We start from the raw sequence: 53,333 nt of genomic DNA on the forward strand, positions 1-53,333 counted from the left end.
GACGAGGATCGCGATCGGCCCCAGATCCCAGGGCCGCACCCCCGCCTCGATCCACGCGTCCGCCTTTCCCTGGAGGAGCATCGCCGCACCGGCGAGGTCGCCGTAGCAGCGGGACGACGCGGCGGTCGCGACGAGCGCGCGCACGCCGTCGCCGAACGGGGGCGCGAGCAGCCAGCGCAACTCTCCGAGGCTGAGCGTGGCCTGCTCCCAGCCGGCCACCGACGAAACGCGAAGGCGCTCCCCGTCGCGCCACGCGCCGAGCCCGCGGCCGGCCCAGTAGAGCTCGCCGAGCGCCGGAAGGGCCATCGCCCCCGCCAGCACGACCCCGTCCCGCTCGTAGGCGACGAGGGGGCCCCAGAAGCTCCCGCCGCGGGCGAACCCCTTCGTTCCGTCCAACGGATCGACGATCCAGCGGTCGCGCCCCGCCCCGGCGGAGCCGCTCTCCTCGGCGAGGGTCGCGTGCTCGGGGAACACGCGACGGATCACGTCGAGGATCGCCGCCTCGGCGTCGCGGTCCGCCTGGGTCACCGGCGAGCGGTCGTCCTTGAGATCGACCGCGAGGTCCGTACGGAATCGACGGAGGGCCGCGGAGGCGCCGGCCTCGACGGCGAGGCGGGCGGTGTCGCAAGCCAGGGCGACGTCGGGGTCGGCTCGCATCGGAACCCCTCGGCTTGGCGTCCCCAACGGGATTCGAACCCGTGTCGCCACCTTGAAAGGGTGGTGTCCTAGGCCAGGCTAGACGATGGGGACGCGATCCAGAATCGTCGCGAACCGCCGGATCTTAGCGGAGCAGGGGGGACCGCATCAAGGCGGGACGGCGGCGGATCGGTGAGCCGTGCAGGAATCGAACCTGCGACCCTCAGGTTAAAAGCCTGGTGCTCTACCAACTGAGCTAACGGCCCACGACGCCCGAGAGGATAGCAAACGACTCCGACTACAATCCCTCGCACGGAGGTCCCCATGCGCCCCCTGTCCCCGACGCTCGTGATGCTCCTCCCCCTCGCCGCGCTCGCCGCCGAGCCGGACGCCGAGGCCTGCAAAGCCTCGCTTCAGCCGTGGATCGGGAGGAGCGCCGACGCGCTCACGAAAGAGTGGGGCGAGCCGGCCGGGTCGACCGGATGGCGCGGCGGCGGGAAAAGACTGGTCTTCGACTTCGCGAAGCGCGAGGCGGTGGAGGTTCCGGCGACCGCTCCCCTCCCCCCGGGGCCGGATCGCGAGAGGCAGGACAAGTCCACCGAAGGGGTGGGCACCGGGACGACCTACTCGAGGACGTATTCGAAGTCGAAGGGGAAACCGGCCGAATGGAAGGACTCGACGAAGCCCGAGGCGTGGCTCCCGTCGGCCTACGTCTTTCACGTGAACAAGGACGGCGTGATCAAGAAGGTCGACTGCGAGTACGGGCCGCCCGAGTGAAGCCTCAACCGGTCCACGACCTCAGGGCGCCCACCGCCCACGCGTAGAGCGGGATGCCGATGCCGATGTTGAACGGGAAGGTCAGGGCCAGGACCATCGGCAGGTAGAGGCTCGGGTTCGCCTCGGGGAGCACCAGGCGCGCCGCGGCGGGCACCGCGATGTACGACGCCGACGCCGCGAGGGTCACCAGCAGGATCGCGTTTCCCTCCTCGAGGCCCAGGACCCGCGAAAGGACGAGCGCGACCGCGGCGTTCAGCAGGGGGACGGCGACCGCGAACGACACGAGAAAGGCGCCGCGCTCCCGGAGGTCCTTGAGGCGCTCCGCCGCCAGGATCCCCAGGTCGAGCAGGAAAAAGACCAGCACCCCGCTGAACAGGTCGGTGCACAGCGGCTTGAACGCGGCGTACCCGCGCTCGCCGGTGAGCAGGCCCACGGCCAGGCTTCCGAGCAGGAGCAGCACCGGTCCGTTGAGGAACGCCTCGTGCAGGAGCGTGCTCCAGCCCGACGCCCCTCCCCCGCCCGAGCGGCGCATGAGGATCACCGCGACGACGATCGCGGGGGACTCCATGAGGACCATCGCCGCCACCATGTGCCCGCCGTAGGCGACCCCCGCGGTGTCGAGCCATTGCGTCGCGGCCATGAACGTGACCGCGCTGATCGAGCCGTAGGCCGCCGCGAGGGCGGCGGCGTCGGCGAGGGCGAGTCGCCGGCGGAGCAGGTAGAAGGTGTAGACCGGGACCGCGCTCGCGAGCGCCAGCGCGGCGCCGAGGCCGCGCAGCGCTTCGGGGGTCAACCCGCTCGCGCGGAGCTCGACGCCCCCCTTGAACCCGATCGCCCAGAGCAGGTAGAGCGAGAGGACCTTGGTCACCGCCTCGGGAACGCGGAGGTTCGAGCGGACGAGAGCCGCGAACATCCCGAGGAAGAAGAAGAGGACCGGGGGGCTCAGGTGGCTCATGCGCCGACGCCGAGTCCGCGCAACACCCTCTCGAGCGCCATCCCCCGCGATCCCTTCACGAGGACGACCGCCGGCGGAAGGCGGAGCGCCTCCGCCTCGCGGGCGGCGGCGGCGCTGTCGGGAAAGACCCGCAACTCCCCCGCCGCCCCGGCCAGGCGGTCGGCGAGCTTCGACCACTCGGGGCCGACGAGCCAGAGGCTCGCCGCGGCCGCGGAGCGCAGCGCCTCGATCATCCCTTCGTGCGCCCGCGCGGTCTCGGACCCCAGGTCGAGCATGTCCCCCAGGACCAGGCGCAGCGGCAGGGACGCCGACGCCGCGCGCAGTCGCGCCGCCTCGAGGCCGGCGCGCAGCGACGACGGGTTGGCGTTGTAGTGGTCGAGCAGGACCACCGTCCCCTCGGCAAGGATGCGCTCCTGCCCGCGGCCCTCGGGAGGATCGAGCGTGGCGAGCACGGGCGCGATCGCCCGCGCCGGCATTCCCAGGTGCAAGGCCACCGCGCACGCCAGCGCGGCATTGCGCCGGGCGTAGGGGTGGGTCAGCGGGCAGGCGAGCGCGGGGTCCAGTCGCTCCGGATCGGAGGGCACGAGGGTCACCCCCGGGCGGCCCTCGAGCCGCGACAGCCACGGATCGTCCTCCGGGGCGAAGGCGACCCCCCCGCGCGCGAGCGTGGCGTCGAACAGGATCGTCTCCTCGCGGAAGACGTTCTCGACCGAGCCGAGGAGGTTGAGGTGCTCCTCCCCGATCGACGTGAGCACGGCGATGTCCGGAGCGACGATCTCCACGTGGCGCGCCATGTCCCCCGGCGCGTCGATCCCGATCTCGACCACCGCCACCTCCACCCCCGTCCGGAGGCGCTCGAGCGTCCGGGGAACGCCGAGCTCGCCGTTCTGCGACCGCTCGGTTTTCGCCACGCGAAACGCGGCGGCGAGGATCGACGCGGTGAACTCCTTGGCGGTCGTCTTCCCCGAGCTGCCGCCGATGCCGACGACGCGACCGCGGAAGCGGCGACGGAACAGGGCGGCGAGGACGCGATGCGCCGCGTGGGTGTCCTCCACCTCCACGAACGGAGCCGCCCCCGAGGCGGGGGCGCGGCCCCGCTCGACGACGCAGGCGACCCCGCGCGCGAGCAGCTCGGGGACGAAGTCGTGGCCGTCGCGCGCCCCCCCCTTCAGGGCGACGAAGACGTCGTGCGGCGTCGCGATGCGCGAATCGGACGTGTACCCGGATCGGCCGGAGGCCAGACGTTCGAGTAGGGGCTCGATCATTCTCGGTCACGATATCAGGTGCGTCGGCAGCCGTGGGTTATGATGCGCGGCCCCGCGGGGGAATCTCGATGCAGCGCACCCTTCCGGAACCGTCGTGGTGGGCGAGGCGCGCGCGCGACCTGCGGGCCGGATCGCATTACCTGCCCCGACAGGTCCTCCGCCGCGGGCTCGTCCTGCTGCGCCGCAGGATCACCGGCGCCGCGCCCTCGGGGCTGAGACGGCGCCTCGCCGCGCTGCGGGCCGCTCCCCCGCCCTGCCGGTCCATCGCGCCGAACGACGGGCTGCGGGCGTTCCTCCTCGACCCGGGCGTGAACCCGCCGGAGCGGGCGGAGTCGCTGCTCTCCGGTCGATTCGAGTTCGTCGGCCTCACGCGGGAGTTCGGCGCCCCGCCGCGCTGGAACGACCGGAGCGGCGCGCCGTCGCACCTCTGGCGCATGAACCTGCACTACCACCGCTTCCTCGTGGACGCCGCGGCGGAGTCCGCGCGACGCCCGGAGAGAGCGCACGTCCTGCTCGGCCGGGCTGCGGACTGGCTCGACGATTGGACCGGGGCCTGCCTTCCCGGGGACCCGGCCGGCTGGTCCGACGCGTGGAACAGCTACGCCGCTTCCACGCGCCTGCTGCACGCGTGGTGCGCCCGGCGGTTGCTCGAAGGCGTCGCCGGCGCCGCCGCCGAAGCACTGCGCCGTCGCCTCGACGGACTCGGAGCGTCGAGCGCCTCGTTCGTCGAGGCCTGGCTCGAGCGGGACCTCGGCGGGAATCACCTCCTCCGAAACGCATTCGCGCTGTTGGCGGCGGGCCGATGGTTCACCGGGCCGCTCGCGTCACGATGGGAACGCGTGGGGCGACGCGTGGTGGAGGAGGAGCTCGCGCGCCAGCTGCTGCCCGACGGGTGCCACGACGAGCGAAGCCCGATGTACCACGCGCTCCAGTTGGAGGACCTCCTCCTCGCCGCGCTGGCGTCGGGACCGGTCCCCGGCGACGAGCCCCTGCGGGAGCAAGCCTCGAAGCTCCTCGCCGCCTTCGGCGCGATGCTCCACGCCGACGGGGAGATCGCGCTGCTCAACGACAGTGCCTTCGGGATCGCCGCGCCGGCGCGAGCGCTGCGATCGCTTGCGGAGGACGCGGGGATCGCGCCCGCAACGCTTCCCTCCGGGGAGCTGCCTTTCGCGGGGTATTACCGCTTCGCAGGGGAAGGCAGCGTCCTGCTCTTCGACGCCGGCTCGCTCGGCCCGGACCACCTTCCGGCCCACGCGCATTGCGACGCCCTTTCGTTCGATTGGAGCGTGGCCGGTCGGCGTGTCGTGACCGACACCGGGGTGGACCGCTACGAGGCGGGCCCGGAACGGGACTTCCAGCGGGGCGTGGCGGCGCACGCCACCCTGCAGGCGGCCGAGCGGGATCAGGGGGAGCCGTTCGGCGGGTTCCGCATGGGACGCCGTCCCCGGGTGACCGGGCGACGGACCGGGCCGGACGTCGTCGAGGGCCAACACGACGGATTCGGCAGGCACGGAATCCACGCGCGCCGCGTGACCGTCGGGCCGGAATCGATCCGCTGGACCGACCGCCTGGTGGGTCCTTCGGACTGTCCCGTCACCGTGCGCGTCGGGTTCACTCCCGACGCATCCGTCTCCCTCGAGCGGGCCGGCGCCGTCGTCGCGTTCGAGGGAGGGGTGGTCCTCCGGATGTCCCTGCCCGACGACGGCGCGGCCGCGGTTGAATCGGGAATCCAGTGCGAGCGCTTCGGATCGGCCGTGTCCCGCCCGGTCCTCGCGTGGCGCGGCGTGGGCGGACGCGGACGCCACCACGCGTTCGAGCTCGCGCGGGTTCGCTGACCCCGGGCGCGCCGGGAGCCGTTACAACGCGATCTTCGTGTTGGGAGGCGGGGGCCCGTCGACCCGCTTCGTGCGGCGCCGGCCGAGCCGCGGCTTCTCCTCCCCCTCGGAGCGGTAGTGGTATCCGGAGTAGTAGTAGTCCCCGTAGAACGAACGCTCGAGGTCCACGGAATTGAGGACGGCGCCCATGACCTCCACCGGGATGTCCCGCAGCCGGTTCAGGCTGCGCCGGATCAGGTCTCGATCGTTCTGGTTGTGCTTGATCACGATCGCGACCATGTCCGCGATCGACGCGAGGACCACGCTGTCGGCGAGCGTCGAGACCGGCGGGCTGTCGATCAGGACCCAGTCGAAGTCGCGCTTCAGCGCGCTCATCAGCTCGCGGAACCTCACCGAACCGACGAGGTCCGGAGGATTGGGCGGGATCGGGCCGCAGGTCAGGACGCGCAGCGAGTCCAGCCCGGTGCTCTGCAGGTACGGGGCGTAGTCTCCGTCCTTGCCGTCCAGGAGGTAGTTCGTGAGCCCGGGCTCCCGGGGAATCCCCATGTGCTGGTGCTGCGTGGGACGCCGGAGGTCGCAGTCGACCACCACCACCCGGTCTCCGGAGGCGGCGAACGCGCGCGCCATGGCGGCGACGGTGCTCGACTTCCCTTCCTGCGGGCCGGCGCTGGTGAGCAGCAACAGCCGCTTCTCCCGGTTCTTGCTCGAGAACAGGATGCTCGTGCGAAGGCTCTGGAACGCCTCGCGGACGGCGACCGCGTCCTTGTCGCGGTACTTGGGGATGATCCCGAGCACGCCGAGGCCGAAGTACTGCTCGATGTCGTCCGGGGTGCGCACCGTGTTGTCGAGGTAGTCGAGGAACAAGACCACGGCGACGCCGAGGAGCAGACCGATCAGACCGCCGATGCCCAGCGACAGCAGCTTCCTGGGGCGGACCGGATACCGGGGCGCGGTGGCACGGTCGAGGATGGAGACGTTGTTGTTCATCGCGATCAGCTGCGATCCGACGCTCAGGCGGTTCAGCGTCTCCGCGACGACGTCGTAGACCTTGCGTTGGGTCGCGGCATCCGCCTTCTGGAGCTCGTACGTGGAGCTGGCCTGCTTCACCTCGTACGCCTGCTCTTCGGTACGTTTGATCTGGCTGAGCAGATACTGTTCGTTCCGCTGCGCCAGGCCGTGACGCGTCCGCAGCTTCTCGACGATCGCGTCGACCCGGGCGTCGATACGCTGCCGGATCCGCTCGATCTCCCCCAGCTTTCCGAGATACTCGGGATGCCCGGGCTTCTTCTCGGCCTCGAGGCGCCGGAGCTCCCGCTCCGCGGCCTGCCGCTGGCCGGCCAGGTCCTGCACGATCGCGTCCTGGCTGACGCTGGGAAGGGCGAGGACGTCCCCTCCCTCCCGTTTCGCGCGTTCGTAGTTGTCGATCTCCGCCTGGATCCCGGCCAGCTCGATCCGCAGCTTCGCGAGGCTGTCGTTGTAGGTCGCGAGGCTTTGCCGTAGGACGTCCTGCTGGTTCTCCGGCACGAAGAGCTCGGCCTCGGCCGCCGTGCGCATGCGATCGACGTCGGACGCGCCGAGCTTGGCACGGAAGCGATCCATGCCCTTCTGCACCTCGTCCATGATCGCGGTGAAGCTCGCCGTCGCCTGATCGACGTTCCGTTGAACGTAGACGTCGGCGAGGGTGTTCACCCACTCGCGAGCCTCGGCCGGATCCGTGCCGGACATCCGCAGGGTGACGAGCCGGGTATTCACCTTGGGCCGCACCTCGAGCCTCGCACCGAAGGCGCCCACCGGATCCGGGGCGTTCTTGAACAGCGGATGGGACTCGAGCTTGAGACGATGGAACGTCTGCGCGGCGACGTCGCGGCTCTTGAGGACCTCGAGCTGGGTGTTGAAGTACTTCTCCTCGGCGAGCCAGCCGCCGCCCTCCGCGCCCACCCACTGCTCCTGCCCGGGGAGGATCCGCCGCGCCTCGGGCTTGATCTCGAGGACCGTCGAGGCCTCGAAGATCGGTGTCGTGAAGGAGACGCGAAGGAAGGTGAGCCCCACGACCGCGACGAAGATGACGAGCGCGGTGTAGCGTCCCTGCCAGATGACCTTCCAATAGTCCCGAAGGTGCGCGTCGCGCGTTCCGCCGAGAGTGTTCCTGTTCGCCTGCATCGTGCCCCGTACCTACCTTTCGACCGCCGTCCGGACCGTCCCCAATATACGACCGTCCCCGATCACAGGAATCGGCGCTTCACGATCACGATGTCGTCGGCCTGCAGCTGCGGATCGGCCGTTTCGCGATCCTCCACCTTGTTGAGGTTCACGAGGACCTCGTCGGCCTCCGCCCCCGTTCCCGCCTTGCGGAGGATCCGGACTTCCTTCTTATTCGCCCACTCGGTCAGTCCTTCCGCCATGGCGATCGCCTGGAGCAGGGTCATCCCCGGAGTGAGCAGGATGCGGTTCGGCCGCCGGACCTCGCCGTACACGGAGACGTAGCGCGGCTCCTGGACCGTGAGGACATCGCCGTCCTTCGGGGTAACGGTGTCCAGCCCGGCGGGGTCCAGGATCGAAGTCTCCCCGGAGGAGCGGCGCAGCTCCACCGTCATCCCCTGGGCCAGCGCCACACCCGCCTCGGAAAGGACGCCGCGAAGGGTGGTCCCCGGCCGGACGGCGACGCGGCTCGAGCGCGGAACCGCGCCGGTCACGTAAACGAATTGACTCTGGTAGATCTTGACGCTCGCCGACACCTGAGGGTCCACGAGGTAATCCTCGGCGAGGATCCGGGCCAGCGCCTCCGAGAACGCGGCCTCGCTCATGCCCGCGGCGCGAACCGGTCCCACGAGCGGCATGGCGACCGTCCCCTCCGGGGTCACGGGAAACTCGCCGGACAGGTCGGCGTTCTTGTAGACGGTCACGGAGAGGACGTCGCCGACGCCGATGGTGTAGGCGGCGGAGCCCGCCGCGACGGGAGGGGGAACGGCGACCTCGAACGCGACCTCCGACGCACCGACCCGGAATCCGCTCAGCGTCATTCCGCCGCGCTCGACGCGCAACCGCGTCCGGGCCCCGTCCTTCTCGACGCGGACCCCCTCGGGAAGCGGAGGGGCGACCTCGACTCCGGTGAACGACAGCTCCAGCCCCCAGGCCTTCAGCGCGGCGTCGACGTGCGGCGCGGCGCCCTGGAAGCGCACGACGAGCGTTTCGCTCCTCCCGTTCGGTGACGATTCCCATCGGACGGTCGCGCCGGGGGCTTCGTCCGCCGCGACGGCGGCGGCGCCGACGGCGACGGCGATCCAAACGAGGGTGGCGGCGATCGTGACGCGGCACAACATGCTCAGCAAGCGGTCCTCCAAACTAGCCCCCGATCCGGATCGCCGTGCCGATCCGATCGTCGTCGAAGTCGAGCGCGGGGTCGGAGGAGGATCGCGAGGAGCGCCGCGCGTAGATCCTCCACTCGAGCCGCTCCTTCATGCGGAGTCTCCCCCACACTTCGGTTTCCAGCAGCCGGTCCTTACGTTCCGGCTGGAGCTCGGGGTATCGATTGCCATAGTAGGCCAGGGTAACGCCCCCGCCCAGCCGCCGGACGGAAGCGGTCGTCGCCTCCAGGAGGACCTGGTCGCTGACGTAGTAGTCGCCGACTCCCCCGAGGAGCGGGTAGGGCTCGCGCACGAGGCTCGCGGAGAAGGCGGGGCCGCCGGCCAGCTCGCGGCGCCAGCGTCCCTCGAGGGAAATCCCCTGGTATCGGGAGGACGTCGCGCCCTCGAACTTGAAGTCGGCCCAACCGCCGCGAAAGCTCCATTCCGAGGCCGGTCCGATCCTCCCCCTGCCGCCGACTCGCGCGGTCAGGCCGTTGACCTCCCTGAACTCGGTCCCCGAGTCCGTGGGACGCTCGAGCTCGGAGCGGGATCCTTGGGCCTCCCACGAGATCCAGGTGCGCGGCGAGCGTCGCAGGTCTCCCGAGACGGCGACCTCGTTCCCGGCGACGTCGTACAGGCCGGAAATGCGTTCCCCCACGGTCCGATTCGCGACGTGCTGGTAGCGGAGGAAAAACGACCGGTCGTCCCGCTCGTGCCCCAGGCCCAGCCGGGCGACGTTCCGGTGGAATCGCTCGCCTTTGAAGGTGACGTCGCCGCCGGGGTCGAACTCCCTCGTATCGAGCACGCCGCGCTGGAGGTCGTCGGCGACCTCGACGATCGCGCCGCTTCCGAAGACGAGCCTCGCGTCGACGCGGGCGTAGTGGGACCAGGAGGCCTCGACGTCTTCGATCCCGTAGTCCCGGTACGAGGCGACGTAGCCGATCCTCACCCGGCTGTTGGAGACCGGCAGCTCCGCGAAGAACCCGGGAGCACCCGTCCAGACGGTCGCCGCCTGCGGCGGCGTCGCGTCCGCGGCGGTCGTCTGGAAGACGTTCGAGCGCCGCTCGACCCCTGCGTCCAGAAGCGGCCAGAGCTTCACGCTTCCCAGCAGGAGGGCCGTCCGGTCCGGCGGAGGATCCTCCGCGAGCTGACCGTAAGCCCTCGGGACGAGCGCCGACGTCATCACGAGCACCAGGAGGCGCAGGACACGGGCGCGAGCCGACAATCGATCCCCCGCGATACGGTTCAAGGGTAGTTCACCGAGACAAGGGCACCGAGGATCAGGCACCCTCCGATGGACCGGCGGACGGTTCCCCCTTGGCGAGCGACGGCGCGAGCTTGATCGCCGCGATGCCGGCGACGGAGGCCGCCAGCACCAGCGCCGCAAGCGGCAGGTTCGCATCGCCCACCGAGAGGTACCCGGCGAGCGCGAAGGTCGCCGCGATCAGGTACAGCGACAACACGGCCCGGCGCGGGGACAAGCCCAAGTCGATCAGATTGTGATGCAGGTGCTCGCGGTCGGCGTGTGCGATGCGCCGGAGGAGCGACAGCGGGGTCGCCCGTCCGCCCCGTACGGCGCGCCGGAGCACGGTCGTCCCCAGATCCGCCAGCGGAAGCCCGAGGACCATCAGCGGGAGAAGCAGCGTGACGGCGGTCGCCTCCTTGATCGAGCCGCGGATCGACAGGATCGCGAGGAGGAATCCGAGGAACTGGCTTCCGCCGTCCCCCATGAAGATCTTCGCCGGATTGAAGTTGTACCGGAGGAAGGCCACGAGCGCGCCGGTCAGGGCCGCGGCGCAAACGACGACGCCGAAGTGGTTGAGTCGCAGGGCGACCGAGGCCATCGTCAGCGTCACGATCAGCGAGAACCCTCCTGCGAGCCCATCCAGGCCATCCAGCAGGTTCAAGGCGTTCGTGACGACGAGGATCCACGCCAGGGTGATGGCCGGGCTCCAGGGCCCCAGATCCAACGTGCTCCCGAACGGGATCGCCAGCGTCTCCACGCGGACGCCGAACCCCACCGCCACGAGCGCGGCGCCGATCTGGCAGAGCAGCTTCGTCCGCGGAGAGAGCTGGAACAGATCGTCGAGCAGTCCGGTCAGGAAGATCAGGGAAGCCCCGAAACCGGCTCCGACCCACGGAAAGGGCGAGGTCGGCTCCCCGAGACTCTGCGCGCGCCCCGTGAACAGAAGCGCCGCCCCGACCCCGCCGACGAACCCCAGGAAGATGCCGATGCCGCCCAATCGGGGAATCTCCCCGACGTGGATACGCCGCCCGCCCGGTGCGTCGACGGCGCCGACGTGGCGGGCGAACCGGATGACGGCAGGGAGGATCCCCGCGGCGACGACCAGCGCCACGATAAAACTCATCACATAGGCGGAAAAAGCCACCCGTCCTCCCGAAGCGAGGCCAAGATATACGGCGACCCGCCGGGTTCGTCGGCAGGATTCTCGCCGTGCGGGGCTCGCGGGCCGCCGGGGGCGGCTTTCGTCTCACTTTCCGGCGCCGTCGGAGACGCGCACGCGGACGATCCGTGGGCGGGATTGGACGGCGATCGTATATTCCGGGTCCCGCGTCCGCGGGACTCGATGATGAAACGAACAACGCTGGGGATCATCCTGGGTGCGACGCTCGCATGCGCGGCGGCGTACGGCCTCGAACTGGCGTTCGAATGGACCTGGACTCAGGTCCTGCTCGTCGTGATCCTGGAAGTGATCCTCCTTGCGGCGGCGGTGCTCGCCCGGCCCGAGCGGGACCTGCCGCTGCTGTGCGATCCGATCGTGCTGTTCGTGGCCTTCCAGGTGCAGTTCTTCGTCGTCGGACCGCTGGCCCTCCCCTACACCACCTTCTACGCGACCGTCCCGATGTCTCCCGAGCGCATCGCGGGAACCGTGGGTTGGTTCGTCGCGCTCATGGCGATGTTCTGGCTGGGCTACCAGGCCCCGGTGGCCTCCGTCCTCGCGGGCGTGCTCCCGGACTTCGCGGGAACGCGTCGACGGGTCTCGGGACGGCTCGTCGAGTCCGTGCTGCTGATCGGAATGCTGGGCGGGTGCGTCGGGTTCATCTACTACCAGGGCGGACTCGGGGACATGGTGAACCGCGGCTACGGCCAAGGCAAAGCCGGAGCGATGTTCACGGCGGTCTTCCTCCTGCTCGTCCTCGCCACCGTGCTGATGGCCTGGCGCGTGTTCAGCGCCCCCACGGCGCGCCGGCGCGACTGGATCCTGCTGGGAGCGGTCATCCTCTTCGAAGTCGGCTACTGGGGCATCCTGCTCGGACAGCGGAAGTGGCTCTTCTATCTCTTCTTCGGTTTGAGCGCGATCTTCCTCCTCCGGCGCGGAACGCGGGCGATCCCCCGCTGGCTGCTCCCCCTCGTCCTCGTGCTGCTCGTGATCTACCTCTCGGTTTGGGGAAGCGTTCGCGGACGTCCGCTGGCGGCGCTCGTCTCCGAGAACGCCGACCCCCGATACGCACAGATCGAGTCGCTGCATTCGGGCTACATCGAGGGTGTGGCGGGTCCTTTCGGCGGCGCGTGCCTGGTCTTCGAGGTCTTCCCCGAGGTCGAACCCTACCGTTACGGGCAGACGTTGCTCGTGGCTTTGCTCAGCCCGATCCCCCGAGCCATCTGGCCCGACAAGCCGGTCGGGCTGGGCAAGGAGCTCACCCGCTACATGGGCGGTTATTACGGCATCTTCTACGACCCGACGGCGGGTCTGAGCATCACCCCGACCCTGGTCGGCGACTTCCACGCCAATCTGGGGTCGATCGGCGTCCTGCTCGGCGGGCTTGCGCTCGGGTTGTCGTGCCGGACCGTCGCGGCGTACGCCGTCCGGAACATGCGTGACGGCCTGCAGCTCACACCGGCTCGCGCGCTGATTCCGGCGATCTTCCTCGCCGGGATGGTCGAGGTTCGCGCGGACCTGACGATGATGGTGCTCTTCTACATGTACACGCTGCTGCCGCTGATCGTCCTGCTCATGTTCTGTTCGTTCGAGTACGGGGAGACGGCGGCGCCGGCACCCGGTTCGATCGCTCAGGGGACGTCGGCGGCCGGTGGGTCGCGGAACACCCCGGCGCGGATCAGTCCCTCCGCGGCGAGCGTGCCGTAGATCACGCATCCCTCGCGGTTCGGGTGGGAGTCCACCGGAGAATTGACGTAGGCCCGGGGGTCTTCCCCCTTCCACCGCGCGTCCCGCCAGGGATCGATCGGCAGGACGGGAAACCCCTCGCGGCTTCCGACGGCCGCGACCATCGCCATCGCCTCCCGCTGCCGGTCGTCGTAGGTGAAGACGACGAACGGGATCCCCGCTTGGCGGCATTTCGCGTGCAGCGCGGTCAACGAGCGATCGATCGCCTGCCATCGCGGATGGTCCGACCTGTATTCGGTCGCCATGGAGGTCCCGGGATCGGCCTGCGATGGACGCAGCCGGCGCCCCAGCACGTACAGAAGCGCAACGGCGTAGCTCCGCTGCGCGAGGTTCGTCACCCGGGAGGCGCGTTTCTCGAAAACCCACATCCGCGGGTAGATGTCGTTCAGCGCGAAGAACAACGCGACCGCACGCGGACGCAGCGGCGCGACGACCGTCTCGAACTGCGCGAGCTCCTGCTCCGTGTTGTACGACGGGACGCCGAAATTCAGCGTGCGCACGTGGACGCCCGGGGGAGCGACGGCGGCGAGCGCGCGCTCCATCTGCGCGGGGACGCTCTCCTCGTACGGGACGCCGATTCCGAACGGGAAGGAATCCCCGAGTATCGCGACCCGGAACTCGCCGTCGGCCGGGTCGCGCGCAAGTTCGCGATCGCGCATCCCGAGGGCGTTGATCTCGACGGGCGCGCCGAAGAAACGTCCGCGCAGTCCCGGACGATTCCGGTACCCCATCGGCTCGTCCCGGATCAGCGTGTCCATGTAGCGCGCGGTCTCCGCGTAATAGGAGATCCCCGCGGGATCCGTGAGCCTCGCGACGATCTCGAGCAAGGCCAGGACGCTCAGGGCGATCGCCACGGCCGTGCGAGCCGCCCGAAGCAGGCGGCCCACGAGCCCGTCGGGGCGCGCGCGAGCCGGCCGGTCGCTCAACGGTCCCCGGCCGAGTCGGGCTTGCGCACGACGACCGGCGCCGAGCGATGGAACACCGCCTTCAGCGCGCCCGACGGGTTCTGGACCGTCCAACCGCGAGACTGGAAGTACAGCGCCGTCTCGTGGGGGTCGAGCTGGGCGGTCGCGTCGCTGTCGGAATCCCAGAACACCTCGAAGTTCGCCTCCAGAGGCCGGTAACGGTACGCGGTCGGTCGGGAGCTGAGGTGCCAGACGGCGCGGCGCGCGAGCCGCCGGGGGATCGCGAAGCCCCCACGCCACGCCAGCGAGTCCCGAATCGGGATCAGGGCCTTCAGGCAGCGTTGGCGGAGGTCGAGGTCCCGCCACGGTCGGACATGGAGTCCTTCGGCGGCCCAGGGCCGGCAATTCCAGGCCGGCGCGAGGTACGCGACGCCACCGGGGCGAAGGACCCGCGCGATCTCGGCGATCGCCAGATCGGGCCGGGGGACGTGCTCGAGGACCGCCACCGTGAACAACGCGTCGAGCGACCCGGAGCGAAGGGGCAGGTGCTGCATGTCCGCCGCGAACGCCGGTCGCCGCAGTCGGCGCACCAGCGCCTCGACCGAGAGGTCCACGCCGACGTAGGCCGGATGGACGTCCTGGAGCGCCCCCAGTCCGGTGCCCAGCTCCAGGACGAGCCCGTCCGGCGGGACGGTTCGCAGCAGCTCGCGAAGCGGAGCGAGATGTTCGTCCTGCTCCTCGCGGCCGTACGACTGCTCGGCGTAGACGCGTTCGTAGAACTCCCGTGCCTCGAGGTCGAGCTTCGCGGCGACCGATCCCTCCGCGTCGGGGCGCAGGTCCGGAACCCCCGAGAGAATCGGAAAGCGGCGCCCGCATCGCGCGCACTCGAGGTGGGCCCCTCGCTCGCACAACGCGCCCGCCTCGTCCGCGGCCCCGTCGCACGCGGGGCAGCAGAGTCGGTCGAGGACCCGCCGGAGCCCTTCGCGCAGCCCTTCCGCGATCACGGGGAGTCGCTCCCCAGGGCCTCCGCCCATGCCTCGAAGTCCTTCCGCTCGGGATGGTTCCGCGCCCAGGACTGCGCCAGGTTGACCGCGGTGCGGCGCTTGCCGGTGCGTTCGTAGAAATCCAGCAGCGCCCGGGCCATCGTCGGGTCGTCGCCGGGGTCGACGAACCCGTCGCGAAGCAGTCGCTCCGCGATCACGAGTTCTCCGGCCTGCTCGCACGCCGATGCCGCGACGACCCGCAACGCGTCGTCGCCTTCGAGGGAGCGGGACGCGGTCCGGAGGGCGACGCACGCGTCCGTCGCCCGACCGGAGCGCTGGAGGACGAGGCCTCGCTGGCGCAGATCCCCGGGCGTCTCGTGCCCGGTTGCAACGACGCCGTCCCACGCCGCAAGCGCGCCCGCGAGGTCCCCCATCGCCTCGGCCGTCTCGGCGCGGCCGCGCAAGGCGTGGTACCGCTCGTGGGTCGTCGCTGCGGCGCGCTCCGCCGCCTCCATGTCCTGACGGGCCTCTGCGAGCCGGCCGTGCGCCAACGCGAAGCGGCCGACCTCGAGGTGGAGTCGGCTGAGATCGAACCGCGGCGCGCGCGTCAGGCCCTCGCGCAGCCCGAGGAGGACCTCGTCGACCAGGGAGTCCGGCAATCGCCGGGACCCGCGCCCCCACTCGTGCAGCGACGGTGCGGGCATGCGTCGCGCCGAGGCTCGGTACGTCTCGCGCGCCCGCTCGGACTGGCCGGCCGATTCGTAGACCTTCGCGAGGACGTCGAGCTCGAGGAACCCGGACGGTTTCCGCTCGACCGCGATCATCGCCGCCCCCAGCGCCGCCGCGCGCCACGGATCCAACTCGCCGCGAGCGCGTCGTTCGAGCGCGTCCAGGTCGACCCCGCGGTCCGCGTCGATCTCACCCGCGCGAAACAGCGCGACGTCGGCCAGGCCGCTCCACGACCACGACTCGCACGGCAGGCGGAGGACCGCTCCGGCGTACGCGCTCCACATGCGATCGAGCAGCCTCGCTTCGTCGTCGGCCGTCCATCCTCCCGGCGGAGGGTTCACGCGCACCGCGCCCGCGGCGTCCCCGATCCACGTCCACACGAGAGGGTCCGACGGGTCCAGGTCCAGCGCACGCTCGAACCGCTCGAGGGCGATTCGGTACCGGCGCTCGTCGTAGGCCCGCGCCGCCGCGCGGAACTCCGCGTCGTACATCGTGACGCGCCACGCACGCACGCCGAGGAGCGCGAGGATCAGCAGGCAGGCGGCGCGAAACACCCGGAGCACCGGGTCACCGCCCCAGCGCGGCAGCGAGGATCCCCACGACGCGCGCCGCCGCCCTTCCGTCCCACAGCTCCGGTACGCGCGCTCCGGCTTCCATCGCCAGCGCGTCGCCGATCGCCCGCCGCACCGAATCCGCGGTCACGCCTCCCAGTCGGTTGGTGCCCTCCTCGATCGTGACGGGTCGCTCGGTGTTGGCGCGCAGCGTCACGCACGGCACCCCGAGGACCGTCGTCTCCTCCTGGATCCCCCCGGAGTCCGTGAGCACGAGCCTGGCCGCGGAGGTGAGCCCGAGGAACTCCAGGTAGCCCAGCGGCTCGAGCACGCGCACGCCCGACCCGAGCTCGATGCCGGCGCGCGCGAGAGTCGCCGCCGTCCGCGGGTGCACGGGGAAGAGCACGGGAATCGACCGCCCGAGCTCGACGATCGGAGCGAGCAGCGGCCGCAGCACCTCGGGGTCGTCGACGTTGGCGGGGCGATGCAGCGTCAGGACCGCATAACCTCCCGGCTCCACGCCGTGCGCGCGGTGGGCCTCGAGAGCGGCCGCGCGCGCGCGGAAGCGGAGCAGCGTGTCGATCATGACGTTCCCCACGAACGACACGTCGGCGGGATCGACCCCTTCCCGCGCGAGGTTGGCGAGCCCGCTCCGCTCGCTCACGAACAGCCATCGCGAGATCTGATCGGTCAGGACGCGATTGATCTCCTCGGGCATGGACCGGTCGAAGCTCCGGAGGCCCGCCTCGACGTGCGCGACCGGGATCCCCAGCTTCACCGCGACCAGCGCCGCCGCCAGCGTGGAGTTCACGTCCCCCACGACGAGCAGCGCGGCGGGGCGGCGCTCGACCAGGACCGGCTCGAGACGCAGCATGACTTCCGCGGTCTGTCGCGCGTGACTTCCCGAGCCCACTCCCAGGCGCAGGGTCGGCTCGGGAATGCCGAGCTCCTCGAAGAACAGCGCCGACATCTTCCGGTCGTAGTGCTGCTCCGTATGCACGATCGTCGCTTGCAGGCGCCCGTCCTCGCGAAGCGCGGCGGCGATCGGCGCGATCTTCATGAAGTTGGGGCGTGCCCCCGCGATCAGGACGATCTCGCGGCTCAAGACGCCGGCTCCTCGATGGGATCCGCCACGTCTTCGGCCGCGGCGACGAGCGCTCCTCCGAGGACCGCGTACAGCGTCGCCACCGCGGGGATCTGCAGATTGAAGTCCAGCAGCGAATGCACGAGCATCGCCAGGATCGCGGCGGCGAGCGCCACGGTCGTCCAGGAGGGCGGCCCGCCGCGGTGCCGCAGTGCGGGTCGGAGCACCCGCCAGACCACGGCGACGATCCAGACCCCCAGCAGGACCGCCCCGGCGATCCCGGTTTCGGCGAGCAGTTGCAGGTAGTCGTTGTGGGCCTGATCGGTGCTCAGCCACTCGCCTTCCCGATCGTAGGCGGCATAGGCGAGTCGGAACGTCCCGAGGCCGCTGCCGACGGCGGGGTAGTCCACCCAGATTCTCCACGTGCGTCCCCAGATGTCGGAACGCATCGACAGCGACGGGTCCCTCGCGCCTTCGGCGAAGAAGGCGGTCTGAAGGCTGCGGTCCTCACGGCCGAGCCAGCTCGCCAGGCCCACGCCCAGTCCGGCCAGCACCACGAGGACGGCGAGCGCCGGGAGCCAGGCGCGCATCCGACGCGCCGGCACGAGAACGACCGCTCCGACGCCCAGGGCGATGAGCCCGCCGCGGGAGTGCGAGAGCAGCATGCCGCACGTGCCGAGGACGGCAACGCCGCCGAGCAGCAGGAGCCTCGGCAGGGCCCAGGTGCGATCCAGGAGCGCCGCTCGCACCCCGGTCGCCGTGAGATGGCGCGAGGCGCCGCCGAGGATCGCCAGCCCGAGGCCGAGCGTGACCAGAAGGCCCATCTCCACCCATCCGGCGAAATGGTTCGGATTGACGAACGGGCCCATCGGCGTCGCCCAGGGAGGCGACTCGCGACCCCAAAGGAACTGGCCGCCGAACCCGACACGCTGAAGGACGGCGATCGCGCCGAGCAGCCCGGTCCAGCCGGCGATGCCCCAGAGCAGGTGGTAGCGCCGCAGGCGGTCGGCGGCGAGCCGGCGCGCGGCCAGGAACACGAAGATCGGGGCGAGCCACGCCAACGCCGCGGCACGCGAGGCCACGGGATGGATGGAGAGGCTCGAGCGCGCGGACCACGAGCCCCGATCCTCGGGAGCCGTGGGAAGGGTCGCGCCGGCGGGGAGCGTGGCGCCGGCGTTCCGGGCGCGCTCGACGAGCAGGCGCGGGAGACCCGCACCTCCTTCGGGCGGGACGAGACCGGTCTGGAGGGCCGACGTCTTCGGAGCGAGCATCGCCACGACGGGCCGGGGAGCGGGCATCGATTGGACGAGCCCCAGGAGCGCGATCCCGAGCGCGGGACCGGCGATCGCGCCGGCCGCGCCGGAGAACAGTCCCCGTGGACCCCCTCGCCAGCAGACGGCGACCAGCGTCGCGACCGAACCCGTCAGGAGCCACGCAGACGCCCAGCGCTCCACGGACGCGAACGCGAGCAGCGAGGCTCCTACGAGCGTCACCAGGGCGAACAGCGGGAGGTCCCACCGGGGGACATCGAAGCCGCCGGGCGCGGCGTGTCCTCCGGGGTCGGTTTCGGCGGTCATGGGCGGTCGAGGATAGCAGCATTCCCGCGCATCGGGGACCGCCGCGCGCGCCGCGCGACGTCCCCTTGCGCCGCCACGACCCGTCGATCAGAACCCGAAACGGCCGGCGAGCGACGAACCGGGCCGGATGATGCTCTGCGCCCGGTCCGGACCGACGCTCACCACCGAAACCTCGGCCCCGATGAGCGCGGAGAGTCGATCGAGGTAGGCGCGCGCCTGCGGCGGGAGCTCCTCCCAGGTGCGGGCCGAGGTCGTGTCGGTGTTCCATCCTGGAAGCGTCTCGAAGACCGGCTCGATCCGCTTCGCATCCGAGACGACCGGAGGCATCGAGCGGATCGCAGCGCCGTCGAGGCGGTACCCGACGCACACGCGGATCTCGTCCAGGGAGTCGAGGACGTCGAGCAGCATGATGCACGCTCCGTCGAACCGGTTGATCCGGTTCGCGTACGCCGCCGCGACGCCGTCGAACCACCCGCACCGGCGCGGGCGCCCGGTGGTGGTCCCGTACTCCCGGCCGCGCCGGCGGATCGTCTCACCGAGCCCTTCCGGACCGTCGAGCAACTCGGTGGGCATCGGCCCCGACCCGACGCGCGTCGCGTACGCCTTGAAGACGCCGATGACGTGATCGACGCGGCGCGGGGAGACGCCGAGGCCGCCGCACAGGCCTCCCGCCACGGTCGTCGACGACGTGACGAAAGGATAGGAGCCGTGGTCGAGGTCGAGGAGCGTCCCCTGGGCTCCCTCGAAGAGGATCGATCGACCTTCGTCCATCCAGTCGTTCAGGAGGAGCGCGGTGTCCGCGACCCAGCGCTCGATGCGCCGGTACTGCGCGTGGGCCTGAGCGGCGATCGCCCCGGGATCGCCGGGGTCCTCGCCCGCCTCGCGCAGGCGGGAGCCCACCGGCCCGTCCACCATCTTCTGGATCCGCTCGCGCAGCGCCGTCGCGTCCGCGAGGTCGGCGACGCGGATCCCGCTGCGCGCGGCCTTCGCCTCGTAGGTCGGCCCGATGCCGCGCTGCGTGGTCCCGATGCGTCCCGACTCCCCGGCGACCTGCTCGTTGAGGGCGTCGAGGCGCGAGAGCAGCGGCACGATGACGTGGGCCCGCTCGCTGATGAAGAAGCGGCCGTCGAGCGAGATCCCCGCGGCGACGAGCGAATCGATCTCCACGAGCATCTTCGTGAGATCGAGTACCGTGCCGTTGCCGATCACGATGCGCACGTTGTCGCGGAAGACTCCGGACGGCACGTGGTGGAGCGCGTGCCGCTTGCCGGCGATCGTCACCGTGTGACCGGCGTTGGGCCCCCCCTGGTAGCGAGCGACGACGTCGAATCGTTCGCTCAGCAGATCGACGATCTTCCCCTTCCCTTCGTCGCCCCACTGGGCTCCGACCACGGCGCAGTTCGGCACGGCGGATCCTCGGATGGTGTCAGGCGGGATTCGGCGCGGAGAGGAGCGCCTGCACCCGGAATGCGAGAGACTCCCGGATCTGCTGCTTGTCGAGGAAACCCTGGGCCCCGAGCTGGTGCAGGAATCCGAGGATCTCGTCCTTGTAGACGCTGCTCATGGCGAGCACGAGGGTGTCCTTCACGCGCTCGTCCTGCCGGATCTCGCGGAGCACGTCGAAGCCGGTCATCCGCGGCATCAGCAGATCGAGGACGACGAGGTCGGGGTGCTCCTCGCGCACGAGCCGCAGCGTCTCGAGTCCGTCGGCGGCGGTGAGGACGTGCAGGCCGGCCTCGGCGAGGATCTCCTCGCAGGTCCTCAGGATCGCGTCGGAGTCGTCGGCGACGAGGACGGTCTTGCGGCGCTCGATCGTCCGCCACGACCCCGACGACGACGACGACTGCACCTCGTCGAGCCCTAGGTCGATCCGGACGATCGTCTGGCAGCCGGGGCAGAGGTACTTGACCACGCGCTCGCCCGCCGGATAGTCCGTCATCCGGAACTCCGTCCTGCATTGCGGGCAACGGACGAGCATGAGGGATCCCGGCGCCGCGAGAGCGCAAAAAGACGGCGCAATATAGCACGTGCTAGCATCGCGGCCGCATGGTCCGACGGCCCCCGAAACGCCAGTCCCGCCTCTCCGGAGCGCCGCTTCTCGACGGTCGCGCCCTCACCTTGGAAGGCGTGGAAGCCATCGCCCGCGGCGCCCGGCCGACGCTCTCCGCGGCGGCGGCGCGACGGGTGGCCGCCTCGCGTCGGGCCGTGGAGAAGGCGACCCGGGGCGGGGCGCGGGTCTACGGCGTCAACACCGGCTTCGGCCATCTCGCGCAGGTCGCGATCCCCGACGACCGCCTCGCCGAGCTGCAGTTGAATCTCCTCCGCTCGCACGCGGCGGGGGTGGGGGATCCGCTGCCGGTCCCGGTCGTTCGCGCGATCCTCGCCCTGCGCGCCAACTGTCTCGCGCGAGGGCACTCCGGGATCCGGCTCGAGACCCTCGAGACGCTGGTGGAGATGCTCGCTCGCGGCGTCGTCCCGTTCGTCCCCGAGCGGGGCTCGGTGGGGGCCTCGGGGGACCTGGCTCCCCTCGCCCACGTCGCGCTGACCCTCGTCGGCGAAGGCGAGGCGTTCTACCGGGGAAGGCGCATGTCCTCCGCGGAGGCGATGCGCCGCGCGCGGATCCGCCCGGCGACGCTCGTGGCGAAGGAAGGTCTCGCGCTGATCAACGGCACCCAGGTGATGACCGCGATCGGCGTGCTCGCCCTCCTGCGCGCCGAACGGCTCGCCGCGATCGCCGACGTCGCGGGCGCGATGACCCTCGAGGCCCTCAAGGGATCCCACCGGGCGTTCGACGCGCGGCTGCACGACGCGCGGCCCCACCCCGGCCAGCGGCGCTCCGCGTCGAACCTGCGCCGCCTGCTCGAGGGGAGCGCGATCGAGCGTTCGCACGCCGACTGCGGCAAGGTCCAGGACGCCTATTCGCTGCGCTGCATGCCCCAGGTGCACGGGGCGGTCCGGGACGCCTTGACGCACGTGCGCGGCGTCCTCGCCGTCGAGATCAACGCATCGACGGACAACCCGATGGTCTTCGCGGAGGACGGCGATCTCGTTTCCGGGGGGAACTTCCACGGGCAGCCGGTGGCTCTCGCCCTCGACCACCTCGCCGTCGCGTCGTGTTCGCTCGCGACGATCGCGGAGCGGAGGATCGAGCGCCTGCTCAATCCCGACCTGTCCGACCTCCCGGCGTTCCTCGCCCACGAGCCAGGCCTGCACTCGGGATTCATGATGGCCCACGTCACCGCCGCCGCCCTGGTCTCCGAGAACAAGATCCTCGCCCACCCGGCGACCGTCGACACGATCCCCACCTCCGCCGCCAAGGAGGACCACGTGTCGATGGGGGTGACCGCGGCCTGGAAGGCCGCGCGCATCGTGGACAATGTCGAGGCGGTGCTCGCGATCGAGCTGCTCGCCGCCGCGCAGGGGCTCGACTTCCTGCGCCCCCTGCGTCCCGGGCCGGCCGTGGCCGCCGCGCATCGCGCCGTCCGTCGGGTGGTGCCCCATCTCGACGGCGACCGGGTCCTTGCCGTGGACATCGCGCGGATGCGGGAGGCGATCGCGGACGGCCGCATCCTGCGCGCGGTGGAGGGGGTGGTGGACGGCAAGGGGCTCGAACCCTCGACCTCGGCGTTGCGAACGCCGCGCTCTCCCAGCTGAGCTAGCCGCCCGTTTTCCTGCCCAATCGAACGCTGGTGGGGCGTGCAGGATTTGAACCTGCGACTTCCACCGTGTGAAGATGGCACTCTACCGCTGAGTTAACGCCCCGGTTGCCTGTACCGGCGGATCCGCCGTGCGGAACCGCCGCCGAAGCGGCGCGCTTTATAGCACACCGCCCGCTCCCCTTCTATATTCCGTCCGGCTCCCGGAGGTGGTGCGGTGCTTTCTCCCGATGCGTCGAGCGGCAACGTGCTGCTCCTCACCGACTCCCCCGAGCGCGGGGAACGGCTCGGTCGCTGGATCGCCACCACCGGCGAGAGGCCCGTCGTTCTCTCGGGGGCCGAGAAGTTCCTTATGGAAACCGGCGACGACGAGTCGATCGACCTCCTCGTCACCGACCTCGACACCGACGATCCGGCGGCGCGCGGACTGATGGACCGCCTCGCCACGGGCGAACTGTTCCGGGACGTCCCGCAACTGCACGTCTTCCGGGACCTCGCGTTCCGCGACCACTTCCTCGCCGGACACCCTTCCCAGGCGGCCCTCGCCATGGCGGCCCCTGCCGAGGCGGAGGGGTTCCAGGCCCGGGTCCGCCTGGCGAGCGAGATCGGACGGCTCCGCCGGGAGCTCGCGCGCGGCTCGATCCGGGACCCGATGACCGGCCTGTTCAACCGCCGCTACCTGATGCTGCGACTGGAGGAGGAGTTCTCCCGCGCGCGACGGCATCGCACACCCCTCTCCCTGCTCCTCCTCGACATCGACCACCTCAAGAAGATCAACGACGCGTTCGGGCTCGTCGCCGGCGACACCGTGATCCGCAAGGTGGCGCAGACGATCCGCGCGCAGGTGCGGCGTGAGGACCTGCTCGGCCGCACGGGGGAGGAGTCGTTCGGCATCCTCCTGGCCAACAACCGCTATCGCGGCGCGGCGATCCTCGCGAACAAGATCCGGAGCGAGGTGGAGGAGTTGCTGCTCCAGTTCCGCGGCGAGAGCTTCCACGTCCGGATCTCCGCCGGCGTATCGGCCTTTCCGGACAACCCCTCGATTCGGGGGGCGGACGACCTCGTCCGAACGACGGAGGACGCCCTCGCCGCCGCGAAGTCCCGCGGAGGCAACCGCGTGGCGGTCGACGAGGGGATCCTGCGGCGCGACCGTCGCGTCGTGCTCGTCGCGGATCCGGACCCCACGCTGCTCGACCTCGCGGAAGACCTTCTCGGCCTCGACGACCTGCTGGTCGCCCGGGCCGAGAACGCCGCCGCCGCGTTGGCCGCCGTCGCCGTCCGCCCCCCCGACCTCCTCGTCGTCGACCTCGGTCTCGCCGAGTCCGAAGGGGGCGCTCGGTTTCTCGAGCGTCTGCAGCGCGGGGACGGAGGACGGCGCGTCCCCGTGATCGCGCTGGCACGCGAGGCCGGGGCCGACCCGGATGCCCTCGCTCGCCTGGGCGTCGACCGTTTCCTCACGAAGCCGTTCAGCGTGAGCCTTCTGAGGGGGCTCGCGCAGGAATTGCTGGACGCCTACCGGCCCTCCTGACGCGGCACGACACCCCCGGTCCGACAAATTGGCCGCATCCGCGGATTCCCGCGCGAAAAAGGGTGTGCCGCCGTCCGACCGCTCTCCCCGAGCATTGGCACCGCCATTGCTTATTCATGATCTCGCGAACTAGATACTGGCTCTCGAACCCAACCAGCGTGGAACCGGAAACGTCGGAAGGATGGTCCGACGGTTCCGGTTTCGCTGTTTTGGGGCCCAATCTCCCGGCGAGCCGCCACGCCGGCCTTCCTCCGACCCTCACACCCCCCTGCTGGAGAGCGACGCTTGTTGCAACGGGACGTTGCAACGTGCATCACTTCGGCCTATACGGGTGGTCATGATCCCCGACGTGCTCTCCGGCCGTTACCGCGTGGTCCGCGAGATCGGCCGAGGCGGGATGGGGCTCGTCCTCTTCGTGCGGGACGAGGCGGCCGGGCGCGACGTCGCGCTGAAACTGCTCCAGGACCGCGAATACTCCGACTCGGGGCTTCGCCACTTCGAGCAGGAGTTCCGGACCCTCACCGCGCTCTCCCACCCGGCGCTCCCCGAGGTCTTCGACTTCGGTCGCCTGCGGCTGCCGGATCGCGACTCCGTCGTCCCGTTCTTCACGATGGAATTCGTCGCCGGACAACACGCCGACCGTTTCCTCGCGGGCGAGCCGGTGGACTTCCCGGCGGTCACGCGCGTCCTGGCGCAGCTGCTCGAGGCCCTCGCCTATCTCCACGCCCACGGGTTCGTCCACCAGGACGTGAAGCCGTCGAACCTCCTCGTCTCGGGGGACCGGGCGGCACCGCGGGTCAAACTGATGGACCTCGGCCTGGCCGGGCCGCCCCGCGAAGGCGCGGGGCCCGGGCGCATCCGCGGAACGGCGGCCTATCTCTCTCCCGAGGCGGCCCGCGGCGACGCGGTCGACCCGCGCGCCGATCTGTACGCCGTGGGATGCGTCGCCTACGAGCTCGTCACCGGACGCGCGCCGTTTTCGGGGGCGACCCCTCTCTCGGTCGTGCGCGGGCACCTCGTCGAGCCGCCGCTTCCGCCACGCTCGCTCAACCGAGACGTCCCCGCCCCTCTCGAGGCGTTCATCCTCCGTCTGCTCGAAAAGGACCCCGGCCGGCGTCCCGCCAGCGCCGATCGGGCCCTCGAGCAACTCGACCGCTCGGCGGGAGGCACCCTCGTCGGCGCCCCCGCGGATCGGCGTTTCCGCGCGCTGGGCGGAGGGTTCACCGGAAGGCAGGCGGAGGTCGAGCGCATCCGCGCGGCGATCGCCGCCGCGTCCCGCGGCGGCGCGGCGTGGATTCTCATCTCCGGAGAGGCCGGCATCGGGAAGTCGCGCCTGCTGCGCGAGGCCCAGGTCCTCGCGCAGCTCGACGGCGGCGAAGTCTTCGCCGGACGTCCGTCGCTCGCCGACGCGCTCGCCCAGGCGTTGCGGGCGCGCGGCCCGCTCCCCCCGGAGATCGAGGAACGCCACGGCGGCGCGCTCGCCCGGTTCCTGGGGACCGGCGAGCCGGAGATCGACGACGACCGCTCGGGGGCGTCGTTCGAGATTCCCGGCGCGGTGGCGGCGGCGCTCGCATGCGTCGCGCGCGGCGCGCCGGTCCTGCTCGCGGTGGACGACCTGCACGCGGCCGACGAGACGACGTGTGCGTGCCTTGCGCACCTCGCCACGCAGGCTCCGGCCGGGGTCGTCGTTCTCGGCGCGTGCCGTGACGACGGCCTCGCGCGCCGGACTCCCCTTTCCGAGGCGACGGCTCGGTGCCGCGAGTCCGGGCGGCTCGAGGAGCTCGTCCTCGGTCCGCTCGGCGCCGCCGACACGGCGGCGATCCTGCGCTCCCGACTGGGAGTCGACGACGTACCGGATTCGTTTCTCGCGCGCGTGGTCGAGGACACGCGCGGGAACCCGCTCCATCTCGGAGAGCTCGTCGCCCTGCTGGTGCAGGAGGGGCACGTCCGCCCCGGTTCCGGGGTCCCGCTCGATCCCGACGCGCTCGCGCGGCTCGAGATTCCGAGTCGTATCCGCGATCTCGGCGCGCGCCGGATCGAGGCGCTCGAACCGGGGGCGCGGCGCGTGCTCGAGGCGCTCGCGACACTCGGCGAAGAGGGCGCGGACCTCGACGCGATCGCGGCCGTCGCGGAAACCAAGTGGGAGACCGCCTCGCGCCAGCTCGCCGAGCTCGAACACGCCGGCCTCGTCGTCCGCCGCGACGCGGACGGCGAGGAGGCCGCCTTTCGATGCGCCCATCGCGGGATCGCCGAGATCCTCGACGAAACCACGCCGCCCGAACGGATGCGGCGCCTGCACGAGCAGGCGCTCTCCTACCTCGAACGACGCGGCGTGCCCCGCCGTCACGACGCCTGGCGCCAGCTCGCCCGGCACGCCGAGCGCGCCGGCCGAGCCGGGCGCGCGATCGAGGCGTGGGGCCGGGCGGGCGACCTCGCCCGCGAGATCCACGCGAGCCGGGAGGCGATCGCCGCGTGGTCGCGCGCGATCGAGCTCGCCCAACGCCAGCCCGACGCGCCGGCACCGCTGCTGTGCAGCCTCTACGAGCGACGGTCGGCGCAACACGCGCTCGCGGGGGACGCCGCGCGCGCCGAGGAGGATGCGCGATGGATGCTCGCGCGCGCCGAGAAGGGAGGGCAGGACGCCCTCCGCGCCCGGGCTCACGTCCGGCTCGGCGAGGCGCTCGGCGCGCGGGAGCGCGCCGACGAGGCGATCGAGTCCCTGGAGGTCGCCGCGGCGATCGCGGAGCGCCTGCGCGACACGGAGATCGCCTGCGCCGCCCACGCCGGCATCGGGCGCGCCCACGCCGCCGCCGGGCGCGGCGAGGAGGCGCTGCGGTCCTTCGAGCGCGCCCAGGCCCGCGCATCCGAAGCGGGGCTCGTGGCGCGCGAGGTCGACGCGCTCGTCGCGCAGGGGGCGCTCCTGCGCGAGCGGGGCGACTTCAAGGCTTCGCTCGCGCGCTACGAGGCGGCGGCCTCCCGCGCGGGGCGACGCGCCGGGGCCGCTGCGGAAATCGTCGCTCTCGAGGGAGCGGCGCTCGCCCTGGAGGTCCAGGGGCGATACCGGGAAGCCATCGCCGCCTACGCGACCGCCCGCGACCGAGCCCGCGAACGGGGCGATGCCGCGACCGCGGCCGCCCTGACCCTCGCCCTGGGCTCCGCGCGCGCACGGCTCGCCGACGACGCGGGCGCCCGAGCCGAGTTCGAGGACGCGCTCGAGCAGGCCCGGCGTCTCGACTCGCGCGAGCTGGCGGTGCGGGCCCATGCCTGCGTCGCCGCCCTCGAGGTCCGACGAGGGAACTACGACGCCGCGCTCGAGGCGGCCCACGAGGCGCTGCGGCGCGCGCGCCGCCCGGGCGGGCGGCCCGATCTCGAGGCGGAGGCGCTTCACGGCGCAGGGCGCGTGCACCTGCGCCTGGGCGACCGTCCCGGCGCCGGAACGGCCCTCGTCGAGGCGGAGCGCCTGTCGCGCGACTCGCACCTTCCGCGCCTTTCGGCCGCGATCGTCGGCGACCTCTCGGAGTTGCGTCGGCTCGAGGGAAACGCGGTCGAGGCGCGTCGCCTCGCCCAGGAGGCCGCCTTCCTCGCCCGGCGCGCCGGCGACCGGCGCCTCGAGGCGGCGGGTCTCGCGAGGCTCGGCGAGGCGCACCTGCTCGACAACGACTGGGACCGCGCCCGCGTGGCGGCGAGCAAGGCTCTCGGGCTCGTCGAGGGATCCGGCGCCGCCGTGGAGGAGGCGGAGGCGCTCGCCCTTCGCGCGCGGATCGCGCTGGGACAGCCCGGGGGGGACGTCGTGCAGTCCGAGGCCGACGCCCTCGAGGCGCTCCAGCGGCTCCGGGACGCCGGGGAGGCCGACGCGCTCGGCTCGGTCGAACACCTCGCGGCGCGGGCTGCGGGCCGTCTCGGGCGCAGGACCGAATCGCTGGAGCGGCTCGCGCGCGCACGCGCCTCCCTCGAGCAGTTCCGTTCGCGCGTGCCGTCGCGGTGGCGCGAAGCGTGGAGCTCGGACCCGCGTCGCCGGGACCTCGAGGAGGAATGGTCGCGGTCCCGGCCTGCCGCGCCGGGAGGCGACGACGCGGCGCCTTCCGATCCGGGACCTGCCTCGGAGGTCTCGCGCCTGCGCCGGGAGAACGCGGCGCTCAAACGCCTCCTCGACGCCCTGCGAGGCCTGGGGGCCGAACGCGACCCGGAGCGCCTCGCCGAGGCGGTCGTCGCCACGGCCGTCGAGCTGACCCGGGCCGAGCGCGGCTTCCTGCTGGAGCGGCGCGCGGACGGGGGGATCGAGGTGCGGGCCGCCTCCGGTCCCGGGGCGGGGTCGCCGAGCTCGGCGATCGCGGCGCGCGCGTTCGACTCGGGAGCCGCCGTGCTCGCCACCGACGCCGCCTCCGACCACGCGTGGACCGACGCCTCGTCGGTCGCGGAGCTGGGCATCCGGTCGGTCGTCGCGGTCCCCGTGAGAGCGGGCCCCGAGGTGAACGCGGTGCTCTACCTCGATCACCGGGGCGCCGCCGCGATCTTCGACGCCGCCCACGTGGAGATCGCGTCGCGGCTGGGGGAGCAGGTCGCCCTCGCCCTCGCCGCGGCGCGCCTGGTCGCCCGGCTCGAGGATCAGCGCGAGACACTCGACCGGCTCAACCTGGAGCTCGAGCGCACCGCCGCGGAGCAGCGCGCGGAGCTTGCCGACGCGCGCGAGCGGATCGCGGCGAGCCAGTCCAGCCTCGAGCTCCGCTACGCCTTCGAGCAGCTCGTCGGCGCCTCTCCGCTCATGCAGCGGCTGTATCACCGCATCGAGCGGCTCGCGCCCAAGCGCCTTCCGGTGCTCGTCGTCGGGGAGTCGGGAACGGGGAAGGAGCTCGTTGCACGCGCGCTGCACGCGCGCAGCGATCGCAGCGGCGGCCCCTTCTTCACGGTCAACTGCGCGGCGCTTCCGGAGAATCTGCTCGAGAGCGAGTTGTTCGGTTACCGCAAGGGGGCGTTCACCGGCGCCGACCGCAACAAACCCGGCTACTTCGAGCTCGCGCACGGCGGGACTCTCTTCCTCGACGAGATCGGCGAGATGGGCGCCGCGATGCAGGCGAAGCTCCTGCGCGTCCTGCAGGAAGGCGAGGTGCTCCCGGTGGGAGGCCACGCTCCGATCCGCGTCGACGTCCGGGTCGTGTCGGCGACCCACCGCGACCTCGCCGCGATGATCCGCGACGGCCAGTTCCGGGAGGACCTGTTCTACCGGATCCACGTCGCGCGGATCGACGTGCCGCCGCTGCGCGCGCGCCGCGAGGACATCCCCCTGCTCGTCGAGCACACGCTCGACAGGCTCGCCGAGCAGGAGGAGGAGCCCCGTCGCGATGCCGAGCCGGAGCTGCTCCGCCGCCTCGCGGAGCACGACTGGCCCGGGAACGTCCGTGAGCTCCAGCACCAGATCCTCCGGCTCAGCGCGTTCGCCAAGGGCTCGACGCTCACGCTCCGGGACCTCGAGCGCTACGGCGATCTCGGCGACGCCCGGACCGCGAACCTCCCCGCCACCCCCTCGCCCGCGTCGGGAGTCGAGAGCCTCGAGGAGATCGAGCGCAAGCAGATCGAGCGCGCCCTCGAACAGGCGCGGGGGAACAAGACCCGCGCCGCGGAGATCCTCGGGATCAATCGCGCGACGTTGTTTCGGAAGCTGCGACGCTAGAACTTGCAACGGCGCATCGCACGCGCGTTGCGTTCTGCAACGATCTCGCAGGCTCGGCGGCCGGAATTGCTGGCATCACGGTTGCTGTAGGTGGTCTCGCACCGACGCACCGGATTCGAGGGCTCGAGGAACCCGAGCCCGAAGGATCGGGCGAGGTGCCGGTTCGGCCACCGAATAACCGGACCCCCTCCGGCCGACCCGGCGCTTCGCGCCCTCGAAGAAGGGGCGTGAACCCGAGCCGATCCCGCGTCCCACTCCTCGGGACGCGGGAATCGGACCCTCCCCCCCCAGCGAAACCCCGGGCGGCGGTAGCCGCTCGGGGTTTCCGTCCGAGCGGGAGCGCAAGCACCTTGCGGGGACTGCGGCCCCCCACCTATCCTCGCCGGGGAGGTCGACCCTTGGCGTTCCTTGCTCCGTGCGCGCGACTCGCGGCGGTCGTGCTCCTCGCGGGGGCCGCGCAGGCCCAGGGCGCCGGGGCGATCGATCCCGAGGCGGCGCGGCACGCCGCGAGACAGTTCGGCCAGTCGCTCGTCGCGTCCCAGCCCGCCTCCCTCCGTTCGATCCTGCCCGAACACGGCAACGTCCGACTCGTGCTCGCGCGGCTGGGTCCGGAGAACGGCTCGTTCGGCGCGAGCCAGGTCGAGGCGCTCTTCCGGGACTTCCTCTCCGTGGGACAGGTCCGGTCGTTCGAGGTGCTGCGCCTGCAGAGCGACGGGACCTCCTCCGCGCTCGTCCAGGGACTCGCGGTGATCGTGGACCGCGACGGAAGGGCCGGCCGCGTGGCCCTCCACCTCGCGTTCGAGCCCGAGGGCTCGCGCTGGGTGCTCCGGGAGGTCAAGGAAACGATCGAATGAGCCGCGCGCGACTCGCGCTCGTCCCCCTCGTCCCGCTGCTGATCGTCCTCGCCGGCGAGGTCCTCGCGCGGCGCGCGACCGGGATTCCGCCGGAGGCGGCACGCCGGCAGCTCGAGCGCGAGGCGCGCGTCTACCAGGCGTCCTTCCGGCGCCTGCTCTCCGATGCCGAGAAGGTGGCCCGCTGCGCGTTGGAGCGGGGCCCCGAGGAGGCCCTCGGGTGCGCGTCTCCCGTCCTCGCGCGCCGCCTGGAAGGAGCCGGGGTGGCGTCCGTCGACGGCGGCTACCTCGAGTGGATCGGCTCCCCCGCCGAGGCGCGCGATCGTCGCGCCGAAGCCCATCCGCGCTGGGTCGTGCGCCGCGAGGGGATGCGTCGGAGCCTGCTCGCTCGGACGGCCGCCGACGCGACCGGACGGTTCGGCGCCGCGTCGTTCGCGCTCGATCTCGACTCCCCGTTGCCGGGAGCCTCGCTCGACGACCTGATGCCCACGTCGGCCCGGGGGCACGTGGTCGCCACCGCCGACTTCGAAGGAAGCGTCCTCGAAGCGTTCGGGGCTCCCTTCCCCGGCGACCAAGGCCTCCGCGTGCACGTCGACCTCCTCGACCCCAAGGGCGTCCGCATGGGGGTGGCGACCTTCGAGCCGGTCGCCCCCGGGTTCCGCGCGACGGCGATCCGGGGCGCCTCGCGCGCGTGGGCGGTCCTCGCGTTCGGCGCGCTCGCGTTGACCGTTCCCGGGCTGAGGCGACGTCTCGCGAGCCCCCGGGTTTGCCTCGCCTTCCTCGCCCTCGTCGTCGCCTGCCGCGCCCTCGCGATCGCCGTCCGGCTCCCGTCGGCGCTGCTTCCGCGTTCCGTCGGCTCGCCGAGCGCCTTCGGGACCGCGAAGGGGCTCGGCCTCGCCGCCTCGCCCGGCGACCTCCTCCTCACGATGCTCTCCGTCCTCGCCCTGGTGTGGGCGCTTCGGCAGCTCGCCCGGCGCGCGAGCCCCGCGGTCGCCAGGGTGGTCGCGCTCGTCGCGGGGGGCGGGGCGGTGGCGGCTCCATTCGCACTCGGCGAGCTCGGTCGCGCGCTCGCGGTCGACGCGCGCGTGACCGCCCTCTCGCTCGTGGACGCCGCCTCGTCGCCGGCGCAAGCGACGCTGCTGCTCGCTTTGGTCACGGCGATCGTCGCGGCGGCCGCCCTCGTCTCCGCCGCATGGCTCGCCTATCACCGCGCCACCCGCGGCTCGCCACGCGGCCGGCGGGCCGTCGAGTGCGCCGCCCTCGCCGCGGCCATTCTGGTGGTCTCCCTCTCGATGCAGCGCGCGAGCGACCGCTCGGCCCTCGCGCGCCTCCGCTCCGAATACGCCCCTCAGGTTCTCCAGCAGGAATCGCAGCGGCGGGTCGCGCTCGAGGCGGCGGTCGCGGAGGCCGCCGCCTCGCTGCGCGTCCGGGAGATCCTCGACTCCGTCGACATCGGCGAGGCCGAAAGCGTCGCCTACCGGATGTGGGTTTCCGGGCCGCTGTTCCACCGCGGCTACCAGTCCTCGCTCCAGGTCTTCGACCCTTCGGGAACGCCGCGCGGGTTGTTCGCGTTCGGCGTGCCGCCGCTGGGCGAGAGCCCGCCGGCATCGATCCCTCCGAAAGGAACGATCGTCGTGCGCGATCGCGAGCAGGCGCGCCTGGCCGCGAGCCTGCAGCGGTTCGTCCACGTCGAAGCGGGGATCTACGAAGGCGACCGCCCCATCGGCGTCGTCGTGGGTCACGTCCTCGACGACCCCTCGAACCTCCCCTTCCTCCCCGCCGTCGCGCCGTTCCTCGCGGCGATCGGACCCGGCGCCCCGAGACCGCCGGGGGCGCGGGAGCCGGACTACGTTCTCTACGACACCGACGGCGGCGTGCTCCTCCACACCGTGCTCGAGCCTCCCGCGGCCTCTCCGGAGCTGCGCGACGCGGCCCGGCGCGGAGCCACCGTGCGCATCGCGGACGGATCGGGACGCCACGTCGGCCTCCCCCTCCTCGACGGCGAACGCCTTCACCTGCTGCTCCTGCCCGAGCGCAGCGCGGCCGACACGGTGGCGGGATTCGTGCGACTGGCGGTCGCCACCTTCGCGATCGGGCTCGCGCTCGCGGCCCTCGCGCGCCTGGCGCGCCCGGGTGGCGCCGCGCGCCTGGTCGCGGCGCTTCGCGGTTCGTTCTACCGCAAGCTGCTCGCCTCGATCCTCGTCGCATCGGTCGCGCCGCTGGTCGCGTTCGCGTTGTTCCTGCGCGGCTACGTCGAGTCCCGCGTGGAGGCGGGGCTCGCCGCCTCGAGCGCGGGGGTGGCGAATGCGGTGCGGCGGGTGGTGGAGGACTACGCGGCGGTCGCGCTCGAGGAGTCGGCGGAGGAGACGCCGGCCCGCCTCAACGACGCCACCCTCGCGTGGCTTCGCGGGGTCGTCGGCCAGGAGATCCACCTCTACGAAGGGGGCGTCATGACCGCGACGTCGAAGCCGGAGCTGTTCGCATCGGGGCTCCTGCTCCCCCGCCTGGCGGGGGAAGTGCAGCGCGCGGTCGTCCTCGAAGGCCTCCCTTACCTCGTCCGGTGGGAGCATCTCGGGGAGCTGCGCCTGCCGGTGGCCTACGCGAGGGTGGACCTCGCGGGGCGACGCGAGCCGGCGGTGGTGGCGCTCCCGCTCGTCGCGCAGGAGAGGCAGGCGGCGCGCGGCGTCGAGCGCCTGCTGGAGATGCTCCTGCTCGCCACCGTGTTGCTCACGGGCGCGCTCGCCCTCGTCGCCGCGTTCGTGGCGCGAAGCGTGGCGCGGCCCGTCCGCGATCTCGTGCGCGCCGCCGCGCGGATCGCGCGGGGGGACTACGCCGCCCGGGCCGCGACCGCCAGCCGCGACGAGGTGCGCGACCTGGTGGACGGGTTCAACGCGATGGCCGCGGCCCTCGCCGCGCAGCGTGCGGATCTCGAGCGGCGGCGCGACCACATGGAGGCTCTGCTCCGCAACGCGACCACGGGCGTCGTCTCGACCGATCCGGAAGGGAGGATCGTCACGGCGAACCCGGCGGCGGAGGCGTTGATCGCCGCGGTGGGAGGCGAGCTCGCGCCCGGGGCGTCGCTCTCCGCGGCGATCGCGCGCGTTCCGGCCCTCGCGCCGCTCGCGAGCGCCGTCGCGCGCCCCCCCGCGGTGCCGGCCGAGCCGGAGGAGATCGACCTGTTGCTCGACGGGGGGGTCCGCCGCCTGCGTCTCGTGCGCGCCCCCCTCCCCGATCCCGACGGCGGCCCCCCGGGAACCCTCAACCTCGTCGACGACGTCACCGACCTCATGCGTTCGAACCAGCTCGCCGCGTGGGCGGAGATGGCGCGCGCGATCGCCCACGAGATCAAGAACCCTCTCACGCCGATCCAGCTCTCGACGGAGCACCTCGCGCGCCTGCTTCGCGATCGAGGCCAGCTCCCGTCCCCCGAGCTCGAGGCGTGCCTCGAGACGGTCCTCAAGCAGGTCCGGAACCTCCGGGAGATCGCCTCCGAGTTCGGCGCGTACGCGAAGCTGCCGGCGCTCAGCCCCGAGCCGATCGACGCGGCGTCGTTTCTCCGCGACGTCGCCGCCCCCTATGTCGCGGCCCCCCCGGCGGGGGTGACGATCGTCGAACGGCACCTCCCCGCCCCCTCGGTCGCGGTCGACCGCCGCGTCCTCGCGCGCGCGGTCGTCAACCTCGTGGAGAACGCGATCCAGGCGATGCCCGACGGCGGCACCCTCGCGCTCACCTCCGCGCCGCGCGGCCCGGACGCCGTCGAGCTCGTCGTCGCGGATTCCGGGGTGGGGCTCTCGGCGGATGCGCGCCGCCGGCTGTTCGAGCCGTATTTCTCGACCAAGTCGTCGGGGACCGGGCTCGGCCTTGCGATCGTCCGCCGCGCGGTCGAAGGACACGGCGGCCGGATCGAGGTCGAGGACGCGGCCGGCGGCGGCACCTTGTTCCGGATCGTGCTGCCCGCGGCGCCGTAGACCTTCCGCGCGGCTATACTCCGCGCGTGCCGCCCCCGCCGCGCCCTCGAAAAGCTCCCTGGTACGCCGAGGGGCTTCGTTTCCGCTGCCAGCCCGATTGCGGGCAGTGCTGCACCCGCCACGGCGAATACGGATACGTCTACCTCGAGGAAGGCGACGTCCGCTCGCTCGCCGCCCATCACGGAATGAGCGTCGCCGAGTACCGGCGACGCCACACACGCCGCGAGGACGGCTGGACGGTGCTGCGCATCGAAGGGGAGGCGTGCCCCTATCTGGACGGCGCGCGATGCACCGTCTACACGGCGCGGCCGACGCAGTGCCGGACCTTCCCGTTCTGGCGCTCGAACCTGCGCTCTCCCCAGGCGTGGGAGTCCCTGGCTTCGTTCTGCCCGGGGATCGGCCAGGGCGAGGTCGTTCCCCTGTACCAGATCCGCGACGCGGCGGCCGGGCGCCCCGGAGAGGACACCGACTGATGCGGCGCCTGATGGTCGCGGCGGCGCTCGCGACCCTCCTGGCCTGCTCGGGCGCGGACGAACCCGCCGCACCCGCTCCCGTCCGCGGAGGGACCCTCGTCCTGGGGATCACCACCGACGTCGATGCCTGGAACGAATACCTCTCCGCGCAGGCGGCGGCGGTGGCGTTCCACAAGCGGATCTGGCTGCGGCTCGCGCAGGAGACGGTCGACGCGGCGAAGGGGCCGGAGGCGTTCGCGCCGCAGCTGGCGAGCGCGTGGCGGTTCTCCCCCGATCGCCGCGAGCTGCGATTCACCCTCCGGGAAGCACGGTGGAGCGACGGCGTCCCCGTCACCGCCGAGGACGTCGTGTTCACGTGGCGCGCGCAGACCTCCCCCGCCGTCGCGTGGGTCGGCGCGGCGAACAAGCAGCGCATCCTCGCCGTCGAGGCGGAAGGAGCACGCGAGGTCGTCTTCCGGTTCGACCGCGCGTACCCCGAGCAGCTGGCCGACGCGGCGGACGGCGGAATCGTCCCGAGACACGTCTTCGGGGCGGTCCCCTTCGAGCGCTGGCGGACCCACGACTGGTCCTCGTCGGTCGTGGGCTCGGGACCGTTCACCCTCGAGCGTCACGCCCCCGGGGAGGAGATCGTCCTCCGTCGCAACCCCGCGTATCACGACCCCGCCCGCCCCCGCGTCGACCGCGTGGTCGCGCGCATCGTTCCCGACGCCGCGGCGCTCCTCGCCCAGTTCCGCGCCGGCGGGCTCGACTGGGTCGAAGGGGTCGCGCCCGCCGAGGCCGAGGGGCTGAAAAACCTTCCCGGCGTCCGCGTCGATGCGGTCGACATCCCCGGCTTCGACTACGTGGGCTGGAACGGCGCGAAGGCTCCCTTCGACGATCGGGAGATCCGCCTCGCGCTCACCCTGGCGATCGACCGGCGGGCGCTCGTCGACGACCTGCTGTTCGGGCACGGCCGCGTCAGCACCGGCCCCGTGCCTTCGTTCTGGTGGAACGCCGACCCCACGCTCGAGGCGCTCCCGTTCGACCCCGGACGGGCCCGCAGGATCCTCGAGGCGAGAGGTTACGGCCCCGGTCGCCCGCTCACCGTCGAGATGATGACGAACGTCGGCAACCGCCTTCGCGAGGGGGTGGTGGTCAAGCTCCAGGACCAGCTGGCGAAGTCGGGGGTGCGCGTGATCCCGCGTCCTCTCGAGATGAAGGCGCTGCGCGAGATCGCGGCGTCCGGACGTTACGACGCGTTCGTGGGCGGCTGGCGCTTCGGCGCGAAGATCGACCTCGGCTCGTTGTTCGGCTCCGCCTCGGTGCCCCCGGCCGGCTCGAACGTGGTCTTCTACCGCTCGCCGGAGATGGACCGCCTGCTCGAGGGGCTCGGCTCCGGCACGGACGCCGCCGGCCTGCGCGACCTCTACGCCGCGATCGGACGGCGCCTGCGGGACGACCAGCCCTACACCTTCCTGTACGAGCTCCGCCGACTGGTGGCGACGGGGCCGCGCCTTGCGGGAGTGCGGATCGACGTCCCGACCGACACCCTCGCGCACCTCGACGAGGTCGAGGTCCGCGGGTCGCGGTGAGCGGCCCTTGAGGCGCCTGCTCCTCCGGCGGCTCGCGGCCGCACCGCTCACGGTCCTCGGCATCGTCCTCGTCGTGTTCCTGCTCGTCGAGGCGGCGCCGGGAAGCCCCGCCGATGCCATCCTCGGCGACCGTCCCGTCGACGCCGCCACGCGTGCGCGCCTCGAGGCGGCCTGGGGCCTCGACCGGCCCGCGCCCGCGAGGCTTCTCGCCTGGGTCGGCTCGGTCGCGCGGGGGGACCTCGGCTGGTCGCCGTCCCGGTCGAGGCCGGTGACGCGCGTGCTCGCCGACGCGTTTCCCGCGACCCTCCTGCTGTCGGGTCTCGCCCTCACCGTGCACCTCGCCGCGGGGTTCGCGATGGGAACGCTCGCGGCGCGAAGGCCCGGCCGCCTCGCCGACCGCGTGATCCAGACGACGGCGCTGGTGTTGTGGTCGGCGCCGGCGTTCTGGCTCGGGCTCGTCGCGATCCTCCTCCTGGCCTACGCGCTCCCGATCTTCCCCGCCTCCTCGTCGCATTCGGTCTCCGCCTCGGATTGGCCCGCCTGGCGGCGCGCCGCCGACCTCGCGTGGCACGCGACGCTCCCGGCGCTCGTCCTGGGGTTGTCCTCCGCGGCCGTCCTCACGCAGCACGTGCGCGCCGGGCTCGTGCGCGCCCTCGGCGATGCGTTCGTGCGCGCCGCTCGCGCGCGCGGCGCGGGGAGCACGCGGGCGATGCTCTCCCACGCCCTGCGCCACGCGTTGCTCCCGGCCGTGCACCTCGCGGGGTTGTCCCTCCCGTCGCTGGTTTCCGGCGCCCTGGCGATCGAGGTCGTCTTCGGCTGGCCCGGAATGGGTCGAGTGGCCTACGACGCGGTGCTCGCGCGCGACGTTCCGGTGGTGCTCGCGACGACGCTGGCGGCGTCGGTGCTCGTCGTGCTCGGGAACCTGGCGGCCGATCTGGGGGCGATGGCCCTCGATCCGCGCGTCCGCCGGGCCGGACTCGGAGACGGCGGATGAGGCTCGCCGCCGCGGCCCTCCTCGTCGTCGCGCTCGCGGCGATCGCCGCGCCGTGGCTTCCGCTCCGCGACCCGGCGGCCCAGCCCGACGGGCTCGTGCTTCGCAACCTCCCTCCCGGGGCGCTCGCCTGGAGAGTCCGCGCGACCGACGGGTCGGAACGCTGGGGCTCCGCGGTGCGCGGCTCGGGAGCGGAGTTCGCGTTCCGCCGCGGAGAGACGTGGGTCTCGGCCCCCGAGGCCACCGCGACCCGCGAGCGTTTCCTGCTGGGGACCGACGCCTTCGGCCGCGATCTGCTCAGCCGCCTCGTGCACGGCGCCAGGATCTCTCTCCTCGTCGGCCTGGCCGCCGCGTCGATCGCGATCGTGCTCGGCGGAGCGATCGGCCTGGCCGCCGGGGCCGCCGGAGGGTGGATCGATGCCGCGCTGATGCGCGCCACCGACCTGGCGCTGGGAGTACCGCGCCTGTTCCTCCTCCTGCTGCTCGCGGTGTTGTGGCGACCCTCCGTCGGGACCACGATCGCGATCCTCGGAGCCACGACATGGATGACCGCGGCGCGGCTGGTCCGGGGCGAGGTCCTGTCGGTTCGCGATCGAGACTTCGTGCGTGCCGCCCGGGCCGCGGGGGCCCCGCCGTTGCGGCTGGCCGTGCGTCACCTGCTCCCGTCGGTGGCGGGGGTCCTCCTGTCGGAGGCGGCGCTCAGGGTCGGAAACGCGATCCTCCTCGAAGCGGCGTTGTCGTTCCTGGGAATGGGGATCCCGCCTCCGACGGCATCGTGGGGGAACCTCATTGCCGACGGGCGGGACCGGATGCTCGACGCGTGGTGGATCGCCACGCTCCCGGGGGTCGCGATCGCGGGAACGGTTGCGGCGGTCTCCCGCCTCGCCGAGGCGGCAAGGCAGGCGCTCGGAGAACGGGCGTAGGCCCCCGCGGATGCGGAATTTGCGCGCGCGGCCGTGCGAGCGGCGCGGGACGGAAAAATCGGCGCGGGAGCCGGCGAGAAGGGGTGGTTTTCCTGGCGGATCGGCATCTCCGGCTCGCACGCTTTATGCACGCCGTCCATTCCGAGTGAGCCTCCGTCGGGGGCTCGGCTCCCGACGGGAAGGCCCGGAAAGGAGCCGGTCATGTCAGGACAGACCCGGACGACTTGCCTGGGAGCGCTGGCCCTCGTCGCGGCCTTGGGCGTTCCTGCTTCGCTTGCCGCGGACGCCCCGCCCGCTTACCGCCTCGAGGCGGAGGTCGGCGTGAAAGGGGTCGTCGAGAGCGTCGTCCAGCATGCCGGGTGGATGGGCTGGGACGGCGTCTACGGAGTGCTGCGGACCCACCAGGGGGACGTCCATCAGGTCCAGTTCGCTCCGGCGGAGTTCCTCAAGATGCTCGACCTCATGCCGAAACCCGGAGACGCCCTGGAGATCCGAGGGGTGCTCACCGAGACTCCGACGGGCCGAGTTCTGCTCGTCCGGGAGCTGCGGCGGGCCAACGTCGTCATCCACCTGCGCGATGCCAAGGGTCAGCCGGTCTGGTAACCGAGGCAGGGGGGGCCGAAGGGTGCTAAGGTAGCCGGGTTTTTTCGACGAAGGAGTCCCCCCGATGAGCCTTGGACGCGCCCTTCTGTGCGTATGCGTGGCCGTGGTTCCCGTCGTCGCCGCGGCCCAGGACGCCCCCCCCGCCGCCCCCACCGCCCCCCTGGACGAGGCCCGCGCGGCCTTCCGCGCGGCGGACTACGCGAAGGCGGCCGAGGCGGCCGAGCGGGCCCTGCAGGCGGACGCGGCCAGCGTCGTCGCCCACTACATCGCGGGCGCGTCCCTCGTCCGGCTCTCGCGCTACGACGACGCCGAGACCCACCTCGCCGCGGTCGAGCAGGCCAAGCCCGACTTCAACGGCCTGCAGTTCCAGCTCGGTTTCCTCTCGTACAACCGCGCCGAGCAGGCCTCGCAGTCCGGGCAGGGCGAGGAAGCGAAGTCCCTGTATCTCAAGGCCGCGGAGCGGTTCGCGAAGGAGCTCGAACGCAACGCCGGGCAGCTCGCGTCCATCTCCAGCCGCGCCGTCGCGCTGGGGAAAGCCGGCGCGCTCGACGAGGCCGTGCCGGCGCACGAGGCCTGGATCGCCGCGGAGCCCCAGTCGAACAACCCGGTGGTCTCGCTCGGCGCGATCTACGCCCGTGGGGGGAAGGTGGCGGAGGCGACGGCGACCCTCGAGCGCCTTCCGGACAAGAGTCCCAGGGCCCGCCGCGAGGCGGCGCTCACCTTCGGCGCCCTGCTGTACGAGAACGAGGCGGTCGACGCGATCGCCCCCGAGCCGCTCTTCAAGATCGCGCTGGAGGATCCACCCGCGGCGGACGATCTCGCGAAACGGGCGCAGGGCTTCCTCGTCGGAGTGCATGCCAAGACCTATCAGCTCGATCAGACCGCGATCGAGCTCGAACGGTTCATCGCCATGGCGCCCGAGGCCAAGGCACTCGAGGACGCCGGGGAGCTCGTCCGCGAAAAGTTCACCAGCGCCGCGGACGGGACCGCCCCTCGCGTCGTGCGCGTCGCGCCCTCGCGTTACCCCAAGGAGGCGCGGGCGAACAACATCAAGACCGACGTCTTCGTGCTCGTGAGGGTCGGCGCCGACGGCAAGCCGCTTCCCGGGGACGAAACCAAGATCGTCATCCCCAACCGCATCTGGAGCGAGATCCGTTCGCTGGGCTTCGAGCGCGAGGCGAAGGACGTGGCGATGCGGTCGCGTTACGAGGCCGGACTCGGCGCGGACGGCAAACCCGCCGAGCGCTGGGCGATGATCAAGGTGCCGTTCGAGCCCTGAGGACCGGGGACCCTCACGCCGTTGCCTCAGCCCCGACCGGCCTCGACGAGGCTCCGCGCGAGCGACTCGATCTCCCGCTCGTCCGCCCCGGCCCCGACCCGGTCCACGAGGGCGCTCCCCACGACGAACGCGTCGGCCGCGCCGCGAAGGGCCGTCACGTGCTCCGGACGGGAGACTCCGAACCCCACGGCGATCGGGAGCGACGTGTGCGCGCGGACGCGGCCGACGAGGGCGCGGACCCCCTCGGCAAGGTCCGTGCGCGCCCCGGTCACCCCGGCCCTGGACACGAGATAAACGAACCCGCTCGCGGCCGAACAGACCGAGGCGAGGCGCGCGTGGGTGGACGTCGGCGCCGCCAGGAACACCGTCGCGAGGCCGCGCGCCCTGCAGGGCTCCCGCAGCGGTGCGGCCTCCTCGGGGGGGAGGTCCGTCACGAGCACACCGTCCGCCCCGGCGGCGGCCGCGTCGGCGACGAACCTCTCGACGCCGTAACGAAGGAACGGATTCGCGTACCCGAACAGGACGATCGGCACGGCCGCCGCCGCGCGGATGGCCGGGAGCGCGCGCAACACCGCGGCGAGGTCGGTCCCGGAGGCGAGCGCGCGCTCGGTGGCGCGCTGGATGGTCGGGCCGTCCGCCAGCGGGTCGCTGAACGGAACTCCCAGCTCGAGCACGTCCGCCCCCGCGCGAGCGAGCGCGCCCGCGTAACGCGCCGTCCGCCCCAGGTCGGGATCTCCGGCGACGAGGAAGGGGACGAACCCGAGCCTCCCCGACCCGGTGGCCGCGCGCAGCGCCGCCTCGATCCGTTCCGCGCCGCTCACGGCGTCGTCTCCCGCGCGGCCAGCGCGGGAACGTCCTTGTCCCCCCGTCCCGAGAGGTTCACGACGACCGCCCCGCCCCGCCCGATCGCCCGCGCCACGCCGCGCGCGCCCGCGATCGCGTGCGCGGTCTCGAGGGCGCACAGGATCCCCTCGAGCCGGGCGAGCTCCGAGAACGCCTCGAGCGCCTCGTCGTCCGACACGCGCGAGTAGGAGGCGCGACGCGATTCGCGAAGCCAGGCGTGCTCCGGCCCGACGGCCGCGTAGTCGAGCCCCGCCGACACGGAATGCGTCGGGAGGATGTTCCCGGCGGCGTCCTGGAGGATCCACGTGAAGGTCCCCTGGAGCACGCCGGGGCTGCCGCCGTCGAAACGCGCGGCGTGCGCGCCCTCGCCCGCACCGCGTCCCCCGGCCTCGACTCCGTGCATCGCGACCGAGGCATCGTCGAGGAAGGCGTGGAAGAGGCCGATGGCGTTCGACCCGCCGCCCACGCACGCGACGAGCGCGTCGGGGAGCCGCCCTTCCGCCACGAGGATCTGCGCGCGCGCCTCGCGACCGATGACCGACTGGAAGTCGCGCACCATCGTCGGGTAGGGGTGCGGTCCGAGCGCAGAGCCCAGCACGTAGGCCGAGGTCTCGACGTTCGTGACCCAGTCCCGCATCGCCTCGTTGATCGCGTCCTTGAGGGTTCGGCTCCCCGCGAGGACGGGGACGACCTCGGCGCCGAGCAGGCGCATCCGGTAGACGTTGAGCGACTGGCGCCGGCAGTCCTGCTCCCCCATGTAGACGACGGTGTCGAGGCCGAGCCGCGCGCCCACGGTCGCCGTCGCGACCCCGTGTTGCCCCGCCCCCGTCTCGGCGAGGATCCTCCGCTTTCCCATCCGTCGCGCGAGCAGCCCCTGGCCGAGGGCGTTGTTGATCTTGTGGGCGCCGGTGTGCAGCAGGTCCTCGCGCTTCAGCCAGACGGTCGCGCCGCCCCAGGCCTGCGTGAGCCGGTCGGCGCGGTACAGGGGGGTGGGCCGACCGGCGAAGCCGCGCAGCAGCCCGTCGAGCTCCGCGGCGAAGGCGGCGTCGGAGCGTGCCTCGCCGTACGCGCGCTCGAGCTCCTCGAGGGGCGCCATGAGCGTCTCCGGCACGTAGCGCCCCCCGTACGGGCCGAAGCGCCCTCCGCTCACGCGCCCGCCTCCTGGGCGATCCGCCGTTCGGCACGCCGCACCGCCTCGACGAACAGCTCCAGACGGTCGAGGTCCTTCTTTCCGGGGAGGATCTCCACCCCCGAGGCGACGTCGACGCCGTAGGGGCGCGCGTCCTCGATCGCCATCGCGACGTTCTGCGGGTCGAGCCCCCCCGCGATCACGAGGTTCCCGTACACCGACCACGCCCGCGCGCGCCGCCATTCGAAGACGGCGCCGGTTCCGCCGTAGGCGCCGTCGCGGTGCCCGTCGAGGAGGTAGGTCGTCGTCGCGTAACGCGACAGCGACTCGGGATCGAAGTCCGCTCCGACACGCACCGCCTTGATCCACGGCATCGGGGCGACCGCGGCGCACAGCGAGGGGACTTCGTCGCCGTGGAACTGGATCGCGGTGAGCCCGGCCTCGCGCGCGACCTCGAGCACGCGGATGAGCGGGTCGTTGACGAACACGCCGACCTTGTGCACGAGAGCCGGGAGCTTGTCGACCATGCGGCGGACCGCCGTGGGCTCGACGTAGCGCGGGCTCTCCTTCCAGAAATTGAATCCGAGCGCGTCGACGCCCAGGTGCACCGCCTCGATCGCGTCGCGCTCCTCGGTGATCCCGCAGACCTTGACCACGACCCGTTTCACGCGAGCCACCCCCTCAGCGCCGCCGCCGGGTCCGGCGCCTCCATCAACGTCGTCCCGACGAGAAACGCCCGGCACCCCGCGGCGTGCAGGCGCCGGAGATCGTCGCGCGAGCGCAGTCCCGACTCCGCGACGACCGGCACCCCGCGCGGAAGCGTCGGGAGCATCCGCTCCACGAGCCCGGGGTCGATCTCGAGCGTGTCCAGATTCCGCTGGTTGACCCCGAGCAGGCCCGCGCCGGCGGTCAAGGCCCGCTCCGCCTCCGCCCGGTCGTGCGCCTCGACGAGCGACGCCATGCCCCGCCCCGCCGCCGCCTGCATCAGGTCGCGCAACCGTGCGTCGTCCAGCAGGGCGACGATCAGCAGCACCGCGTCCGCGCCGCTCGCGCGGGCCTCGTCGATCTGCACCGGGTCGAGCAGGAAGTCCTTCCGGAGGAGCGGAAGGGAGCAGGCCGTCCGCGCCGCCTCGAGGCGATCGAGCCCCGAGCCGAAGAACTCCGGCTCGGTCAGGACGGACATCGCCGCGGCGCCTCCCGCCTCGAACGCCCGCGCGAAGGCCCGGACGTCCGCATCGGGGCGGATCGACCCGCGCGACGGCGAAGCCGGCTTGAACTCCGCGATCACGCGAAGGCCGGGATCCCCGGTCAGCGCCCCGGCGAAGTCGCGCGCGGGAGGCTGCGCGTCCGCCCGAGCGGCCCAGGCGCCGGCCCGGCGGCGCAGCTCCGGCAGGCGTGCGCGCACCCCGTCCGCGATCCGCCGGAGGACGCTCACGGCCGTTCCCCTCGGCTCTCCGCCGCGGCGCGCCGGAACGTCTCCACCGCCGAGCCGTCCCGCATCGCCCGACGGGATCGCGCCGCACCGTCCCGCAGGTCCGCCGCGAGCCCGGCCACGACGAGCGCCGCGGCGGTGTTCAGCGCCACGACCTCCACGAACGCCTCCGGCGCCGCGCCGGCGAGGACCTCGCGGAGCAGTCGCGCGTTCTCGCGGGGAGGACCGCCGCGGATGGCGTCTTGCGGGTAGCGCGAGACCCCCGCGTCCTCCGGCGCGATCGTGAATCTCCGCAAGGTGCCCTCCCGCCATTCCGCGACGTCGGTCGGCGCCGCGCACGAGATCTCGTCGAGGCCGTCGAGGCCGTGCACGACCAGGACGTGCTCGGAGCCGAGCTCCCCCAGCGCGCGGGCGACCGGCTCGAGCAGGCGGCCGTCGTAGATCCCGAGCACCTGTCGCTTCACGCCGGCGGGATTGGCCATGGGGCCGATCGCGTTGAAGACGGTCCGCACGCCGATCTCCCGCCGCGGCGCCGCGGCGTGACGGACGGCCGGGTGGTACGCGGGGGCGTAGAGGAAGGCCACGCGGTGCTCGGCGAGCGAGCGCTCCACCCGGGCCGTGGGCGCCCCGAGGTCGAAGCCGCTCGCCTCCAGGACGTCGGCGCTTCCGCAGGCGCTCGAGACGCCGTGATTCCCGTGTTTGGCGACGGTGGCACCGCATGCGGCCGCGACGAACGCGACCGCCGTGGAGACGTTGAAGGTCCCCGCGCCGTCCCCTCCCGTGCCGCAGGTGTCGAGCGCGCGGGGATCGTCGCAGCGCACGCGCAGCGCGCGCGAGCGGATCGCCTCGGCGCAGCCGACGATCTCGTCGACGGTCTCCCCCTTCATCCGCAGCGCGACCAGGAACGCGCCGATCTGGACGGGGGTCGCCCGGCCCTCGACGACCTCGCCCATCGCCGCGGAGGCTTCCTCGCGGGTCAGATCGTGTCCGTCGGCGAGGCGGCGGAGGATCCCCCGGATCGCGCTCATCGACGGGCCCCGCCCCTCGACAGCTCCAGGAAGTTCCCGAGCAGGCGATGTCCGGAGGGAGTGAGGACCGACTCCGGGTGGAACTGGACCCCTTCGACGACGACGTCGCGGTGGCGCAGTCCCATGACGGTGCCGTCCTCGGTGCGCGCGCTCACCTCGATCTCGGGGGCGAGCCCCGACGGATCGACGACCAGCGAATGATAACGGGTCGCCGGAAACGGCGAGGCGAGGTCGCGGAAGACCGTGCGGCCGTCGTGGAAGACCGCCGAGGTCTTCCCGTGCATGAGCTCCCGCGCACGGACCACGCTGGCGCCCCACGCGTGGCCGATCGCCTGGTGCCCGAGGCAGACCCCGAGCAGCGGCACGACGCCGGCGCAGGCCCGCACGAGCGGCACGGTGATCCCCGACGCCTCCGGCCGACCCGGCCCCGGCGAGATCACGACCGCGTCGTACCCGCCGGCCAGGACCGATTCCACGCCGATCCGGTCGTTCCGGACGACGTCGACCTCCGCGCCGAGCTCCTGGAGGTACTGCGCGAGGTTGAAGGTGAAGGAGTCGTAGTTGTCCAGGAGGAACACCCTCACGACGTCCCCTCCTCGGCGAGCTCCGCCGCGTGGAACAGCGCTCGGGCCTTCGACACCGTCTCCTCGTACTCACGCTCGGGGACCGAGTCGGCGACGATCCCCGCCCCCGCCTGCACCGACGCGGTGCCGCGCTCCGCGACGAGCGTTCGGATCGCGATGCACGAATCGAGGTTCCCGTGGAAATCGAGGTAGCCCACCGCCCCGGCGTACGGCCCGCGCTCCTCCGGCTCGAGCGCGTCCAGCAGCTGCATCGCGCGGACCTTGGGCGCACCGGTCACCGTGCCCGCCGGGAAGGCCGCCGCGAAGGCGTCCAGCGCGTCGCGCCCCGGGGCGAGCCGCCCCGTGACGCGCGAGACCAGGTGCATCACGTGCGAGTAACGCTCCACCGCCGCGTAGCGCTCGACGCGCACGCTCCCCGGGAGGGCGACGCGACCCAGGTCGTTGCGACCGAGGTCCACGAGCATCAGGTGCTCCGCGTTCTCCTTCGGGTCGGCGCGAAGCTCCGCCTCGAGCGCCTCGTCGCGCTCGGGGTCCTCGCCCCGCGGGCGCGTTCCCGCGATCGGGTGCGTTTCGATCCGACCCTCCGCGCACCGCACGAGCATCTCCGGCGACGAACCCGCGAGCGCGCGATCCCCTTCCTTGAGGAAGAACAGATAGGGAGACGGGTTGATCCGCCGGAGCGCGCGGTAGACCGAGAAGGGCGAGGCCGCGAACGACCGCGTGAACCGCTGGCTGAGGACCGCCTGGAAGATGTCGCCGGCCCGGATGTGCTCCTGGAGCCGCTCCACGCCCGCGAGGAAGTCCTCGCGACGGGTGTTCGAGCGTATCTCCGTCTCGGGGGCCGCCGGGGCCGGCGGCGCCGGAGGGATCGTCGGGGCCAGGAGCACGGCGGCGATCGCCTCCGCGCGCTCGCGCGCCGCGCGCGCCTCGCGCTCGAGCGTCGATCGCGACGGGTCGACGTTCACGACGACGAGCGCCCGCCGCCGCAGGTGGTCGAGGGCGACCACGGTCTCGTAGAGGTCGAAGTGCGCGCGCGGAGCGGGGTCGCGCCCCGAGCCCACCGGCTCGAACCAGCGGACCGCCTCGTAATCGAACCGCCCGACGAGCCCCCCGGCGAACGGCGGGACGCCGGGCGCGGACACGGGCCGATAACGCGCCAGAACGGAGCGCAGGCGCCCGAGCGGATCGGCCTCCTCGGCCCCCATCGCCAGGGAGGCGGTGGGCTCCCATCCCAGGAACGACCAGCGCCCCGTGCGGACGCCCGACTCGGCCGATTCGAGAAGGAACGCGCGGGGAGCCGCAGCGGCCAGGGCGAGGAAGGCGCCGACGGGGGTGACGAGATCCGCGGGGACCTCGCGGACGAGGGGAACTACGCCGCCGCGACGGGCGGCGGACTCGAGAGCGGAACCCTCGAGGTTGTACGCGGCGGAGCGGCCCATGGGAGTTCGCGCGGCACGGCGCCCTCAGTTCACCTGGAACTTCACGTAAACGGCGTCCGGCAGCTCGGGCGTCTTCAGGAACATCTCGAACTTCTTCCCCTTCACCCCGCCGGGCGGCGTGGGGAAGTAGAGGAAGTCGATCAGGTACCCGAATTTCGGCAGCACGACGGTGTCCTGCACGAGCGTCGCCTCCCCGGGGACCTGGGGCACCTGGCGGGTCGGGCTGAACTTGCTGCGGTACCGCGTGAAGGTCGAGAACTTGTTGAAGGTGATGTCCGAGATCTCGGCGAGTCTCCGGTCGAGGTCGAGGAACTCGTATCCCTGCAGGAGCTCCTTCGGGCTCGCGGCCGGGTACCGGTTCCCCTGCTCGTCCACGAGCACGAACGACTCGCGGGTCAGCGTCATCGAGCGGAATCCGCGGTTCGCGATCGCCACCTCGAAGGGGATGTACGCGTCCTTCTCGCGGTACTGCGTCGCGCGCACGTCGACGATGAAGGCGACCAGGTCTCCGTCCTCGATGAACGCGAAGGTCGACAGCTTGCGGTCGAGTCCCGTCGAGACCTCGCCTCGGATCTCCTTTCGGGCGCAGCCCGGGGAGAGCGCGACCAGGAGGGCCAAGGCGGCTGCGGCGAGCGGTCGATTCATGCGCGAGAGGTTATTGTGGCCCTCCCGGGCCGTCAAGCCAGGCGCGGCCGGCATGCTGCAGCACCCCCGCGGGGGCCGGGTGGCCGGTCATGAGGCGGAACTGCAGCTCCGCCTGCGCGACGAGCATCTCGAACCCGTCGACGACCTCGAGTCCCGCGGCCCGGGCGTCCGCCAGGAGCGGGGTCGGCACCGGTCCGTAGACCATGTCGAGCACCAGGCGCCCCCGCAGGGCCCGCGCGGGAAGCAGACGCTCCCCCTTCCCACCGACCGGCGTCGCCTGGATCAGGACGTCCCAGCGCGCGAACGGCAGCTGCGCGATCGGGCGCCGGGCGACGCCGCACTCCTCGGCGGCCCTCGCGAGGCGATCCGGGTCGCGCGCGTAGAGCGTGACGTTCCCCCCGGCCTCCCGAAGGGCCACCGCCGCGCCGCGGGCGGCGCCACCGGATCCCGCGACCGCAACCTCGAGTCCCGCAGGGTCGAGGCGAGCGCGCACGCACGCCGCGACCGCGGGGGCGTCGCTGTTGAACCCCGAGGCGACGTCGTCGCGGAAGACCAGCGTGTTCACCGCCCTCGCGGCGCGGGCGTAGGCATCGCCCGGGAGCGCGATGCGCGCCGCGTCCTCCTTGAAGGGGATCGTCACGCCGATCGCCTCGATGCCCAGGGCGCCCGATCCGCCGCAGCAGGCGACGACCGACTCGAACCGGTCCGCCTCGAGCGGCAGGTACCGCGCGTCGAGCCCCAGCGCGCGGTAGCCGGCGAGGTGCATCGCGGGGGACGGGCTTCGCGAGAGGTCGGCCCCGGCGAGACCGAATAGCCGCGTCGAAGGACCGATCCTCAGGACGTCCCACCTCCCGTCGAGTTGCGCCGCCGTCCATTGACCCGGCGCCGTCTCGCGCCCTGCGGCCACGGCGCCGTACGTGCCCCACGATCCCCACGACGGCGCGAGCAGGCGCGTCGCCGCCCCCGGGCGCCCCATCGCGAACGCCGCGAGGGGACGGCCGAGGCGCTCGGCCTGCTCGAGCACCGAACGGATCGCCCAGGCTTCGTCGGGGGAGGACGCCACCGGGACGAGCTTCAGACGCGCCGCGGGCGACGACGCCATCGCGTCGAGTCTCGCGAGCAGCGCCGCGGCGTCGCACGGGCCGCCGTGGTGCGAGAGGATCACCCGCCCCGCGGCGGGCCCCCACGCGAGCGGCTCGAGTGCGCCTTCGTGCTCGACGTCGACGAACGCGGCCCCCGCGTCGAGGGCGGCCTCCAGGACGGCGCGGCGCTCCTCCTCGGAGCCGTCGAAGGTCCCGCCCTCCGACGGGCGGCGCGCGGCGACGATCGCCGGGCGGGGCGAGCGCGCGACGAGCCCCGCGACCTCCGCGGGACGCAGGCGATCGGCGCGGATCTCGACGAGGGACGAGCCCGCCGGCACCTCCGCGAAACGCCGCTCGACCGCCTCGGCGCTCGCTTCGAGGATCGACGTGACGATCGCCTTCACAACACGCTCACCGGGTCGACGTCCACGTGGACCCCCCGGGACGGCACCTCCCGGGCGGTCGCCTCGATCGCGCGGGAGACCGCGTCGACCAGGCGCCGGCGTCCCGCCGTGCGCACGAGGATCTGCTGGCGGTACTTCCCCTTCAGGCGCGCGAGGGGAGCCGGTCCCGGCCCGCCGACGATCAGTCGGGATCCCCCCTCCGAGGCGAGCGCGTCGGCGACGCGCTGGGCGCCTCGCCACGCCTTGACCTCGTCGGGGTCGCTGACCACGATCTCGACGAGCGCCGTGAGCGGAGGGTAGCGCAGCGCGCGCCGGTAGAGGATCTCCCGCGCGTAGAAGGCCTCGTAGTCCTGCGCGGCGGCCTCCGCGAGCACCGGGTGTCCCGGGTCGAATCCCTGGACGATCACCCGACCGGGCTTGCGCCCGCGCCCGGCGCGCCCCGCGACCTGCGTGAGCAGCTGGAACGTCCGCTCGCCCGCCCGGAAGTCGGGAAGACCCAGCGTCTGGTCGGCGGAGACCACGCCCACGAGCGTGACGTTCGGGAAGTCGTGCCCCTTGGCGATCATCTGCGTGCCGACGAGCACGTCGATCTCGCGCGCGGCGAACGCGCGCAACATCGCCTCGTGCGCTCCCCTGCGGCGCACCGTGTCCCGGTCCATCCGCGCGATGCGGGCGTCGGGGAGCAGCGCGCGCAGCTCCTCCTCGACGCGCTCGGTCCCCTGCCCCACCGCGTGCAGCCCCTCGGTCCCGCACGACGGGCACGCGTCGGGCACGACCTCCTCGAGCCCGCAGTAGTGGCACCGCAACCGGCGCTCCGCCCGATGCCACGTCAGCGCGACCGAACATCGCCGGCAGCCCACGCGTTCCCCGCAGACCGGACAGAGCAGCGCGGGGGCGAAGCCGCGGCGGTTGCGCAGGACCAGCGACTGCTCGCCTCGCGCGAAGGTCTCTCCGAGCGCCACCTCGAGGGCGCGGGACAGGACGCGCGGCTCGGCGGTCTCGCGGTACTCCCGCCGCATGTCCACGACCTCGACCCGCGCGAGCGGGCGGTCCTCGACCCGCCCGCCCAGCCGGATCAGGCCGTACCGCCCGTTCACGGCGTGGTGGAACGACTCCAGGCTGGGCGTCGCCGACCCCAGGAGGACGACCGATCCCGACTCGCGCGCGCGGACCAGAGCGAGGTCGCGCGCGTTGTAGCGCGGCGCGTCCTCCTGCTTGTAGGAACCGTCGTGCTCCTCGTCCACGACGATCAGCGACGGACGCGCCATCGGCGCGAAGATCGCCGAGCGCGCCCCGACCGCGAACCGGCGGGCCCCGGTCCTCACGGCCTCCCACGCCTCGCGCCGGGCGCCGGCGTTCAGGCCGCTGTGGAGGACCGCGATCTCCCCGGGAAAACGGCGCTCGAGGCGGGAGACCAGAAGCGGCGTGAGCCCGATCTCGGGGACGAGGTAGAGGACCCCTCCTCCACGGCCCAGCACCACCTCCGCCGCGCGCAGGTAGACCTCGGTCTTCCCCGAGCCGGTCGCCCCGAACAGCACGAACGGCGCGAAGCGGCCGAGGGAGAGCGCCGCGTCGATCACACGCGCGGCCTCGACCTGCGCGGGGGTCGCCGCCAGCCGCGGGGGCGCCTCGCCGGCCACCGCCTTCACCGCGGCGCGACGCGGGCGTCTCACGACCGGCGGGAGCGCGCTCTCGATCGCCTCGCCCCAGCCGCACAGGTAGTAGTCCGCAACGAAGCGGGTCAGGGCGAGGATCGTGGCGTCGACCTCGGGCTCCCCTTCGGCGATCCCCTCGACGTCGCGCACCGCGACGTCGTCCCCGGGGGCGGGCTCGGGGAGCGCGACGATCGTGCCGACCACGCGACGGCGCGCGAAGGTCACCCGGACCCGGGTCCCGACGCGGACCGTCCCGGCGAGCGCGTCGGGGACGCGGTAGGTGAACGTGCGCCGCAGCGGAACGGGAACGGCGACGGCGGCGAAGCTCGGGGGCGCGGCGACCACGCCCGCTCCGTCAGCCTTGGAGGCGCGCGCGCGCCGCCTTGAGGTCCTCGAAGACCAGCCGACGGTTCTCCACCGTGTACGCGCGCAGGAGATAGGCCGGATGGAACGTGGGCATCACCGGGATGCCCCGGAAACTCCCCCAGTTCCCGCGAAGCTGCGTGATACCCACCTTGGTCCCGAGAAGCGTCTTCGCCGCGGGGGCGCCGAGCGCGACGATCACCTTCGGCGCGATCGCCTCGATCTGGCGGAACAGGAACGGCGAGCACGTCGCGACCTCGTCGGGCTCGGGCGTGCGGTTGTCCGGGGGCCGGCACTTGACGACGTTGGCGATGTACACCTGCTCGCGCGAGAGACCGATCGCGCGGATCATCTCGTTGAGCTTCTGGCCGGCGCGGCCGACGAACGGCTCGCCCTTCGCGTCCTCGTCGGCTCCCGGCCCCTCCCCGACGAACATCAGCCCGGCCCGCGGGTCGCCCACGCCGAACACGAGGTTCTTCCGGCCGACGCACAGCTTGCAGCGGGTGCAGTCGCCGAGGTCGGCCCGGATCGCGTCGAGCGTCTCGGAGGCGCCCGCCACGTCGGCCGTCGCGCTCGCGATCCGCAGCTCGCGGACGCCGAGATCCTTCGCGTACGCCACCCATTCCGCGGCGCCGCGCCGCACGCGGTCCCGGCGCGAGCTCACGCGGCCCCGCCGGCGAGCGTGAGATCGAGGATCGCCTCGGCGATCTCCGCCTTGGAGGCCTCCGGCACGTCGCGACGCGACCCGTCCCGGCCGAGGACGGTCACCGCGTTGCGGTCGGCGTCGAGACCGATCCCCGTGCCCGCGACGTCGTTGGCGACGATGAAGTCGGCGCCCTTCGCATCGAGCTTGCGGGCCGCGTTGGCGAGGAGGTCGTCGGTCTCGGCGGCGAACCCCACGAGGATCTCGTTCCCCTTCGTGCGCCCGAGCTCGGCGAGGATGTCCGGCCCCTGCTCGAGGGTGAGCACGAGCGGGGTGTCCCCGGACTTCTTGATCTTCGAGGCCTCCGCGCGCGGAACGAAATCGGCGACCGCGGCGGCCATGTAGACCGCGGCGGCCCCCCGGCGCGCCTCGAGCACGGCCGACCGCATCTGCGCGGCGGTGGTCACGCGGACGACCTCCACGCCGTAGGGGGGCGCCAGGTCGACCGGCCCGCTCACGAGGGTGACCGACGCCCCGCGCCTCGCCGCGGCGCAGGCGATCGCGTACCCCATCTTCCCGGAGGAGCGGTTCGACAGGTACCGCACCGGGTCGATCGCCTCGCGGGTGGGCCCGGCGCTGACGACGATCTTCCGCCCCGAGAGGACCGACGAAAGCCGGGCGGCGGCGAGCGCCGCCTCCACGATCGCCTCCGGCGCGGCGAGCCGGCCCCACCCGCTCTCGCGCTCCGCGAGCCATCCCGCCTCCGGATCGACGATGCGTGCGCCGCGCGCCTTCAGCAGGCGGACGTTCTCCTGCGTCGCCGGATTGAGCCACATGCGCGTGTTCATCGCGGGGGCGAGGACGATCGGCTTGACGACCGAGACGTAGAACGTGCTCAGGAGGTCGTCGGCGATCCCGTGCGCGAATTTCGCGAGGACGTTCGCGGTCGCGGGGGCGACCACGAGGGCGTCGATCTGCCGCGTCAGATCGATGTGCCGGACCGTCTCCTCCTCGGTCATGTCCCACACCCCGGTCTGAACGGGATGGCCGGAGAGGGTGCGCAAGGTGAGCGGGGTGACGAAACGCGTCGCGTTCTCGGTCATGAGCACGCGGACGTCGGCTCCGGCCCTGGTCAGTCCGCGGAGAACCTCGGCCGCCTTGTACGCGGCGATCCCGCCCGACACGCCCAGCGCGACGAGCACGGCCCTATTCCTCGATCAGCTCGGCGGCCTCGTCGATCGGGACCTCCTGGGAGGGGTCCCACTCGCCGACGAGCCCTTCGGCGACTTCCTGCTGCGCGATGACGGTCGGCTTGTGGGAGGTCGCCTTCACGCGCGGGATCGCGCCCACCTGGAGCTGCTCGGCGCGCAGCGCCGAGAGGATCACGAACCGGTACTTCGAATCCAGGTTCTCGGGGATCTTGAACATCGAGGCTCCGTTAGGCCCGGGACGTCCGGGCGGGAAAGGTCGCGAGAATGCGGCGGACTTCGGACTCCCGGTGCGAGCGGCGCGCGCGCTCGGCGCGGACGATGGCCCGGAGCTCCTTGGTCGCGCGCTTGATCTCGTCGTTCACGACGACGTAGTCGTAATGGACGTACTCCTCCGCCTCGACGCGGGCCTGCGCCAGGCGCTCGGCGATCTGCCCCTCGGCCTCGCTCCCCCGCAGCCGGAGTCGCGACTCGAGGGTGGCGTAGTCGGGCGGAAGGATGAAGACCGACACGCACGGGACCCCGCTCTCGCGGACCTGGCGGGCCCCCTGGACGTCGATGTCGAGCAGCAGGTCGGC

At 72.6% G+C, this 53,333-nt stretch carries 42 protein-coding genes and 4 tRNA genes (1 of these 46 running past the window's edge); 13 read left to right on the top strand and 33 right to left on the bottom strand.

Translation table 11 applies throughout. The features are described from left to right. The 3 genes from VF139_08935 to VF139_08945 form a co-directional block, all read right to left on the bottom strand. Positions 1 to 657 carry the 5' portion of an inositol monophosphatase family protein gene (locus tag VF139_08935; GenBank protein ID HEX6851522.1) on the bottom strand. The gene continues 120 nt to the left of window position 1, outside the view, so the window shows 657 of its 777 coding nt (coding positions 1-657); the start codon lies at positions 655 to 657; the stop codon falls past the left edge of the window. 15 nt (positions 658 to 672) lie between these two features. Continuing rightward, positions 673 to 750, bottom strand: a tRNA-Glu gene (locus tag VF139_08940). 79 nt (positions 751 to 829) lie between these two features. Further along, positions 830 to 902: transfer RNA gene (locus tag VF139_08945), tRNA-Lys, on the bottom strand. A gap of 58 nt (positions 903 to 960) precedes the next feature. Here VF139_08945 and VF139_08950 point away from each other — a divergent pair. Further along, positions 961 to 1,413, top strand: a complete 453-nt coding sequence (locus tag VF139_08950) for a hypothetical protein (GenBank protein ID HEX6851523.1) — start codon at positions 961 to 963, stop codon at positions 1,411 to 1,413. Positions 1,414 to 1,417: 4 nt separating this feature from the next. Here VF139_08950 and VF139_08955 read toward each other — a convergent pair whose 3' ends face one another. Continuing rightward, positions 1,418 to 2,368, bottom strand: coding sequence for a sodium-dependent bicarbonate transport family permease (locus tag VF139_08955; protein HEX6851524.1), 951 nt, complete (start codon positions 2,366 to 2,368; stop codon positions 1,418 to 1,420). Next, on the bottom strand, positions 2,365 to 3,633 hold the full coding sequence (gene murF / locus VF139_08960; protein ID HEX6851525.1) for a UDP-N-acetylmuramoyl-tripeptide--D-alanyl-D-alanine ligase: 1,269 nt from the start codon (positions 3,631 to 3,633) through the stop codon (positions 2,365 to 2,367). Before murF ends, VF139_08955 begins: the two co-directional genes overlap by 4 nt. Positions 3,634 to 3,701: 68 nt before the next feature. On the opposite strand from murF, the gene VF139_08965 reads away from it, so the two are divergent. Further along, complete coding sequence (locus VF139_08965) at positions 3,702 to 5,468, top strand: alginate lyase family protein (GenBank protein ID HEX6851526.1); 1,767 nt, start codon at positions 3,702 to 3,704, stop codon at positions 5,466 to 5,468. Positions 5,469 to 5,489: 21 nt separating this feature from the next. Here VF139_08965 and VF139_08970 read toward each other — a convergent pair whose 3' ends face one another. The 4 genes from VF139_08970 to VF139_08985 form a co-directional block, all read right to left on the bottom strand. Further along, on the bottom strand, positions 5,490 to 7,628 hold the full coding sequence (locus tag VF139_08970; GenBank protein HEX6851527.1) for a polysaccharide biosynthesis tyrosine autokinase: 2,139 nt from the start codon (positions 7,626 to 7,628) through the stop codon (positions 5,490 to 5,492). A gap of 62 nt (positions 7,629 to 7,690) precedes the next feature. After that, on the bottom strand, positions 7,691 to 8,788 hold the full coding sequence (locus tag VF139_08975) for a polysaccharide biosynthesis/export family protein (GenBank protein HEX6851528.1): 1,098 nt from the start codon (positions 8,786 to 8,788) through the stop codon (positions 7,691 to 7,693). A 22-nt stretch (positions 8,789 to 8,810) separates the two neighbouring features. Further along, a complete protein-coding gene (locus VF139_08980) occupies positions 8,811 to 10,037 on the bottom strand; it encodes a hypothetical protein (GenBank protein ID HEX6851529.1) in 1,227 nt (408 codons plus the stop codon). A gap of 55 nt (positions 10,038 to 10,092) precedes the next feature. After that, on the bottom strand, positions 10,093 to 11,169 hold the full coding sequence (locus VF139_08985; protein ID HEX6851530.1) for an MraY family glycosyltransferase: 1,077 nt from the start codon (positions 11,167 to 11,169) through the stop codon (positions 10,093 to 10,095). A 234-nt stretch (positions 11,170 to 11,403) separates the two neighbouring features. Between VF139_08985 and VF139_08990 the strand changes: the two genes are divergently transcribed. Further along, the gene (locus VF139_08990) at positions 11,404 to 12,921 is read left to right on the top strand and encodes a hypothetical protein (GenBank protein HEX6851531.1); all 1,518 of its coding nucleotides are present in this window, start codon (positions 11,404 to 11,406) and stop codon (positions 12,919 to 12,921) included. Here the strand turns inward: VF139_08990 and VF139_08995 are convergent. The 10 genes from VF139_08995 to VF139_09040 form a co-directional block, all read right to left on the bottom strand. Then, positions 12,846 to 13,886 (bottom strand): SGNH/GDSL hydrolase family protein, encoded by a 1,041-nt coding sequence (locus tag VF139_08995; GenBank protein HEX6851532.1) that lies wholly within the window; start codon positions 13,884 to 13,886, stop codon positions 12,846 to 12,848. The two genes, VF139_08990 and VF139_08995, sit on opposite strands and share 76 nt — an antisense overlap. Beyond that, on the bottom strand, positions 13,883 to 14,869 hold the full coding sequence (locus VF139_09000) for a methyltransferase domain-containing protein (protein HEX6851533.1): 987 nt from the start codon (positions 14,867 to 14,869) through the stop codon (positions 13,883 to 13,885). Before VF139_09000 ends, VF139_08995 begins: the two co-directional genes overlap by 4 nt. Then, the gene (locus VF139_09005; protein ID HEX6851534.1) at positions 14,866 to 16,140 is read right to left on the bottom strand and encodes a hypothetical protein; all 1,275 of its coding nucleotides are present in this window, start codon (positions 16,138 to 16,140) and stop codon (positions 14,866 to 14,868) included. Before VF139_09005 ends, VF139_09000 begins: the two co-directional genes overlap by 4 nt. A gap of 4 nt (positions 16,141 to 16,144) precedes the next feature. Continuing rightward, the gene (gene wecB / locus VF139_09010) at positions 16,145 to 17,233 is read right to left on the bottom strand and encodes a UDP-N-acetylglucosamine 2-epimerase (non-hydrolyzing) (GenBank protein HEX6851535.1); all 1,089 of its coding nucleotides are present in this window, start codon (positions 17,231 to 17,233) and stop codon (positions 16,145 to 16,147) included. Next, a complete protein-coding gene (locus VF139_09015; protein ID HEX6851536.1) occupies positions 17,230 to 18,789 on the bottom strand; it encodes an O-antigen ligase family protein in 1,560 nt (519 codons plus the stop codon). Before VF139_09015 ends, wecB begins: the two co-directional genes overlap by 4 nt. Before the next feature lie 87 nt (positions 18,790 to 18,876). Next, the gene (locus VF139_09020) at positions 18,877 to 20,196 is read right to left on the bottom strand and encodes an adenylosuccinate synthase (protein ID HEX6851537.1); all 1,320 of its coding nucleotides are present in this window, start codon (positions 20,194 to 20,196) and stop codon (positions 18,877 to 18,879) included. A gap of 19 nt (positions 20,197 to 20,215) precedes the next feature. Further along, positions 20,216 to 20,728 carry a response regulator gene (locus VF139_09025; protein ID HEX6851538.1) on the bottom strand — a complete coding sequence of 171 codons (513 nt, stop codon included), beginning with the start codon at positions 20,726 to 20,728 and terminating at the stop codon, positions 20,216 to 20,218. After that, positions 20,725 to 22,263: a hypothetical protein gene (locus tag VF139_09030; protein ID HEX6851539.1), complete on the bottom strand. Its 1,539-nt coding sequence runs from the start codon at positions 22,261 to 22,263 to the stop codon at positions 20,725 to 20,727. The genes VF139_09025 and VF139_09030 overlap by 4 nt, the downstream gene beginning before the upstream one ends. Positions 22,264 to 22,378: 115 nt before the next feature. Continuing rightward, positions 22,379 to 22,454, bottom strand: a tRNA-Ala gene (locus VF139_09035). A 22-nt stretch (positions 22,455 to 22,476) separates the two neighbouring features. Beyond that, positions 22,477 to 22,551: transfer RNA gene (locus tag VF139_09040), tRNA-Val, on the bottom strand. A gap of 111 nt (positions 22,552 to 22,662) precedes the next feature. On the opposite strand from VF139_09040, the gene VF139_09045 reads away from it, so the two are divergent. The 10 genes from VF139_09045 (at position 22,663) to VF139_09090 (ending at position 40,300) form a co-directional block, all read left to right on the top strand. Next, complete coding sequence (locus VF139_09045) at positions 22,663 to 23,973, top strand: diguanylate cyclase (GenBank protein ID HEX6851540.1); 1,311 nt, start codon at positions 22,663 to 22,665, stop codon at positions 23,971 to 23,973. Between the two features lie 337 nt (positions 23,974 to 24,310). Continuing rightward, positions 24,311 to 29,641, top strand: a complete 5,331-nt coding sequence (locus tag VF139_09050; GenBank protein HEX6851541.1) for a sigma 54-interacting transcriptional regulator — start codon at positions 24,311 to 24,313, stop codon at positions 29,639 to 29,641. A gap of 398 nt (positions 29,642 to 30,039) precedes the next feature. Beyond that, the gene (locus VF139_09055; protein ID HEX6851542.1) at positions 30,040 to 30,495 is read left to right on the top strand and encodes a hypothetical protein; all 456 of its coding nucleotides are present in this window, start codon (positions 30,040 to 30,042) and stop codon (positions 30,493 to 30,495) included. Beyond that, positions 30,492 to 34,460: an ATP-binding protein gene (locus VF139_09060; GenBank protein ID HEX6851543.1), complete on the top strand. Its 3,969-nt coding sequence runs from the start codon at positions 30,492 to 30,494 to the stop codon at positions 34,458 to 34,460. The genes VF139_09055 and VF139_09060 overlap by 4 nt, the downstream gene beginning before the upstream one ends. 26 nt (positions 34,461 to 34,486) lie before the next feature. Further along, entirely contained in the window at positions 34,487 to 34,933 is a 447-nt protein-coding gene (locus VF139_09065; protein ID HEX6851544.1) for a YkgJ family cysteine cluster protein, read from the top strand. Next, on the top strand, positions 34,933 to 36,504 hold the full coding sequence (locus tag VF139_09070) for an ABC transporter substrate-binding protein (protein ID HEX6851545.1): 1,572 nt from the start codon (positions 34,933 to 34,935) through the stop codon (positions 36,502 to 36,504). Before VF139_09065 ends, VF139_09070 begins: the two co-directional genes overlap by 1 nt. Positions 36,505 to 36,511: 7 nt before the next feature. Continuing rightward, on the top strand, positions 36,512 to 37,498 hold the full coding sequence (locus VF139_09075; GenBank protein ID HEX6851546.1) for an ABC transporter permease: 987 nt from the start codon (positions 36,512 to 36,514) through the stop codon (positions 37,496 to 37,498). Beyond that, complete coding sequence (locus tag VF139_09080) at positions 37,495 to 38,418, top strand: ABC transporter permease (protein HEX6851547.1); 924 nt, start codon at positions 37,495 to 37,497, stop codon at positions 38,416 to 38,418. The genes VF139_09075 and VF139_09080 overlap by 4 nt, the downstream gene beginning before the upstream one ends. 201 nt (positions 38,419 to 38,619) lie before the next feature. Then, positions 38,620 to 39,021 (top strand): hypothetical protein, encoded by a 402-nt coding sequence (locus tag VF139_09085; protein HEX6851548.1) that lies wholly within the window; start codon positions 38,620 to 38,622, stop codon positions 39,019 to 39,021. A 64-nt stretch (positions 39,022 to 39,085) separates the two neighbouring features. Then, positions 39,086 to 40,300, top strand: a complete 1,215-nt coding sequence (locus VF139_09090; protein ID HEX6851549.1) for a CDC27 family protein — start codon at positions 39,086 to 39,088, stop codon at positions 40,298 to 40,300. 26 nt (positions 40,301 to 40,326) lie between these two features. Here VF139_09090 and trpA read toward each other — a convergent pair whose 3' ends face one another. From trpA to VF139_09160, 14 genes are all read right to left on the bottom strand, one after another. Beyond that, entirely contained in the window at positions 40,327 to 41,121 is a 795-nt protein-coding gene (trpA, locus tag VF139_09095) for a tryptophan synthase subunit alpha (GenBank protein HEX6851550.1), read from the bottom strand. After that, positions 41,118 to 42,293, bottom strand: coding sequence for a tryptophan synthase subunit beta (gene trpB / locus VF139_09100; protein ID HEX6851551.1), 1,176 nt, complete (start codon positions 42,291 to 42,293; stop codon positions 41,118 to 41,120). Before trpB ends, trpA begins: the two co-directional genes overlap by 4 nt. Beyond that, positions 42,290 to 42,940 carry a phosphoribosylanthranilate isomerase gene (locus VF139_09105; GenBank protein ID HEX6851552.1) on the bottom strand — a complete coding sequence of 217 codons (651 nt, stop codon included), beginning with the start codon at positions 42,938 to 42,940 and terminating at the stop codon, positions 42,290 to 42,292. The genes trpB and VF139_09105 overlap by 4 nt, the downstream gene beginning before the upstream one ends. Beyond that, positions 42,937 to 43,707: an indole-3-glycerol phosphate synthase TrpC gene (locus VF139_09110; protein HEX6851553.1), complete on the bottom strand. Its 771-nt coding sequence runs from the start codon at positions 43,705 to 43,707 to the stop codon at positions 42,937 to 42,939. Before VF139_09110 ends, VF139_09105 begins: the two co-directional genes overlap by 4 nt. Then, on the bottom strand, positions 43,704 to 44,732 hold the full coding sequence (trpD, locus tag VF139_09115; GenBank protein ID HEX6851554.1) for an anthranilate phosphoribosyltransferase: 1,029 nt from the start codon (positions 44,730 to 44,732) through the stop codon (positions 43,704 to 43,706). The genes VF139_09110 and trpD overlap by 4 nt, the downstream gene beginning before the upstream one ends. Continuing rightward, positions 44,729 to 45,316 carry an aminodeoxychorismate/anthranilate synthase component II gene (locus VF139_09120; protein HEX6851555.1) on the bottom strand — a complete coding sequence of 196 codons (588 nt, stop codon included), beginning with the start codon at positions 45,314 to 45,316 and terminating at the stop codon, positions 44,729 to 44,731. The genes trpD and VF139_09120 overlap by 4 nt, the downstream gene beginning before the upstream one ends. Continuing rightward, the gene (locus VF139_09125) at positions 45,313 to 46,755 is read right to left on the bottom strand and encodes an anthranilate synthase component I family protein (protein HEX6851556.1); all 1,443 of its coding nucleotides are present in this window, start codon (positions 46,753 to 46,755) and stop codon (positions 45,313 to 45,315) included. The genes VF139_09120 and VF139_09125 overlap by 4 nt, the downstream gene beginning before the upstream one ends. Positions 46,756 to 46,779: 24 nt before the next feature. Continuing rightward, positions 46,780 to 47,400, bottom strand: a complete 621-nt coding sequence (locus tag VF139_09130; GenBank protein HEX6851557.1) for a hypothetical protein — start codon at positions 47,398 to 47,400, stop codon at positions 46,780 to 46,782. A gap of 10 nt (positions 47,401 to 47,410) precedes the next feature. Next, positions 47,411 to 48,886 carry a type I 3-dehydroquinate dehydratase gene (locus tag VF139_09135; GenBank protein HEX6851558.1) on the bottom strand — a complete coding sequence of 492 codons (1,476 nt, stop codon included), beginning with the start codon at positions 48,884 to 48,886 and terminating at the stop codon, positions 47,411 to 47,413. Then, the gene (gene priA / locus VF139_09140) at positions 48,883 to 50,886 is read right to left on the bottom strand and encodes a primosomal protein N' (GenBank protein ID HEX6851559.1); all 2,004 of its coding nucleotides are present in this window, start codon (positions 50,884 to 50,886) and stop codon (positions 48,883 to 48,885) included. The genes VF139_09135 and priA overlap by 4 nt, the downstream gene beginning before the upstream one ends. Positions 50,887 to 50,896: 10 nt before the next feature. Continuing rightward, the gene (locus VF139_09145; GenBank protein HEX6851560.1) at positions 50,897 to 51,568 is read right to left on the bottom strand and encodes a uracil-DNA glycosylase; all 672 of its coding nucleotides are present in this window, start codon (positions 51,566 to 51,568) and stop codon (positions 50,897 to 50,899) included. Continuing rightward, positions 51,565 to 52,749 carry a bifunctional phosphopantothenoylcysteine decarboxylase/phosphopantothenate--cysteine ligase CoaBC gene (gene coaBC / locus VF139_09150; GenBank protein HEX6851561.1) on the bottom strand — a complete coding sequence of 395 codons (1,185 nt, stop codon included), beginning with the start codon at positions 52,747 to 52,749 and terminating at the stop codon, positions 51,565 to 51,567. Before coaBC ends, VF139_09145 begins: the two co-directional genes overlap by 4 nt. A gap of 4 nt (positions 52,750 to 52,753) precedes the next feature. Continuing rightward, complete coding sequence (gene rpoZ / locus VF139_09155) at positions 52,754 to 52,975, bottom strand: DNA-directed RNA polymerase subunit omega (protein ID HEX6851562.1); 222 nt, start codon at positions 52,973 to 52,975, stop codon at positions 52,754 to 52,756. Between the two features lie 10 nt (positions 52,976 to 52,985). After that, the coding region (locus tag VF139_09160) for a guanylate kinase (GenBank protein HEX6851563.1) at positions 52,986 to 53,333 on the bottom strand (348 nt) is incomplete at its 5' end.

It is taken from the genome of Candidatus Polarisedimenticolaceae bacterium (assembly GCA_036376135.1).
In the GTDB taxonomy this organism is placed as follows: domain Bacteria; phylum Acidobacteriota; class Polarisedimenticolia; order Polarisedimenticolales; family DASRJG01; genus DASVAW01.

Excerpts from the sequence above, each read along its gene's own strand:
- VF139_09085 (HEX6851548.1), top strand. The coding sequence starts at position 38,620 with ATGTCAGGACAGACCCGGACGACTTGCCTGGGAGCGCTGGCCCTCGTC.
- VF139_08965 (HEX6851526.1), top strand. The coding sequence starts at position 3,702 with ATGCAGCGCACCCTTCCGGAACCGTCGTGGTGGGCGAGGCGCGCGCGC.
- VF139_09030 (HEX6851539.1), bottom strand. The coding sequence starts at position 22,263 with ATGCGCGGCGGCCACGGCCGGCCCGGGACGCAGGGGGCGCAGGAAGTC.
- VF139_08975 (HEX6851528.1), bottom strand. The coding sequence starts at position 8,788 with ATGTTGTGCCGCGTCACGATCGCCGCCACCCTCGTTTGGATCGCCGTC.
- VF139_08950 (HEX6851523.1), top strand. The coding sequence starts at position 961 with ATGCGCCCCCTGTCCCCGACGCTCGTGATGCTCCTCCCCCTCGCCGCG.
- trpD (HEX6851554.1), bottom strand. The coding sequence starts at position 44,732 with ATGAGCGCGATCCGGGGGATCCTCCGCCGCCTCGCCGACGGACACGAT.
- murF (HEX6851525.1), bottom strand. The coding sequence starts at position 3,633 with ATGATCGAGCCCCTACTCGAACGTCTGGCCTCCGGCCGATCCGGGTAC.
- VF139_09060 (HEX6851543.1), top strand. The coding sequence starts at position 30,492 with ATGAGCCGCGCGCGACTCGCGCTCGTCCCCCTCGTCCCGCTGCTGATC.
- VF139_09070 (HEX6851545.1), top strand. The coding sequence starts at position 34,933 with ATGCGGCGCCTGATGGTCGCGGCGGCGCTCGCGACCCTCCTGGCCTGC.
- VF139_09015 (HEX6851536.1), bottom strand. The coding sequence starts at position 18,789 with ATGACCGCCGAAACCGACCCCGGAGGACACGCCGCGCCCGGCGGCTTC.
- VF139_08970 (HEX6851527.1), bottom strand. The coding sequence starts at position 7,628 with ATGCAGGCGAACAGGAACACTCTCGGCGGAACGCGCGACGCGCACCTT.
- VF139_09090 (HEX6851549.1), top strand. The coding sequence starts at position 39,086 with ATGAGCCTTGGACGCGCCCTTCTGTGCGTATGCGTGGCCGTGGTTCCC.
- VF139_09025 (HEX6851538.1), bottom strand. The coding sequence starts at position 20,728 with ATGACGGACTATCCGGCGGGCGAGCGCGTGGTCAAGTACCTCTGCCCC.
- rpoZ (HEX6851562.1), bottom strand. The coding sequence starts at position 52,975 with ATGTTCAAGATCCCCGAGAACCTGGATTCGAAGTACCGGTTCGTGATC.
- VF139_09125 (HEX6851556.1), bottom strand. The coding sequence starts at position 46,755 with ATGGGCCGCTCCGCCGCGTACAACCTCGAGGGTTCCGCTCTCGAGTCC.
- VF139_09080 (HEX6851547.1), top strand. The coding sequence starts at position 37,495 with ATGAGGCTCGCCGCCGCGGCCCTCCTCGTCGTCGCGCTCGCGGCGATC.
- VF139_08990 (HEX6851531.1), top strand. The coding sequence starts at position 11,404 with ATGAAACGAACAACGCTGGGGATCATCCTGGGTGCGACGCTCGCATGC.
- VF139_08955 (HEX6851524.1), bottom strand. The coding sequence starts at position 2,368 with ATGAGCCACCTGAGCCCCCCGGTCCTCTTCTTCTTCCTCGGGATGTTC.
- VF139_09130 (HEX6851557.1), bottom strand. The coding sequence starts at position 47,400 with ATGAATCGACCGCTCGCCGCAGCCGCCTTGGCCCTCCTGGTCGCGCTC.
- VF139_09050 (HEX6851541.1), top strand. The coding sequence starts at position 24,311 with ATGATCCCCGACGTGCTCTCCGGCCGTTACCGCGTGGTCCGCGAGATC.